Source organism: Rothia amarae (genome assembly GCF_014705945.2).
In the GTDB taxonomy this organism is placed as follows: Bacteria; Actinomycetota; Actinomycetes; order Actinomycetales; family Micrococcaceae; genus Rothia; species Rothia amarae.
The window spans coordinates 575,953-633,623 of sequence record NZ_CP061538.1; the positions used below are offsets into that span (position 1 = coordinate 575,953).

Consider the following 57,671-nt stretch of genomic DNA (forward strand, 5'->3'; position numbering starts at 1 on the left):
CCACATGAACAGAGGTTATGATGTTCTTCCTACAATCAGCAGCTAAGGCAAGCAAAGTTCAGACTGTTTCTGACAAGGTCGTCAAAAACTTCAAGCAGATTTTCTTGACCCCCGATCTCACCGCTGAAGAGCGTTGGGACATGTACTACGACTACTCTGCTGTTACCGGTAAATAGTCCCCTCATCACTTCTTCAAAGTAGTCACTCCACCACTTGAGAAGCGGATTTGTTGGCGCCCCCGAGCGTTCGTAAAACTCGGGGGCTTTTTTATTTAACTACGGTGTCCGATGCAATAAAGGGTACTGTATAGACTGGGAAGGTGAGCAATACTTCTTTCCCTGATTCTTTGATGATGGCTGTTTCAGTCCTCGATTCGTTGGTGCGAGCAGGCCTGGAGCATGTGGTGATTTCCCCGGGCTCCCGCAGTGCTCCTCTGGCATACGCGCTGGCAGCGTTAGATGCCCATGGTGTGGTATCTAGCCATGTTCGTATCGACGAACGCAGCGCGAGCTTTCTCGCATTAGGTCTAGCGAAAAAATCAGCCACTCCGGTGGGCATCGTTACCACCAGCGGAACCGCAGTGGGGGAGCTCATGCCCGCCGTCATGGAGGCATACCATTCGGGCATTCCGCTCGTCGTTCTGAGTGCCGACCGTCCTCCACGACTACGGGGTAGTGGCGCCAACCAAACCACTACTCAACCGGGAATATTTGGCACCTTTGTGCGTGCAGAAGTTGATCTGACCGACTATCCCCACGATGAATCCGGAGCGCAAACGGTAGCTCTTGCCCACGCGCTGTCGGTAGCATTTGGCAAAGATGGTCAGTGGCGCGATAACACCTCAACCCCTCGTGGACCGGTGCACCTCAATTTAGCTTTCGATACTCCGCTCACACCCCCGGCAAAGTTGGGGAAAATCCTTACCCAATGGGCTCGTTCGCTCAAAGACGACGTCGCCTCAGATTCTCATCCAATGAGCCATGCCTCTGCTTTGCAAGTACAGGTACTAGAAGATATTCCAGATGTTTCCACCGGTTATAAAACTGTGGTCATTGCAGGGGATTCTGCAGGTCAGATAGCCCAAGACTTTGCAGAGTCCTTAGCTCTTCCGCTTTTTGCTGAGCCTTCAGCGGGTCTTACTGGGGCGCAGAATGCGGTCTTGTCCTATCGGGCTCTGCAGGGCAGTGAACTCTGGAAGAGTATTGAACGAGTGGTGCTTTTTGGCCACCCCACCCTATCTCGACCGATTACCGCTTTACTTGAGCATCCTTCGCTGGAAAAAGCCGTATATACCCCAGCAGCGCCGTCGTGGTTTGAGCCGGGGCAAAGGGCTGAGAAACCTATCAGCGACCTGAGGGAACTTGCGCAATTTGCCGGCTCTACGCAGGATCTGACGGTCCAAGGCGGTGAGAGTTGGCTCAACGCTTGGCAAAATGCTGGACGCGCTGTCCATGAAGATTTGATGGATGAAGTCCGCAGGTACCGAACCACCGGTAAGAATAACGGTCGGGCAGCTGGAATGTCGCTTGCTTTATCCTCGTGGGAAGCTGCGGCGAATAACGGTGAAGTGCTGCTCTGTGGCTCTTCGAATTTGATTCGGGACTTGGATATCATCGCCCCTTGGAACACTGCTAGATCTGCTGGGCAACCTGTGCCACAGGTCTTTGCGTCCCGAGGTCTAGCAGGAATCGACGGGACACTTTCTGTGGGTGCTGGCATATCGCTTGCCTCAGCGCTGAACGGAGAGCCAGCCCAATCGGTTCGAATTCTGTGTGGCGACATCACCTTTTTGCACGACGCCTCGTCGATGAACATTGGTCCCTTAGAGAAAAAACCCCACCTCACCGTGGACGTACTCGACGACAACGGCGGAGGGATATTCGCAACTCTCGAACACGGCCAATTAGGAAAACACCCCGATTTCTCAGCGACAGTTGAACGATTCTTCACTACCCCGCATGCAGTCAACCTGCAGGATGTGGCACACGCCTTTGGAGAACACAACGGGATTACCGTGAATATTCACCGTGTTTCCTCGCAAGAGGGCGGAAAATAGGCGAAGGTCATGCAATTCATGAGGCAGAAATGCGAACCCGCCGTGAGCTTTGCAGATAAACGTGAAACAATAGCAAAGTGAATCGTGCAGACCTCAATAAAAAAACTTCTGATATCGCCTCTATGTTTGATCAGGTAGCGGAACGCTATGACCTGATGAACGGTCTGATGTCCGGCGGGCAACACCTGCGGTGGCGCCGTCATACCGTTAAAGCGGTTGAAGCATCGGCAGGGCAGCGAATTCTGGATATTGCCGCCGGCACCGGTACCTCGTCAGTTCCTTTTGCGGACGCCGGGGCAGACGTCGTGGCTGCAGACCTTTCCGAGGGCATGTTGGCTGTTGGACGCCGCCGTCGCCCCGACATTACCTTTGTGCAGGCGGACGTCACCAATCTTCCTTTCGAAGATAACGAGTTTGACGCGGTCACCATGTCTTACGGTTTGCGTAACGTGGCAGATTATCCGAAGGCGTTGCGCGAGTTGTACCGCGTGACCAAGCCTGGCGGACGCATCGTAGTGTTGGAATTCTCCACGCCGACGATTAAAGCCTTCCGCCCCTTGTATAAGAATTACATTCTGAAGGCTATTCCTCCGGTAGCGCGTGCTGCGTCGTCAAACCCTGAGTCTTATGAATACTTAGCGGAATCAATTATGACCTGGCCTTCTCAGGACCAGTTGGCTCAGAGCTTTAGCGAAGCCGGCTGGCAGGACATTCAGTACCGCAACCTCACCGGCGGAATCGTGGCAATCCACCGCGGTTTCAAGCCTTCAGCCCTCAGCAATTATTAAGCACGAGAAGAAAAGAAACCCCATCGTGACTGATACCCAGCACCCCTCAGAGTCCGGTTCAGCAACTGAGCTCTATGGCGATTTTGACTTCAGGCTTCCTCGAGGTTTTGAAGTTATTGCGCAAGACACAAAGCTCGGCCCACAGATTCTTGAGTCATTGGCAGAGATTGAGAACCGCCTCGAACAGGCAGTCGCACAAACCTCTCGCATCGCTGATGTTGCTTCTCGCCACCTCCTCAACGCTGGCGGTAAGCGCGTTCGCCCCTTGCTGACTCTGTTGGCAGCGGCTGCAGGCGGTGAAATCTCGGATGAGGTGCTGGATGCCGCTGTGGTCGTGGAATTGACCCATCTCGCTACGCTTTACCATGATGATGTCATGGACGATGCTCCCAAGCGTCGAGGCGTCGATACCGCCCAGCATATCTGGGGCAACTCGGTAGCTATCCTTACCGGCGATCTTATTTTTGCCCGCGCATCAGGAATAGTTGCCGATTTGGGTCAGCGTGCGATGACCATCCAGGCGACGACCTTTGAACGCTTAGTACTGGGGCAGTTGTTTGAAACAACCGGGCCCGATACCGATGAAGAAATTTTGAGTCACTACATCAAGGTGATTGAGGGGAAGACCGGTTCTCTGATTGCTGCTGCTGGTCTTTATGGCTCGTCGCTTTCTGGTGCTCCTGAGTCTGTTGTGCAGATGCTCGGCCGCTATGGTGAACTCGTGGGGGTTGCATTCCAGCTTGCTGATGACGTCATTGACGTCACCGGCGAAGGAAAGGTTTCCGGTAAGACGCCCGGCACCGATTTGCGCGAAGGCATCCCGACTCTCCCTACGATTTTGTTGGATCGGCAGGCCGCGGCGGGCGACGTCGAAGCACTTCGAATCCAGGGAATTATTCGGGGTGACCTTTCTACCGATGAGGCATTGGAGGAAGCTGTATCAGCCCTGTCTGCGCACGCAGTAACGCAACAGTCCTGGGATATTGCCTATCAGTGGGCCGACGACGCTATTGCGGCTATTGAGCCGCTGCCAGAGTCCACCGCTAAAGAGGCACTCAAATCGTTCGCTCACGCTGTAGTACACCGTGAAGCGTAGACTTTTCTTTCTTCCATCGCGAGATGGTTCTGCACTCTAAGAAGGGGTCACACCGTTGTTCGGTGTGACCCCTTCTTTATTTATTTCTGAGGAGGGGTTGGCTGAGGCTAGCAATGATCTGAGCGATCCGCCCGGTCGATGTCAATTATTCCCAGGGAACCGGTAGCAGCGACGTCCTGAATTTTTTCTGCCCGGCGTGTGACTCGCGACGAGTTGACGGCATCAAATGTGAAGAGAATGCACGCAATCCAAACTGCGATATAACCTGCCCATTCCATGGGCGCCAAACGTTCATCAAAGATAAAGAGAGCAATCAGAAACTGAATGGTGGGGTTAATATACTGCACCATCCCTACCACGCTCAGGGGTAGCTTGGACGCGGCGTCAGCAAAGAGAAGTAGCGGAACTGCGGTGACGATACCCGAAGCCGCCAGAATCCAGAAATGGGCTGCCCCGGTAGAAAAAAGCGTCATACTTCCTCGAAAAGCTAGAAACGCCATGCACGCTGCTGCCAGAGGAGCAAGTAACGCTGACTCCACCGCAAATGAATGAAGTGGGGTAGCTCGTTTTCCCACTTTGCTTTTGACCAGCCCATACAGACCAAATGTGGTGGCAAGACCTAACCCAATCCAGGGAACATGTCCGTAAAGGACGCTCATGGCAATCACCCCAGAGGCGGCTATACCTACTGCAGTCCATTGCATGAAGCGGAGCCGCTCGCCTAAAAAGATAACTCCCAGTAGAACCGATACTAAGGGATTCATAAAGTAACCTAGCGAGGCGTCCAGAGTATGCCCGCTAGTGGTTGCCAGTACGTAGAGCAACCAGTTGCACCCAATCAAAAGGGAGGCAATAGTGAGCGCAAAGATTGAAGGGTAACCCGTTGCCAACAGACCTGCGGAATTTTTATCAGCAGCAACCCGTTGCGTCATCTATTTTCCTTTTACTTAGACAGAAAAGTCCCGGTTCGTGTAGAACCGGGACTTCTCATGGTGTTCTTACAGACCAAAGAAACGGGAGAAAAAGCCCTTCTTTTCCTTTTCTTCCTTGACAGGCTTTTCAGTGTCTGCCTCGGCGCGTTCAGCTTCAAGGTCAGGAGCTGAACCGGCTACTCGGAAGGGTGAAGGACGGCGGCGCTCGGTTTCGAGCTCCTCTTCCACGTCTTCCTGGGCAAGCTTTTCAGCTTCTTCATAGCGCTGTTCAGCAGCGGTCTCTGATTCTGCTGAGGAGTCGTAGCGATCTTCGCTTTCCTTAGATTCTGAGACAAGTTCTTCTTCTGAAAGTCCAGAAGTAGTAACACGACCTGGTTCGGCGTTTTCGCTGGGGTCCTGGTCGTAGGGCTGCTCGGCATGGGGGTAGACGCGATCGGTAGTGGTGACACCTTCGACATCTTCTACAGTCTCGGTCTCGGGCTGAGGAGTAGCGACGGTAGAGGGGAGTTCTTCCTTCTTCTCATTTTCTTGTTCACGAGCTTCAGCTTCCAGACGGGCTACTTCTTGTGCTTTGGCCTGTGCCTGAGCTTCTGCCTCTGCACGTTCGCGTACTTCTGCATCGTGAGCAGCCTCACGAGCGGTAATTTGCTGTGCAGCTTCAGCGGCAGCGATGCGCTCAATTTCCTGGCGCTCCGCAGTCATTTTTTCGCGCAGTTGCGCCGCGTGCTGTGCACAGCGGTTGAGTTCGTGGGAATCAACGCTGGGCTCTGCGCCTTCGATGCCGGAAATCTTGCCGTTGTCGAACCACAGACGCAGCGCACCGTCGGTTGCAGTGATGACGGCAGTTGCCTCAGTGTCCCAGGCAATGTGAGCACCGCGCAGACGGGCGTATGAATCTACGGCACGTTGCTGGTTGACAATGGTGTTGTTTTTGAGGGATTCAGCCATTACTCGACCCATACGGTTTACCGTAGGAGCTTCGAGTTCTAGCGCCTCCCCATCTACCAAAATCCATGCCCGCACTCCGGCGCCAGCGGTGACGGGGTAGTGCGCGTACAAACCGGTGACAGCTTTGGAGGCAAGAGTCAGACGGCGAGCTAGACCATCGGAGAGAACTAGTTCGTCGGTGGTGAGCTCAGAGATACCGTGTTGTGCGCCAGCTTCACGAGCCTGAATTGCCGCTGAAACTACGGTATCGGGGAAATGTCCAAGTTCCTGCCAGGACCAGATCCAGGATCCGCGGTTCTCAGACTCAGTACCCAAAAGATAAGGGGTCAGAGTCACGGAGCTATCAGACTGAAGGGTGAAAGACGGGGCAGCGAAATCAACGGTCCACTCTGAGCCGCTGCTAATTTCAGCCAGACGCGCCTGGTATTCAGTGGAGATAAAGATTGATTCGTCAATCAAATCCTGCAGTGTTTTAGTCATGTTATTAAGGCTAGCAACCAAAACTGCATTTCAGCGGGTCATTTCGCTGAAAAGGGAGAGCGAAAACAGACCAATCTTGAATAGGGCTGGTACAGTGCGAAACCCAACCAGCCTTCTAAGTAGGGGGCATCCTGTAGCCTTAAGTGCTGGCTGAAATTCGAAAGAGTCATACTTAAGTTGAGTGATGGTAGGCCTCATTTTGAAGTAATTCTTGGGATAATACTTCAGTATCAAGAGTCAGGGAACATCACAGCACTCAGGGACACCGCTTGCACTCGGCCAGAAAGAACAAGATGAATCACAAACCTCGTTATCAAGCTTCCGAACGACCAGCCATGATTGAAGAGGCTCTCGTTCAGATTGGAAGCTGGCTTCTGAGCACCGTTAAAGCTGAGCCAGGTTGGAATGAGCTGGTCTTAGATATCAAGCCGTTGTCTGAGCAAATCTTTGTACGCATTACGGAATCTCGTGATGATCAAGATTTTGTAGGCAGCATTGGGCCGCTGAAAAAAGAATCTCCTGTGATTCCTGAGATCGAAAAATTGCAGCATGGTGCCTACGACGAGCGTGAAGGCACCTGGTTTACTGCAACCGTTGTCGTCACAGCAAAGAACTGGCCTGAGCCTGAATATGAAATTGGGGCGGCCTACAACCGTCAAGATGAACCCCAGGACTGGGAGGGCGAAGGACGTCTGACCGCTCGTGAGCTGCGTGCGCATTTAGCTGATTTCCCCCGCGAAGAGAACCAGATTCCTGAGTGGGGCCGCCAACGTTTGAATGGACGTCGGTTGGCTGAGGTCTCTGAGACCTCTTCGCCTTCTGCAGCGCCTGAGTTTGAGATTCCCAATTCTTATCTTTCTACGGCGTTGGCACGTACCGAAGGCATCCGAAACGACGCGAATGTCATCAGCGTTCTGCGGGCTTCTTTGGGCGGAGAAGTTCTCCTCGATATTTCTGACTCTGATTTTGTTCCGTTGGGAAATCAGAAGATGGGGCCGCAGTCTACTATCCGCTACCGCGTTCTGCGTTTGAACAATGGTCTGCGCGCACTGTGCCTGTACTCCAGCTCTCAGTATGTGTTTGAGGAACACAAACGTCATAATGCAGAGTCCGAACCTGTTATCTTGCGCGACCATGCTGGAAAAGTTTTCCGGGAGTTTTTGGCGGATGAAACCTGCGATGTCATTGTGATCGATCCAGGTGCTCCCCATGAGTGTTTTATCGAAAAACCGCAGGTGGGCTGGGTGCTACAGACCCCTCATAATGATGCAACCAAGAATGCTTTGATGAGCGGTAATATGCAGATTCTTCTGGCATCGCTTGTTGCTCCAGGTGCTGTGTTGCTGATGGGTGTACATCCCGGAGGGGATTCACCTGTGTTTGTTCCAGTGCCTGCAGATCAAGAGCCCGATACTATGTTGGTCTTTACTTCCGCGGCTGAAATCGCAGCTTTGGATCCGTCTCTAGAGGTTCGTTCTGCGCCTGCGTTAGATGTTCTTAAGTTTGCAGATCAACTGGGTGTGAGCGCGGTTCGTATCAACGCTTTGAATCCTTCAGCGACCTTGCCCATGAAGCAGATTCGTGAACTGATTTCGATTGTGGAGTCGGCAGCCGCAGCATAAGGATAGAGCCTGCACATAATTCAGGGATGAAGCGTCAGTAAGAGAAAAGAGGGTAGCGCTAGGAATTCCTAGCGCTACCCTCTTTTGTTTGCAATGTTCTTTAGGAGTGGTGGAGCTGCTGAGCTTGACGTTGCTGCTGCTCGGCAATTTCTGCCTCGGAATCTGTTTGGCAACGGACACAGATTCCTTGATAGAGCACATCCGCTGAAATGAGAGCCATCCCGTGGTAGTCGCTGGGGGTGAGGCAAGGCGCTGCTCCCACCGCACAGTCGACGTCCTCTACTTTCCCGCATCTGATGCAGAAAGCATGGTGGTGGTTATCTCCCGTGCGGGTTTCGTAGAGAGCGGGAGTCCCTGGGGGTTCAAAACGCTGGAGCATGCCGATTTCTACTAAATCGGCGAGAACAACATAGACCGACTGAACCGTAATGGTGGGAATTTCTTGGCGTACACCCTGCACAATTTCTTCGGCAGTTGCATGCGGGTGGTTTTGAACCGCGTTAAGAACTGCAAGACGTTGTTTGGTGACTCGCCGACCCTTAGCTCGCAATGTAGTGGTCCATGCTTCAGCCAGTATCTCAGGTGTGAGCATGAGTGATTTCATCGCATAGTCTTTCTCGGTCGGGTTAGTAGTAAGAAAATAGTCTATTGTGAATAATTCAGAATAACAACTTTGATAGCAGGCTGGCCCTTTGCGAGAGGTGGCTTGCGAGCGAAAAATAAAATTTCTTCAAACTTAATTTTTCAGTATTTGCCCTAGTCAGGAGGCAATTCTGCTAAATTTTTAAAAAGTTTTGAAAATTTCTCAGATTTTCGCGTCATGATTTGTGCGTAATTCGCTCTTAACTAGTGACGGCGTAAAAACCGGGCTTCGCGCCAACGATTTGATGTATGTGCCATTTTCGAGAAAAGATCTCGTCGCACCGGTGGTAACAATCAAGTCTTCGCCACCCACGCCCCCGCGAAGGTGAAGAACGCGAAGGTAAGGCTCCTCATTTAGGGAACAGGAGCCACAAGAAAATAGGGAATGCAAGATCGGAAAAGAAGCACTTGGGTGCTCATAGGGAACCGAAATTGCTCATTACACCTTTCGGCCAGAGTTGACTCGCAATCAACTTCTTCGGTTGAAAAGGGAAGAATCCAGCTCAATGGAGAGATGGAAGGCAATGTACCTTCGGGTGCATTGCCCCGATCAGAGCCCGCGCTTTAGGGAGCGCGGGCTCTTTCTTGTTTGCACAGTTAATACTTAAGTCGGGTTCTAGTTTTTTCCTCTTCAGGTATATTTAGAAATGTGTCCTCTAAAATGTTGCACAGTCTCTGGGCTGATATCTAAAGATGTAGCGACAAGTTGGGGAAATAGAGGGCTCGCACACTTTGACAATCTGAATCGATTCTTTGAAGAATCACCACGGCACAGGACTTAAGAAATGCAAACGCAACATACGCTCGCCGCGTCAGGAAAAACTGATGAGGCGCTGCTACTGGCGGTTCTCGAGGGCAAACTTGAAGCTTATGGAGAACTCTATGAGCGCTATTACCCTATGGCTCGTGCTATTGCGTTTAAACACACTTCTGATGTTAACCGTGTTGATGACATTGTCTCTGAATCTTTTGCCCGCATCCTTCAAGCACTCAAAAACGGTAAAGGTCCCCACTCCTATATGGGCGGCTACCTCTCTACCACCATCGCGCATCTAGCGGGGGAATACGGACTGCTGACGAAGAAGGAAGTCCCCAGCGAGCAAGAACATATTGAGGCAATGGGGACCCTTGACGAAACCGTGGTACAACTTCACGAATCTGATGAAGTAATTTCCGCGTTCACTTCTTTGCCTGAACGATGGCAAACCGTGCTGTGGATGAGCGAGATTGAAGCAAAGAAACCACGTGAAATTGCCGCGGCAATGGACCTCACCCCCAATGCTGTGTCAGCCCTTGCGATTCGCGCTAAAGAAAGCCTTAAAGAAGGTTTTCTTCGTGCCCACCAGAATGCCCCTGCGACGGCGGACTGTAACCGATTTTCTTCTCATATCAGCCCCTATGTGCGTGGATCGCTCAGTCAGAAACGTTCAGACGCTCTGCGCTCACACATGGAAACGTGCAATTACTGCACCTCCGAATATCTTTCTCTAGTCGGTATTAATAAGTCCATGCGTAGCTGGGTCTTCCCAGTTTTGGCTGGACTTTCTATCTGGACGACGGACGGCTCTGCGCTGATTGCGCCTGTTGCGGCGGCGTCGGTGGGAGGCACTCAGAGCGGTTCAAACGCAACAACCTCTTCTGCAGAAAATGCATCTGCTTCCTCTGCATTTGCTACCGGTTCTAATTTCTCTCTTCTTTCTCCGAGGAGCTGGGGCACGCCCAGCCAAATCCTTGCGGGTGCCGCAACTTTAACTGCGGCAGTAGTTGCAGTGGTGGGCGGTGTGGCGATGAGCGAACCAGCGCATCAAGATGCTCAGCAAATTACTGCAGAAGGGTTTTCTACCAAGATTCCAGATCAGAAAACTCAGCAGACACCTAGCCAGAAGAAAACTGAAAAGCCTTTGCCGCTGGGGCGTCAGTTTGAATCGAATCCCTTTAGTGGCTTCTCTTCTGATGAATCCATACGCAGCAGTGATGTTCCTGTTTTGGAATCCCTGGCTCAGGGACTTTCGCAAGGGAGCGGCGAAGATCTTTCTGCTTTACCTACCTTGGTAACTGCATCTGCAAACGAACATGTACTGAAAGCCGTTGAATCGGCGTTGCTCGCATCAGAAGACGAACAGAACGCTCTTAGTAGTCTTGCTCAGGCAACAAATAATGAGAGTTTAGTTGCGATTTCATCCCAGTCTCCATCTTCGGAGGGAAGATCTGCTGCGAATGATTCGTCCATGGCTGATGAGGGTGCGGTAACTTCAGCCGCAGGAACAGCAACTGGTTCATCCGGTGAGGCGCTCGCAGATAACCCTGGTCACGAAACTGCTCCTCGCATCGTTACCGAAGAAGCTGCCCCAGTCGCTGAAGCTCAGAATCCTCCTGAAGCTGAGGCTAAAGTTGCAGCTCCTGTAGACACAGTGCCTGCCGAGGCTGCGCCTCCAGCCCCTGTTACCCAAGCACCTGCAGAAAAGGCAGACCCCGTTGTCGCGCCAGTGGATCCCATCACACCTGCGGATCGAGCAATGCCTACTGATCCTACCGAGCCGGTTACACCTACTGATCCTACCGAGCCGGTTACACCTACTGATCCTACCGAGCCAGTTACGCCAACTGATCCTACCGAGCCGGTTACACCTACTGATCCTACCGAGCCGGTTACACCTACTGATCCTACCGAGCCAGTTACGCCAACTGACCCCACCGAGCCGGTTACACCTACTGAACCCGAGAACCCCGTTATCCCGGTTATCCCTGATAACCCAGGTGAAGTTCCCCAATGGTATAGCGGGGCAGATTTCAAAGCGTGGTCCCAGGCAGTTCCTTGGCACGATTTCGATCAGAAAAACGTTGCAACCAATAAGCGGTGTCTGATTCGATACCAGGATCATGGTCACACACATGTGATGTATCGGTATATTCCTGAGAAGGCCCTCAACTCTATATACACAACGTATGTGTTGACAGCGATCTATGGAGTGGACCATATCAGCTACATTCAGTGCCGATAAGACATAAAGCGAGAGACAGGATAATCCTGTCTCTCGCTTCGTTTTGAGCAAACATGATGTTTTTTTCAATCATTATCGATACTCTGTAATAAACCGAGGCTGAAACGTGGAGAAAGAGAGCCTAAAATGAATATGCACAATCATCAGAATGGTTTGAAGACCACTTTGCTATTAGGCGGAATGGTTGGAGTTCTGCTTCTTATCGGCGCGGTGCTCGCCGGTCTGACGCGGAGCAGCTTGTTTATCTATCTCTTTGCCCTCATCAGCGTAGGTATGGTGGCATATTCCTATTGGAATTCCGATAAAATCGCTATTCGCTCTATGAATGCTTACCCTGTCACCAGGGAGCAGGTTCCGGGACTTTATCAAATTGTTGAGGAGCTTTCTGCTAAAGCCAACCAGCCCATGCCACGGTTGTATGTAGCTCCGTCCTTGACTCCTAACGCTTTTGCAACCGGCCGTAATCCTCAAAATGCGGCTGTCTGCGCTACCGAAGGAATCTTGCAACTCTTAGATGAGCGCGAAATGCGCGGGGTTCTGGGGCACGAGCTGATGCACGTGTATAACCGCGATATTCTTACAAGTTCAGTTGCTTCAGCAATTGCAGCTGTCATTACGTCGATTGCTCAGGTGCTGGGATTCGCCGGTCTCTTTGGTGGTAATAATCGAGAGGGCGGTGGAGGCAACGTTCTGGTAGCCATATTGATGTCCTTCTTGGCACCAATTGCAACGGGAATAATTCAAATGGCAATTAGTCGAACCCGGGAATACGATGCAGATCAGGACGGCGCTGAGTTGACGGGGGACCCGTTGGCATTGGCATCGGCATTGCACAAATTGCAGAACGGAAATAGCCGTTACCCTTTGCCTGCTAACGATCAAAAAGTAGTCTCTACCGCCGCTATGATGATTGCCAACCCATTCCGTGGTCGGGACATGCAAAAGTTGATGTCCACTCACCCTCCGATGGAGGATCGTATCGCCCGTCTAGAGAACCAAGCTCGGGCAATGGGGCAGCTGTAAAATTAAAGATTCACCGCTTTTGAACTAAAGAAGGACGACGCCGGAGGCGCCGTCCTTCTTTATGAACCGTAAAGTGGTGCTTAGCGGTAGTTGACGAATTGGAGGTCAACGTCAAGTTCTGAGCTCTTCAAGAGCGCGATGACGTCCTGGAGGTCGTCACGCGATTTGGAAGATACTCGTAGTTCGTCTCCCTGGATGGTTGCTTTGACGCCTTTGGGTCCTTCATCGCGAATCAGTTTAGTGATTTTCTTTGCCTGATCCTGAGCGATACCTTCTTTGATGGAGCACTCAATGCGAGTTTCCTTGCCGGAGGGGTAAGGGTCACCCGCCTCCAATGACTTCAAAGAAATACCACGCTTGACGAGCTTGGACTGGAAAACATCCAGGACAGCTTGAGCGCGCTCTTCTGCATTGGCTTTAATCATAATTTTTTCACCGGAGAAGTCGATGGATGCGCCCACTCCGCGAAAGTCGTAACGCTGCTCTACTTCTTTGGAAGCCTGATTCAAAGCGTTTGATACTTCTTGCTTGTCTACTTTTGAAACAACATCAAATGATGATTCGCTAGCCATGTTTCTCCTCAGATGGTGGTGGTAAGGGAAAATCTCTTGCGCTCTTGTAGAAGAGCTATGTACCTACTAAATTACAGGTTTCCGTGGATGTAGCCTAGCGGGCGCAGAAAATGGGTGGGGAAAAATTGTTATAAAGATGTGACCGATTTCTCAGCTAGAGTTCATCTTTGAGTTGAAGACTTAAAGCATGAGTAATAAAAATCGCAGTCTGCAAGCAACATCGCTGAGAGACGCGGAGCTGGAGATTTCTCGTTTAGGAGAGAGTCTCGAGGATCCGATGGCACGAGAGCGTTTCGTTGGAGTCCAACGGGATATTTTGCATGAAGTAAAAAGCGGTTTGTGCACTGCGGAGCAGGCCATCGTTTATGCGCAAAATTTTGTCACATGGCTGGGCGAAGAGCAGATGGTGAGATCGCAAAATTTGGTAGTGACCTAAGCAGGAGGGGTTGTATTAGTCACAATCCTCGCATTCGATTTTGGTTTTTGGAAAATGTTCGGTAGTGTTATCTCGTTCGCTCATGCGAATAGAGTACCAGTTTTTGGTCTCGGCAGATTACCCGAGCGGCCAAAGGGGGCTGACTGTAAATCAGCTGGCACTGCCTACGGGGGTTCGAATCCCTCATCTGCCACCAATGAGTCTCGATCTGAAAACAGATCGAGACTTTTTGTTTTAAGTTCGAGAGTTATTTGGCTTCATCGTGAGCATAAATGAGTTGGAACTTGAAGCTGTGCCAGGTAGGGTTTGAGGTATGTCTACACAAGAAATTACTCAAGAAAATTTGAATCAAACAGTCCAAGACAGCGACATCATGTTCTTGGATTTCTGGGCTGACTGGTGCGGTCCTTGCAAGCAGTTCTCACCTGTATATGAAGAAGCATCGGAGAAGCATCAAGACATCACTTTTGGAAAGGTTGATACTGAAGATCAGCAGGAGCTCGCTGCTGCTGCAGGTATTACCTCGATTCCTACTTTGATGGCATTCCGCGAGGGCATTCTTGTTTTCTCGCAGCCCGGTGCATTGAACAGCTCGCAGTTCGAGCAGGTTATTTCTGCAGTTCGTGAATTGGATATGGACGAAGTGCGCAAGCAAGTTGAAGAAGCGCAGAAAGAAGAAGGTAACCAGCAGGCATAGTTTGCTGAGAGGTTAGTTCCTGAAAATATGTTGAAGTATCGGAGGTAGCGTATGCTGCCTCCGATACTTTATTAATGGCTGCGGTGGTCTTGGGGGCTGTAACGGGGTGCTCGTCGAGGTTCTTGAATGCCTGCAACTTTGATGAGAGCTACTACTCGATTTCTATTGCCACTAAAAGGTGCTAGCAGCCTGACCATTTGTTCGTCGGTAGCGCGTTGACCTTCAAATACCCAACCTACGTGGTGGGCTAAATGGAAATCTCCCACGCTAATTGCGTCGGGGTGGCCGTGAGTTCGTTGCAGTACCTCCGCGATGGTCCAGGGGCCAATGCCTCGGATGCTGGAAAGAGCAACAGAAAGTTGATCGGCAGTCGCTTTCTGAGCAAGTCGCTCGATGCTTTCAGCCCGTTGGGCAAAAGAGACGATGGTATCGGCGCGTGCGCGATCGTAACCGGCCCTGTGCCATATCCACGAAGGAAGAGACGCCAAAGTTTGAGGTGAGGGAAAGAAAAGCATTCCCCGGGGCTGGTCGGGTAGTCCTGTTTGGGGTGCTGCAGACGCCGTTTGCCGAAGGATGGCGCGTAGTCCGCCCATAGCTTCGATGCCGGTGACCCGTTGTTCTGTAATAGAAGCAACGGTGTTTTTGAAGATCTCGCCGGTAGCGCCCAGTCGTACTCCGGGATGCTCTTGGTGGGCACGAATAAGCGTTTCAGGGAGCGCATTCCATTGAGGGGATTTTTGAAATTCTCTCCAGTTATCTTCGGTGCCTACCCAGCGGGGGAGTTGCGCCAGTAAATTTTCGATATCCTCTGGTGATTGGGGTGTACGAGGTGCCCATAACCGAATATGGATGGGAGCCAGATATTTTTCTCTCAAACTGCGAGCTGTACCTTTTTCTTGGTGAAAGCGCAGGAGTATATCGGTTTGTCCGGATCGGGTGGTGGCCCAATACGTCGTTGCTCCGGTTCGGTCTGGTCTGGTTCCTGCCTGAGCGAGAGGATCTGAAATTCCTCGACGCCACGGTGCGACGACGCTTGCCAAACTGATGGGAAACGGAGGCGTAATAGAAACAGAAACAGAGTACACACCTTTATTTTCGCATGTGAGTACCTGCAAGGTAGCGTAGGGATAGAAATTGACTCACGGTTGTAGCGAACAGTGTAATTCTGAAGTACTAGATGAATGAGAGGTTGGAGATGGGCGTTTTTTTCAAGCGAGATAGCGCAGAGGTATCGTCGCGTCTCTCCCCATCTCAACGCCAAAATTCGCCTGGCTCTCGCCTGTTAGCTTTCGTCCTAGCGCTAGCCTTTTTCGCTCTCTATAGCGTGTATTCATTTTTTCAGTACCGCCACTTTGTGACTCCTTCGTGGGATTTAGGGATATTTACTCAGCTTGCCCAAAACTATGCCCGTGCTCAGGCGCCGATTGTGCCGATTAAAGGTCATGGTTTCAATCTTTGGGGAGATCACTTTCACCCTATTTTGGTGCTTCTCACTCCGTTCTATTATTTTTTTCCTAGTCCGCAGACTCTGCTTTATGTGCAGAATGGGCTAATCGCGGTAGCTGTATTTTTGCTGTGCCGGTTTGCTCAGCAAGGTTGTGGAAAACTGTCTGCTTTCCTTCTGGCGATTGCTTTTGGGCTCAGCTTCGGCATCCAGCAGGCGGTGTCTGTTCAATTTCACGAAGTCGCTTTTGCGCTACCCTTTTTCGTACTTTCTTTGGGAAATTTGGTGTTGGCAGCTCGGGAACCAGAGCGAGCTCCGCGTATACGCCGTGCTCTGCTATGGGCTTTGCCGCTTGTTTTTGTCAAAGAAGACATGGGAATTACCGTGGCGATGATAGGGATTGTGGCATTGTTGCGCACCGGATGGCTCCGGGGAGGATGGGACAATCTGTTCCCTCATGCCGCAGCCCGATCTGATGATGCGCAGCCGGTGGAGCCGTTCAGCCGCCGTTTTCAAAAAGTGGCATCTTCTGCCATTACTTCACCGGCTGTTCTTGAGTCTTTTCTCACTGTCGTATGGGGAATTAGCTGGTCGGCAGCCGCGGTTGCACTCATTCTTCCCTTTTTTAACACTGCCGGTCAGTTCGATTACGCAGATAAGGTAGATTTTGCCGCCGCCCTCGGGGACCCGCTGCAAGCCTTTGCAACCCTGTTCTACCCATGGACAAAGACTTTCTCTTTGCTACTGCTTCTTGCTGTCGGTGTACTTCTCTGGGTGCTATCCCCGTTGGCGATTATCGCCTTGCCCACTCTTTGCTGGCGACTTCTCTCACCGAATGAGGGCTACTGGGAATCAACGTGGCACTATTCTTTGGTTCTCATGCCAATCGTTACGATGGCGCTTGTGGATGTCCTTGCAACCCCTCCTGCTTTTTTGAGCCGGATGGGGCGAGGAGTTTCTCTGCCAATCTTTCGACGCACGGTAGCAGCTGCCGCATGCGGAGTTGCGCTCGTCCTTCTGCCTTTCCAGCCCCTCAAAGAGCTGGCAAACCCCCGGTTTGCTACTACAGAACTATCTGCAGTTGATCAGGCAAAACAGCAGGCAGTGAATGCCGTACCTCAGGGGGTCACCGTTGCTTCGGACCTTTCGATCCTCACATACCTGGTGCCTGACCGAACCGTCTACTGGATTGGGCATGAGGGTAAACCAGCTCCTGACTACGTCGTTATTGATTCCATGGGGGCTGCATGGGGCAATAATTCACCGCAGAATCCCGCGGGCTATGCCAGTGAAAGATTCAATGCAACCTACTTCACCGTTAGAACCTTCGGCACAATATCCGTTATGAAGCGTACGGACCTTTAGTCGCTTGCCCTCATTGTAGGTTGTGTCACCAGCGACCCCATTAACGTCAAACGTACTGTAAGGTAGGGAAAGTACATTACCGGTTTCCCTAGACACCGATGGTTGCGCCGACCGACTGAAAACAGGCGCTGAAATCAGTTTCCTTTTGAAGTCAGATACTTCAGAAGACGAAGAGAATAGCTCGCTCAAAGAGCGCAAACCTTTTACCGCTTACAGAATTCTTTCCTAAGATGAGTGTGAGTATTTTGCACCGCGGTGCAGATGAGGTGGCGCCCACCGAAGATGGCCCACCCACCTTGAGGCGAGCACAGGGGGATCACCGGAGAAAAGCACCGATTTACTTGGTGCGCCGATCCCATGCGATGAGGAACAAATTGACTAAAGATAACTCTGCTTCAGCAGGTATTGAATTCATCGAACCCGCAGAAAATACTGCACCTAACAACGAAGCTCAGACCGCCTCAGCACCCGCTGAAGAAGAAGGCACACGCTTCACCGATCTTGGTCTGGACGCCCGTGTGCTTTCAGCTCTTGAAGACATCGGTTACGAAAAGCCCTCACCCATTCAGGAGCAGACCATTCCTTTGCTTTTGGGTGGCCGCGACGTTGTTGGTCTAGCACAGACCGGCACCGGCAAGACCGCAGCATTCGCTCTTCCCGCACTGTCTCGTTTGGCTGAACTGGCAGACATCAACGGACACACCAAAGACACTCAGGTGCTTGTTCTTGCACCTACTCGTGAACTCGCGCTTCAGGGCGCAGAAGCATTCACTTCTTTTGCTACCCATATGGAAAACGTAACCGTTCTTCCTATTTACGGTGGCTCACCTTACGGTCCTCAGCTCAACGGTCTACGCCGCGGTGCTCAGATTGTTGTGGGTACTCCCGGTCGTGTGATCGACCACCTCAAGAAGGGTTCTTTGGACCTTTCGAACCTGCAGTACTTGGTATTGGACGAAGCTGATGAAATGCTCCGCATGGGCTTTGCCGATGACGTCGAGGAAATTCTCAGCCAGACTCCCGATTCTAAGCAGGTTGCACTGTTCTCGGCTACCATGCCCAAGACCATCCGCAAGATCGCAGAGCAGTACCTTAACGATCCTGCCGAGGTTCGCGTAAAGTCTAAGACTTCTACCGCTCCTAACATTCGTCAGCGCTACATTCAGGTCATGCACTCGCACAAGCTTGATGCGATGACTCGCGTGCTCGAAGTAGGTAACTACGATGGCGTTATCGCCTTCGTTCGTACCAAGAAGGAAACTGAAGAGCTCGCTGAAAAGCTCAAGGCTCGCGGTTACCAGGCAGCAGCTATTAACGGTGATATTCCTCAGCAGTTGCGTGAGCGTACCGTTGATTCGTTGCGCGATGGCCGTATTGATATTTTGATTGCTACCGACGTCGCAGCTCGCGGTCTTGACGTGGAGCGTATCTCCTTGGTTGTGAACTTCGATATTCCTCATGACACCGAATCTTACGTTCACCGCATTGGCCGTACCGGCCGTGCGGGCCGTGAAGGTGAAGCAATTCTCTTCATGACTCCCCGTGAGAAGTACATGTTGCGCCAAATCGAGAAGGCAACCCGTCAGCCGGTTGAACAGATGCATATGCCTTCTGTTGCTGATGTAAACGAGAATCGTAAATCTCGTTTCGCTCAGCAGATTACGGACACTATTGAGACCGAAGATCTCTCACTGTTCCGTGACATCATCACCAGCTACCAAAATGAGCATGATGTTGATCCTTTGGAAATCGCGGCTGCTATTGCTGTGATTGCTCAGGAGGGTCGCCCCTTCTTCGTAGAAGATATTCCTGAGCCCAAGGGCCGTAACCGCGACGATCGTAACGATCGTGGAGACCGCGGCGACCGGGATGGCGGCCGTGAGCGCAAGCCCCGCCGTCAAGAAGAGGGCATGGTTAACTACAAGTTGCAGGTTGGACACAAGAATCGTGTTAACCCCGGCATGATTGTGGGAGCCTTGACTAATGAAGGTGGCATCAAAGGATCACAGGTTGGTTCCATTGATATTCGCCCACATTTCACCATTGTTGGTTTGCCTGAAGATCTTCCCCGTGATTTCTTCGACCGTTTGGAAAACACCGAACTAAACGGTGAGTTCTTGAACATCCAGCGTGACCGCGGCCCCAAGGGTAGCGGAAATGGTGGACGCGGTGGACGTCGCTTCAATGGTGGACGCGGCGGAGACCGTGATGGTTTCAAGAAGCGTTTCAACGACGATCGCCGTGGCGGCAGATTCCGCGGGGGCGATCGTGATCGCGATGACCGCCGTGGTGGTGGCCGTGACGGTGGCTTCAAGAAGCGCTCGAACAAGTACTAAAAAGAATAATCCAGCCTTTGAAGTTTAGGCTTGGAGCATTCTAAAGAAGGGGTGGAATCTGTGGATTCCTCCCCTTCTTTATTGAGGTGGTGTAGAACACCTGAAAATATTCTGCAAGAATTTGCACCCCCTTTAGGGCGTCCTGTAGAGTATTCTCTGTTGCCCCGATAGCTCAGTGGTAGAGCGCCATCTTGGTAAGATGGAGGTCCCGGGATCGATTCCCGGTCGGGGCTCTCGCAAGAGCCAAAATTGAATAATTTTAGTGATTGCATGGCGGTGTAGCTCAGCTGGTTAGAGCGCACGACTCATAATCGTGAGGTCGACGGATCGAGCCCGTCCACCGCTACGCCCCGATAGCTCAGTGGTAGAGCGCCATCTTGGTAAGATGGAGGTCCCGGGATCGATTCCCGGTCGGGGCTCAGCTTATATTTTTAAATATTTTATTCATAAGAGACCCAGCAGGTTTTCCTGCTGGGTCTCTTTGCGTTTTTAACTTTTCAATGCCGGGGATAGCTAGATTTAGTTGAGAACCCTCACAATTGCTTCAGTGCATTGGTAGATTCCAAGAGAAATAAAGAGTACAGCACAGATAGTTAGAATGCTGTTGGTGAACCAGCCATTGCGCCATCTCTCTGGTACTCGTTTGGTGTTGAGAATCCAGAGGAGAGTGACGGCAAGGAAAGGCATGAAAAGCGCCCCTAGTACTCCGTAGAGGAGAATGAGGAAAATGGGGCGATCCATGAGAAAAAGAATCATGGGCGGGAAAGTAAGCCACAGTACGTAAAACTTAAAGTATTTTCCACCGGTGAGGGTATCGGGGTGATTCGTAGGCTTGCGGCGGATGTTGCCCCAGAAGTCCGCAAACATGAGCGAGACTCCTGACCAGACTCCGATAATGGAGGAGTAGGAGGCAGCCCAGAAACCTATCAGAAAGAGATTTCCAATTACCACACCGTAACGATCCTTGAGAATATCGGCGAGATCAAGGAGCCCTTTATCGCTAGAGGATACTGCTAGTCCTGCAGAATAGAGCACTTCTACGCCGAGCACGAAAGTTGCTGCTACGAATATGCCGGAGATGACGTAAGCTACGGTGTTATCAAGCTGCATGACCCGCATAAACTTGGGGCTGTACCACCCTTTTTCGCGTAGCCAGTACCCGTAGGCCGCGAGAGTGATGGTGCCGCCAACACTACCGGCTAGCGCAAGAGTGTAGGTGACGCTTCCGCCGGGAATCATGGGAACGAGACCGCGAAATAGGTCGGGTAGGTTCGGGATGGTGTAGATAGCTAAACCTACAATGAGCAGGAACATGAGTCCCACCAGGACGGCGGTTATTTTCTCTACCACGCTGTATTTACCCAGCCAAACAATCACGAACCCTGAGAGCCCCATGATGATGGCCCATGCCCACAGTGGAAGGGCGGGAAAGAGCACAGCAAGCGGCATAGCGGCCGCCGACATCCCAGTGGCTCCGTAAACAAAGCCCCAAATCAGGATGTAGGGGCCAAAATACCAGGTGGTCCAGGGGCCGAGAGTGCGCCATCCTTCAAAGATGGTACGTCCGGTGGCAAGACTGTACCTGCCGGCGCCTTCGACCAAGACGATTTTCATAATGACGCCTATGACGACCGTCCATAGGAGTGCGTACCCATATTTTGAACCAGCTACAAGGGTGGCAACTAAATCGGGTGCGCCAATTCCTGTGGCGGCAACGACGAGTCCGGGGCCGATAATTTTATATTTGCGGGCTGTATCTACCGGCTCGTTGGGGTCAACGAGATGCGGTGGAAACTTCTCATGGGGCGTGCGGTTCATGTGTTCTCCAGGGATAGTGAGAATTACTTGCACTAAGTGTCCCATATCACGTAGGAAAGATGAGGCAGATTAAACCTTCCGTTAGACTTTTATTATGTCTGAGACCAAAACTATTAATCCCCAAATCGTCGGGAAAGTATTTACTTCTGATGAGGTATTCCAAGTAGGACGGGAGCGAATCCGCGAGTTTGCTAGCGCTGTAAAGGCTACCCACCCCATCCATTTCGAAGTAGACGCGGCGCAAGCAGCTGGATACGCCGACGTCGTTGCTCCCCCGACCTTTGCCATTATTCTGGCGCAAAGGGCGGATGCTGCACTCATCGAAGATCCCGATTCAGGAATCGATTTCTCGCGTGTGGTTCACGCTGACCAGCGTTTCACCAATCATCGACCTATCGTGGCTGGTGACGAACTCACAACTGAAGTTCACGTAGATAACGTACGTACCATGGGTCCTGGCGCTATGCTCATCACTCGCGAAGAAATTACTACCGTCGGGGGAGAAGCTGTGGCTACCTGCGTCTCCTCTCTCTTAGTTCGAGGAGAAGACTAATGGCACTATCTATTAATTTTGCTGAGCTAGAAAAAGGTCAAGAAATCGGTTCTCGTACGATTTCGGTGACTCGCGCCGATCTTATTCGCTACGCGGGGGCTTCTGGCGACTTCAACCCAATTCACTGGAATGAACGATTCGCCCAGGCTGTCGGACTTCCCGGCGTCATCGCCCACGGCATGTTCACCATGGGAGTTGCGGTACAGCTAGTAACCGATTGGGTGGGGGATCCCGGGGCAATCGTTGATTATCAGACCCGTTTCACCAAGCCCGTCATCGTACCTGATGCTGAGGGCGCTGAGAATCCGGCAACCGGTGGCAACCAGCTTAATGTATCGGGCAAAATTGGCGCTCTTGACGCCGAAGCCCAGACCGCTCGAATTGATCTCACCGTCTCTGCCCCTGACATCGAGGGGAATCTCCAAAAAGTGCTGGTGAAAGCTCAAGCTGTGGTTGCTTTCGCCCATTAGCGTGTGGAACTACTCACGAAAATGGAATCACAGCCGGAGGCATCTTTAAACTGGAAAAGTCTTGTGTCTGCGCACACTATATGTTTTCCGTGCTGAAAGGGAGTTATGGCAAGGGTAGAGAAACTGGATCAGCAGGAAATTAAGACGTGGTACAGAGCTGTCCTTGCAATATTTTTTGCCAGCGGACTTTTGACCTCGTCCCTTCTTGCGCGACTCCCTGATGTCTCCACCGGTCTTAACCTCTCCGCCGGACCGATGGGTATGCTGCTCTTGGGTATGACCGTTGGTTCTTTTTCCGCAGTGACGTTCTCTGGCTATCTGGTCAGCAAGATAGGATCACGAAAAACTCTTATTCTGGGGTATTCCCTTGCCTGTGCGGGAATTGCGCTGGTCGGTATCGCCGTTTCGATATCGAGCATTCCGCTAGCTGTTCTGGGGCTCGTGCTCGATGGCGTTGGCATGGCTTCTTCAAATGTGGCAGCTAATGTGCAGGGTGTTTCAGCAGAGCGAGCACTCGGTCGATTCGTTACCCCGATTATGCATGGATTCTTTTCCATCGGCACAGTGGTAGGCGCGGGGCTGGGTACCTTGGACACCCGCTTGGGCGTATCTTTCATGTGGCACATGATTTATTTTGCCGTCATTATTTTCGCCACCGTGTTGTGGGCATTGCGCGGGTGCCACAGCGAGAACTACGGGCAGGACGACACTCAGGCGCTCTCCCAGGTTGGTTCCTACCGGGTGCGGGATGCTTGGCGCGACAAACACACCATTTTTATTGGCATTTTTGTGCTGGGCATGGCGCTGGCTGAAGGGTCTGCCAACGACTGGGTGGCGCTTGCCCTTACTCACGATTACGGTGCGGATAAGACAGTTGGTTCGCTGGGATACACGTTCTTTGTTATCGCTATGATGACCGGTCGTTTCATGGGTACTGGTCTGCTGAATAAGTTTGGACGTGTGAAGGTTCTGCGCGTGACCTGTTCGATGGCGATTATTGGACTAGCGGTGTTTATTTTTGCGCCGAACGTGCCGCTGGGCTTCATTGGTCTGTTCATCTGGGGGCTGGGCGCTTCCCTGGGATTCCCCACGGGTATGTCAGCAGCATCAGACGATCCAATGAAGGCTGCAATTCGAGTTTCCGTAGTTTCTACCATTGGCTACGCCGCATTCCTTGGCGGACCTCCTGCTTTGGGCTTGCTTGGCGAGCACTGGGGCATCCGTAACGCCCTTCTGGCTGTGCTCGTGTTTATCGTTATCTCACTCTTTCTCACCCGCCATCTTCAGCCATCGTCTCAGCGCGAAATTCTGAGTGAGCGTACCACTAACGTATCGACTTATGATCCACAGACCAGCATGAACCCCGTGATTACTCCAGAAACAGGTGCGCTTTCGCAGGTGGATAAGAAATAGCGGTTCTTCGCTGTTAGGCGAGCGTGCCTGAGCGCAATGAGCAGAAGCTAAACTAAAAGGGTGACTACTATGCATCTCAAAGACATCACTACCGCCGCTGTAGGCGGAGCAGCTCGCAACTATGTGCGAGCTACCACCGAACAAGAAATTATCGACGCCGTATCTGCGGCGGATCGCCAAGGCGAGAACCTGCTGATTGTGGGCGGTGGTTCGAATATCTTAGTTGCTGATGCAGGATATGACGGCACCGTAGTTCATATCGCCTCTCACGGCATTGAAGATCTGGGTGTTCCTCAGTGCGGTGGGGCTAATATTCGAGTTCAGGCAGGGCACCAGTGGGATGCATTCGTAGCTCATGCTATTGAAAATGAGTGGGTAGGTATAGAAGCCCTCTCAGGCATTCCCGGCACTGTTGGTGCTACCCCGGTGCAAAACGTAGGCGCTTATGGCGCTGAAGTATCTCAAACGATTTCTCAGGTGCATACATGGGATCGACAGAAGAATGCCCGTAAGACTTTTGCTCTAGCAGACCTCAAATTTGGGTATCGAGATTCTATTCTCAAGCAAAACACTGTTAATGGTTCACCTCGTTATGTGGTGCTCAGTGTTGACTTCCAATTCACTCTTGGAACTCTCTCAGCCCCTATCCGCTACGGCGAACTTGCCCGGCAACTCGACGTCGAGGTGGGCCAGCGTGCTAACTCACAACTAGTTCGCGATACCGTGCTGAAGCTTCGCGCCTCCAAGGGCATGGTGCTGGACACTGAAGACAGAGATACATATTCCACCGGCTCGTTCTTTACCAACCCCATTGTTGATTCAGATGAGTTGGATAGTTTGCCAGAGGACGCTCCGCGTTTTCCGGTCACCGATGCCAGTGGCCAGAACGTTATCGAAGGCAAAACTAAACTCAGCGCCGGCTGGCTCATTCAGCACGCTGGTTTTGACAAAGGATTTGGTTTAGAGGGCGAGAGCCGAGGAATTGCCGACGGTCGCGCCTCTCTTTCCACCAAGCACACCTTGGCTATCACTAATCGAGGTGAAGCAAGCTGCTCAGATTTGCTCGCCATCGCCAGCGCAGTTCAGGACGGTGTGAAGAAGGCATTCGGCATCCAGATGGAACCCGAGCCGGTCATCGTTGGAACTTCTCTGTAGAAGCACATAAACCGCTCATCACAGAGCATTCTGTGGTGCACGGTTCTCTGAGAATCAGTTTGTTTTAGCCGGCAAGGGTGAGGGGAGCACATGGCTTTAGACCGGGAGATAGCTGGAAGCGAATCCGGGCGTTTACACGGAGCCATGGCTCGCATGCGCGCTTTTATGGCGCACCACCTGCTATTGCTTATGTTCTACCGCTTACTGGTTATTACTCTAGGTTTCCTGTTGCTCGTAGCAGGGCTCGTTATGCTGGTCACCCCCGGTCCGGGCTGGCTCTTCATTTTTCTTGGAATGGGGCTGTGGGGCACAGAATTTCATTGGGCGCACCGACTCAATACCTGGGGCAAGGCGAAAGTGCTCAATATCTGGCGTGAAATTACGACTCAAGCCGAGAAACGCAACCAGAAGAAGCAGAATGCTCGGTGGCTAAAATTCGGTCGGCAGAATCATTTCTGCCCCACGGGAGAGCACTACCACGAACACCCCTAAGTTAGTGATCCAGCCCCAGCTCGTGGGTACAAACTTCGAGTATCTCAGCATCTTCCAACCCTAGTTTCCGCATGGATGCTATATAACGGCTGGTTAATTCGTGCTTTTTCTGTGAGGTTGAATCCATCGCGGTGATAAAACTACCTGCCCGCCCGTGCGTCTCGATGGCTCCTGCCGCTTCGAGTTCCTTGTAAGCTTTCGCAACAGTATTGACGGCAAGACCAAGTTGCTGAGCTAGCATCCGCATAGGAGGTAGACGGTCACCTGGCTGTAAGTTGCCAGCGGCGCGGGCTGCAATCACCGCGCGTCGAATCTGCGAATATGGGGGCACGTCTGAGTTCTTGTCCACCGCGGGGATAAAACCAGAAATACCCTCGCAAAATTCAGAGTGCTCAGGTTGGGCTAGCACGTCATGCGAGGGCACATCTAGTGAAGGCATAGTAAAAGCTCTTTCGGGTTAAAGAGTTCCGGTAGCAATCTTAAGCATACGGCGCACAGGCTCAGCAGCTCCCCATAGTAGCTGATCGCCTACGGTGAAGGCACTGATGTACTGCGGCCCCATAGCCATCTTACGAATACGTCCCACGGGGATGGTGAGAGAGCCCGACGCCGCTACGGGGGTCAAATCATTCATCGAGGCTTCCTTCTCGTTAGGAACCACCTTGGACCACTCATTGTCTTCATCGATAATCTTCTCAATTTCAGAAACTGAAAGGTCCTCGGTGAGCTTGAGAGTGAGCGCCTGTGAATGGGAGCGCATCGTGGCAATACGTACGCATAGACCATCTAATATGACGCGGTCCTCGCCTTCTAGCCCCAAAATTTTGTTGGATTCGGCGTCGGCTTTCCACTCTTCTTTGGACTGACCGTTTCCTAAATCGGCGTCAATCCAGGGAATGAGCGAACCCGCTAGCGGCACGCCGAACTGAGTAGTTTCTAATTCTCCGGAGCGTTGTAGTTCGAGCACCTTGCGATCGATTTCTAGAATTGCCGATGCCGGGTCTGCAAGTTCGGAGCTCACCACGCCTGATAAATCGCCAAAGCCCTGGAGAACTTCGCGCATATGACGCGCTCCACCACCGGATGCGGCCTGGTAAGTCATCGATGTGCCCCATTCAACCAAACCCTGCTTGAACAGGCCGCCAAGACCCATGAGCAAGCACGATACCGTGCAGTTACCACCAATGAAATCTTTGATACCCAAATCAAGCCCCCGGTCAATGACGTCGCGATTGATGGGGTCAAGAACAATCACGGAATCGTCATTCATCCGCAAAGTGGAGGCAGCATCAATCCAGATACCATCCCATCCACGTTCGCGGAGCCTGGGATGAACTTCCTTAGTATAGTCACCACCCTGAGCGGTAACGATAATCGGCAACTGAGCAAGAGTCTCAAGATCGTGGGCGTCCTGCAGAATGCTTTCGTCGAGCTCACCGTTGAAAGTAGGAGCAGGTTGCCCTGCCTGGGAAGTGGAGAAAAAGACGGGGGTTATGTCTTTAAAATCGCCCTCTTCGACCATGCGCTTCATCAGCACAGAACCAACCATGCCGCGATAGCCAACAAAACCTACTGAGTCACCGGATGTAAAAGTCATAGTGTCAGTCTATCGGGACAGGATGAACGAATTCAGCTATATTTCACAGAGTAAACCAAAGATTTAGGGCGCAGCAGGTTTTAACAGGACGCGCCCGTTTTAGGAGCCGCGTGTCCATCTCTCAAAGCGGAACGATAAGGGCTTCTTCTCGCCGTCTGAGTGAGGCAGAATCCAACCGCGATCGCTCGTCTTGTAGTCCGTGGCTGAATCTAGAAGCCACTGTGCATCCAGGTCAGGGGCGTTAGAGTCGCCTTCTACAACGCCTTCAAACACGGTTCGCTCCACCACGGTAATTGCAGAGTCTTGGACTCCATCTAAATCATGACGATCAATCACCGCCGAAAAGAGGGAAGAACCGCCAATCAGCCAGACTTTTTCGGCACCCTCACAAGCCAACCGAAGGGCAACATCAAAGGACGGCACCCACAGCGCTCCATCGGCTGCCACCGGACAATCAACACGAGAAGTGACCACAAAATTTTCACGGTCAGGAAGGGGGCGATACTGCTCGGGAAAAGACTCCCATGTCTTCCGCCCCATAATGACCGGAGAACCCAGCGTTACCTCTTTGAAATGAGCCAAGTCTTCTGGGGCGTACCAGGGCATACCTCCATCGCGGCCGATGACGGCGTTGAGTGACTGCGCCCATACGGCACCAAGGACGGGAAGGTCAGACATAGTAAGAGACTCCTATACAGCAATCGGTGCTTTGATAGTAGGGTGATGCCGGTAATCCTCCAGCTCAAAATCCTCGAACTCATACTGATCGAGTGAAGGCTTCTTATTTTTGATGATCAAGCGAGGGTAAGGGTAGGGCTCGCGAGAGAGTTGCTCTTTTACCTGCTCGAAATGATTGGAATAGATATGGCAGTCTCCACCGGTCCACACAAATTCGCTGGGGACCATTCCCACTTCTTCAGCGATGATATAGGTCAGCAATGCATAAGAGGCGATATTGAAGGGTACCCCTAAGAACATGTCGGCGCTACGCTGATAAAGCTGACACGAGAGCTCATCGGGGCCGTCGTCCACATGCTTCACATAGAACTGGAATAACGCATGGCACGGCGGCAAAGCCATGGAATCAACTTCTGCTGGATTCCACGCAGAAACAATATGACGGCGAGAATCAGGGTTAGTTTTGAGCGATTTCACGACATTGGTTATTTGGTCGATCGTTTCCCCATGTCCCGCAGGCCAAGAACGCCACTGAACACCGTAAACCGGACCTAGTTCGCCGTCCCCATCTGCCCATTCGTCCCAGATACTGACGCCGCGCTCCTGCAACCACTGCACGTTAGATTCCCCGCGCAAAAACCACAGAAGCTCAAGAGCTACCGACTTGAAATGAACTCGCTTGGTCGTGATAAGCGGGAAGGAATCTTTCAAGTCAAAGCGCATCTGACGACCAAAAACGGATCGGGTGCCGGTTCCGGTGCGGTCAGATTTATCGTCCCCGTGTTCTAGGACTTCGCGTAACAAATCTTCGTAAGGAGTGGGTACAGAGGAGTTCATGTCTCCATCCTAGCCATAAAATGCTTTATTAATTCGGCACCGCATCAGCAAGCGATCCCTCTCGCCTGGATTCGCGGGCGCTCATTGAGGCGATTGACGCCAGACCCAGCCAGCTTGCTTCCCGCGGTGCCGAATAAAAGTCGTAATTCCCTCTGCGAATAAATCTCTAGTCACCAAACGGGCGAATCTGCTCCAAAGAGATCATTCGGTGGTTGTTGCGGCGAGAAATCTGCATCACCAACATTTCGCCGGGAACCAGATAAGGGTCTTCTGTAGGTAGTTGCGCCGCAAGATGCTTGTTTCCATGTGTTCGGAGAACATCCAGGACTGTAGGGAGTACCGGGCGGTGGGTGCACAGCGCCACCGAATAATCTTTTTCGAAGAGCTGCTCGATGACGCGCGCAGCTCGCTTGGGGTGACGCTTATGGGCTGCCTCAGTTATTTGCGTCTTAGTTTTGATGGGTGTGCCGGATTGCTTCTGAAAATTAGCAACCGTCTGCATGCAACGTACCCAGGGGGATGAATAAACTTTTTTCGGCATCCAAGCATGCAACAGACGGCAAACCGCCAAAGCCTGACGTTTACCGGTAGCTGCTAGCGGACGCTCGCCTTCTGCCGCACTCCAGGATGAGCGGGGCTTGGCTTTCGCATGGCGCACAATAATGACAGAACGGGTGGCGAGATCGCCGTCTTTCCAGAGTTTCTCGAGGGCATCGAGAGGCTCTGTATCCGTTGCATTGGTGAGAAGCTGACGTGCTTCTTTCGGGGTGACCCAGCGAAGTTTATCTACTTCGTCGCCGTCTGCCTTGGGTTTGGTGGAGGGATCGACCTGTGCCGACCAGTAGTAGACTTCTTTAGTTCCGTGTTTGACCTTGTAATGGGTGACAGCCAGAGGGACGCCGAGGGTTACGTGAAGCCCAACTTCTTCGCGAACCTCACGGATAGCGGTCTCGGGGATAGTTTCGCCGTCATCGACTTTGCCCTTTGGCCAGGACCAGTCATCGTAATGAGGGCGGTGAATGATGAGTAGCTCTAGTCGCTCTTTGGCATAGCGCCAGATGAGGCACCCAGCAGCCGTAACATCTACATCGGGCACAGCACGGCGGATTTTTGAGTATTCACCATCGCAACGAAAAGCAGAATAAACCGGCGTCTTGGGCATAGATATCGGAACCTTTTTCGAGAATAAGAATGTCCATGAACAAAAAATTGTTCATGGACATTCTATGGCTAGATACCTGCCTGTAAAAACGTGGACAGGCTATCTGGCATGATGTGGGCTAAAGAGTCTATTTTCTCTTTCGCTTATCTCGAGACTCCAAGTAGTAGGACTGGATATCAACCAACCGGTTTCCTTGATCGTCCTTGTTGTGGCGCTCCCAATGACCATCTGCCTCAAGGTGCCATGTTGAGGTCTTCTTAGACATGTAGCGGTCGAACATATCCAGCAGATATTCGCGGTTACGCTGTGCCTTGATACTTACCAGAGCCTCCACACGGCGATCAAGGTTGCGGTGCATCATATCTGCTGAACCAATGTAGACCTTGGGGTTCCCTGCATTTTCAAAGGTGAACACACGGGAGTGTTCCAAGAATCTACCCAGCACAGAACGCACACGGATATTCTCTGAAAGACCGGGAACACCGGGGCGCAAAGCACAGATGCCACGAACCACTACGTTGACTTCCACACCAGACTGCGAGGCGCGGTAGAGCGAATCGATAATTGCCTCATCCACCATGGAGTTGCATTTAATCTGAATCTTCGCCTTGCGTCCTGCCATGCTGTGTTCGATTTCTTTATTGATGTAATCAATCAAACCGGATCGAATCGAGCGTGGGGCTACCAGCAATGAACGGTAGGTGGTTTTGGGAGCGTAACCCGAGAGCTGATTGAACAGGCGGGAAACGTCCTCAGTAATCTGCGGGTCGCAGGTGAGCAAACCGAGATCCTCATAGAATCGTGCAGTTGAGGGGTGGTAGTTACCGGTACCGATATGGCAGTAACGGCGTAGCGAATCGCCTTCTTTTCGAACTACCAGCGAAAGCTTACAGTGGGTCTTCAAGCCGACGATGCCGTAGACCACATGCACGCCAGCACGTTCGAGCTTACGCGCCCACTTGATGTTGGCTTCCTCATCAAAGCGCGCTTTGATTTCTACCAGTGCCAAAACCTGCTTACCAGCTTCTGCAGCTTCAATCAGCGCATCGACAATGGGGGAGTCGCCAGAAGTGCGATACAGAGTCTGCTTGATAGCCATGACGTTTGGATCTGCAGCAGCCTGTTCCAAAAACGCTTGCACGCTGGTCGCAAATGAATCATAGGGGTGATGGAGCAAAACGTCGTGAGCGCGGGTTGCCGCGAAGACATTTGCGGCCTTAGACGTTTCGTTCTCGTTGAGCCATCGGGAGGTATGCGCAATGTGCTTGGGATAGTGCAAGGCGGGGCGGTTTGCGTTAACGATGGCGCCCATTCCACGCAAATCCAACGGAGCGGGTAGGCGGTAGACCTCTGACTCATCAATGCTGAGCTCAGAAATGAGTAGTTCAAGAACGTTGGGGTTGATGGTATCTTCAACTTCCAAACGAACCGGAGGCCCAAAACGGCGGCGCAAAAGCTCCTTTTCCAATGCCTGCAGAAGATTTTCGGCGTCGTCCTCTTCAACTTCGAGGTCTTCATTACGGGTCACGCGGAAAGCGTGAACTTCCAACACCTCCATGCCGGGGAACATCATGTCCAGGTGCTGAGCGATGACGTCTTCGAGCGCAATGAAGCGGGCTTCCCGAGACGGCGAATTCACCGCTCGTGAGCCGTCGATAGAAATCATACGGTTAAGCTGATCAGGCACCTTCAAACGGGCAAAGAGCTCCTTACCGGTTTGTGGGTTACGCACAACGACTGCCAGATTGAGCGAGAGCCCCGAAATATAGGGAAAGGGGTGCGCAGGATCGACTGCCAGCGGGGTCAAGATGGGGAAAACCTCATCGCTGAAGAAAGAGGTCAAGCGAGCTTTCGCTTCGTCCTCCAAATCTGACCATTTAACAATGCGGATTTGTTCCTTTTCGAGCGCAGGCAAAACCTCCTCATGGAAACAGCGATGCTGGCGCTCCATCAGCTGGTGAGCTGATTCGGAAATTTCTTCCATCTGCTCATCGGGGGTCATACCTGCGGCAGAGGGAACAGCGATACCGGTTGCAATACGGCGGCGTAGACCCGCCACGCGAACCATAAAGAATTCATCAAGATTCGAGCCTACAATCGACAGGAAATTGAGGCGCTCTAACAAATAAAGATCGGGATCTTCAGCCAACTCCAGAACGCGGGTATTGAAGTCTAACCAGCTGATTTCCCTGTCGAGAAAACGGTCGGTTCCGAAATCACCGGAAAGATGGGGAAGTTTGACTTTCTCTACCGCTTCAATGCGATCCCCCTGCGTCTGAGCGCGTTCAATCTTAGTGATGTCACCGCCGATATGGTAGTGATCTGAGGGTTCATTGGATTCTGTGTTTACTGTTTTTTCAGCGCTCACAGTGTTCCTTCCTATCTTGAAATAAAAAACTTAAGCCTGGTGGGAGTACATGATGTCTACGGTTTCTTCGACGAAACCAAGTGACTTATAGAGCGAAACCGCTGCAGTATTGTCTGCATCCACGTAAAGAACGATTTTGTCGAGAGGCTTTCCCCCTTCGTCGACGAACTGCGCGAGATAATCCATTCCTGTGAGGGTAAGAATTTTGCCTAACTTCTTCCCCTGCCATGAGGGAACAATTCCTACAGCATAGACTTCGCCTTCGGTCAGTTCGCCCTGGTCGGAGGGGATTTTGGTCCAGTGAAAACCTGCCAGCCCTTCATCTGCGCGGGCAACAAAAAATCCCTCGGCGCGGAACCAATCCGCGCTCTTTCGCTCGTTGAGATCTTCGGCGGTGAGGGAACCCTGCTCGGGGTGGTTGGCAAATGCCTCCGCATTAGCTGAAAGCCATGCGGCGTCGTCCATACCTGGCTTAAATGTATCGATTTTCGTGCCCTCAGGAAGATGCGCCTGCCCTAGATCGCGGGCAATGTTCTGGCGAACCTCGTCGGTGAGCCATAGCTGTAGTTTGCGGAGTTCCCTGACCGGTGAGTAATCGAAAGAACGAGCTAAAAGCTCTGCTGCTTTGCGCTCTCCTGAGGCATCCTCACCCTGAATCTGATGAACCCACAAATTGTAGAGTTGAATAGGGGTTTCGGAAAGAGCCTCGTTGATGGAACGAGCCAACTCCGTTCCGATGCCCTGGCCACGGTGGGTAGAGGCAACAGCACCTTCAATGGTTGCAGTGTCTTTTTCTGTATCGAGAAGGGCAACTACCGCACCAAGAATTTGTTTCTCCGTTGTGAACTCAGCGTCATCGTTTTCTCCGGCGAGCGCCAAGAGCAGGGAATCTGCGATGTGCGGATTCTTTATTGCCTTGTGTACTTCAACGAGCGTCTGCTCTGAAAACGCTGGTGTGCTATCCTGCGCCGAAATAGTTCGTGCAAAATCTAAGAAAGCGGTTGCGTTCGTAGCATCCAATTTTAGGGTCTGAACAGAGAACGTCTGCTCTGATTCTATTTCGCTCACAGTTATTCCTCCTAGGCAATGTACCTTATCTACTCTACCGAAAGCAGACTTACTCCAGGAGCTGATGGTCTCATCTAGCAGAATAATCGAGAGCATCGGCGCATAATTCATACGGAGTTAACTGAAATCTTTAGAAGCTGCTCCTGATCGCGAGGTATCGAGACTATAACCCACATTGCGCACCGTAGAGATTAAGTGCTCGTGCTCTGTTCCTAACTTGGCGCGAAGACGGCGGACATGGACGTCTACCGTGCGGGTACCTCCAAAGTAATCGTGTCCCCACACCTCTGAGAGCAATTGTGCTCTGGTAAAAACGCGACTGGGATTTTGGGCAAAGAATTTGAGAAGTTCAAACTCTTTATAGGTGAGGTTTAGAGGAAGTCCATTAATGCGAGCGGTATATGAGGCTTCGTCAATGAGGATGGCACCGCAACGAATGGTAGTCTCTTGCTGCGATTCGGTTGGTGCGCTAGATAACATACGCAAGCGCGCTTCTAATTCAGCAGGGCCCGCAGCCTCGAACACGATGTCATCTACCAGCCACGTAGGGGAGACGGCGGCGAACCCGCCCTCGGAAAGAACCATCAGCAAAGGAAGATCCGGAAGAGCCGCCCGAATAAGCTGCGCACCATTTCGAGCCTCCATGAGACGGTCGGTGCCGTCAATAATGCCCGCTTGACAACCTTTATCCTGAATTGCCTGAATGGAGGCATTAAGGGGTAGCAATACCGTTTCATGACTCAAGAGCTGTAATGCGGGCAGAAAATCGGGATTAGGTAGCTTGGCAGGGGACAGGAGGACAAGATGCATCTGCAAAAATCCTCTCTGTTCTGTTGTCGCAGCGGTGTTTTTTCTATCTTATAGAAATCCACCTGCTCTAAGGTTGGATTACTCGCTAAACATAGGCAAAGATAGAGAAGAAGTAGAGCACCTACGCATACTGTCCATCGAAAGCAAGGGTCATTCGTGAATAAAGAGAACGCCGTGGCAAAAACTCACAGGTTTGAGACTTTCGTGCCCCAGCTTCGAGAACGCCGTGATCGCATAGTCTACGAAGGCCGTGTTGGACGAATCGGTGCTACGAGCTCTTCTCGGTATCGACTGGTAGCAACAGCAGCTACGCTCACCCTCATTAGCTTTCTCATTGCGACAGTTATTCACCCTATTCTGACTGCCGCCGTCGGCGTATTGGCTGTGGCGTTTATCGCAGGTGGTTGGCCTGCAGCAACCGGCGTGGCTGAACTACGCCGCGTCAACCGCGTGGTACCGCATTCCTGCATCATCCTAGGTGCAGGATTAGCAGCCGTTGCAGTATCGCTCGTTGATACCGGAGTTGAACGCCTGACTTTCTTACCCGCTATTGCTGCCGTGGGCGTGGTAGCTAGCTTCATTGTTGAACTTATCCGAGGCGAAGGTGCCATCGGCCGCCTCGAATCGGTTATTTCATGCATCACAGGCGTTCTCGCCGCTGTATCCGTTGCAGGCTGGGTGGCGCTCGCAGATTTCTACCGAGCCAGCCAGAGCTCCAGTTTGCTGATTGGTATTGGCGTAGGAATCGCTTTAATACTTGGAACGTTTGGTATTCGGATGATTTCGGCAGGACCTAAAGAAGGACCTCGCCGCGGTGCTATAACCCTGGGCGTAACACCGGTAGCTTTTGTTGGAGTTTTGGGTTATCTAATCGCCCTGTTCATCAGTCACGTGGTAGTCTAAAACACATGTTAGTAGCACTAGAAATTTTCTTCCTTTGCCTTTTGGCACTTGCCGGAGTCATGATTTTCGGTAGCATCGCTGTCGTTTTGATGGGTCTCTTCAAGGGCCAGAAGTAAGTCCCGGAAATCAACCTCCTCCCAAGAATGCGGTGAGGCTTCTTGCGGAGGTACCGAATGCGTTCATGCATCCTGCTCAATTTATGGATTGAGCAGGATGCATTTTTATGCTGGCAGACAGAATCTTGCTGTGGGAGGCGAGAAAGGTTTTAGACTTTTAATATGCCTATTGAAATTCCAACTAACCTAACTCCTGAACTTGTTCCCTTCTCCTGGTTACTGGGTCAGTGGGAGGGCACCGGATCCCTCTGGTACGAGGGGGAAGACGGTACTCCTTTCGGACAGATTATTACTTTCACTCAAGACGGTCTTCCCTTTATCGAATACCGTGCTGAATCATTCCTTCTGGATGATGAAGGCAACAAGTTACGCCCCCTCACCGTTGAAACCGGTTTCTGGCAGATTGACCGCCCCCAGCAAGACGGCGACGTCGGACCGGGGCTGAAATCAGCAGATGTAGTTCCGGTTTTACCCGACGCCGAGTCGGTAGAGAAGCTACGTAACGGCGATGATGGCTTCAACCTCATTGCTACTATCTCCCACCCCGGCGGTATGAGCGAAAACTACACCGGTCTGATTAAGGGGCCCGTAGTAAGAATGCAGACCGCAAACCTGATGCGCGATGATATTTCCAAGGATTATGCGGGTTCCGTCCGTCTGTGGGGTCTAGTAAATGGCAATCTCATGTGGGACTGGGAGATTGCAGATGAGCAGGGCAAGCTTCACAAGCACGCATCAGCTGAACTGCGTAAGACCGGTTCAATGAACGGACTAGATTTAGGGTCTCACCTGTTTAATACTGAGATAGATTCGGCAACTGAACCCGACCAAGAGTCAGATTCTAAGGGCGAATAATAGTGGCAGATTTCAAGAGCCCCCTCCTGCAAAAATTCGGCGTCTTTGAAGCATCGGGAGTCGATGCCGGCGTCGCAGCACATTACGGGGAGCCTCTCAAAGAACAGCGCCGTTTCATTCTGGGGGCTGAAAAGTTTGTGGTGGCAGATTATTCGCATCTCGACGTCGTAACGGTTTCCGGACCTGACCGGCATTCGTGGATGACCACGCTTTCGTCGCAGATTATGGACGGCATGAGACGCGGCGATTCGCGAGAGCTCACCTTACTCTCAGCGCAAGGGCGAGTTGAATTTGTGCCCTTTGCTGTGGAAGATGGCGATAAGCTGTGGCTCATCGCAGAATCGGGGCAGGGCGAAGATCTCGCTGCGTTCTTGAACTCCATGAAATTTATGTTGCGCGTGGACATTGAGAACGTTTCTGCAGAGTATGGAATTTTGGTTTCCTTCGACGATCCGCGCACTTCGGAAAAGGCTCCAAAAGCATTGCAGAAAGCGCTGATTTTCAGTGATCCCTGGCCCGGAGTGGTTGCTGGCGGTACCGCCTATACCGAGATTGACCCCGGTGAACATCCGGGGCAGGGTTTGCGTCGCTTCTTCTCCATCATTCCGCTGGCAGATTTGCTCGACATTGCCCCCGAAGTTTCTCTCTCTGGAATGTGGGCTGCAGAAGCTCTGCGTATTGAAGCCTGGCGCCCTCGCTATGGAAATGAGGTAGACGAGAAAACTATTCCTCATGAGCTCGATTTGATGCGTACTGCGGTTCACCTTGAAAAGGGATGCTACAAGGGGCAGGAGACGGTTGCGCGCGTGCATAACCTGGGCCACCCGCCTCGCCGCCTGGTGTTCTTAGACCTCGATGGTTCAGAGCACACCCTGCCGAAAGTTGGGGCCAGCGTTTACGTGGGTACCAAGAAAGTAGGCAAGGTGACGTCGGTGGCGCAACACTGGGAAGCCGGGCCGATTGCTTTGGCGGTTATCAAACGCAACGTGGATCCAGCGGCAGTGCTATCGGTGGTAGATGAGCCACGCGAGGACGACTCCTCAACGCCTTCCGTCCAGTACGCTGCTACACAGACCGTCATCGTTTCTCCCGACGCCGGGCAGGTTGCTGGGCGGCGCGATATGGGAAATTTCTTCCGCGGGTAACGTCCTCTGAGAATCCTTTTCGAGAAGGCTCCATATCCATTGAGAAAAGAAGCCCCCTACTTTTCAGTAGGGGGCTTCTTTTTTGAAGTGTTCTAGAGCTTAGCGTCCGAAGAGCACTTTAGCTTCTTCCCAACGTTCCTGGGGTACGGTCTTCAGACCGTCTAGAGCTACCGAAAGATCAACACGCTTAATGTCGGTGCCCTGCAGAGCAACCATCTTGCCCCATTCCTTGTCGTGGACCATGTCGACAACGCCAAGACCCAGGCGAGTTGCAAGCACGCGGTCAAAACCGGTGGGTGCGCCACCGCGCTGAATGTGGCCAAGAATGGTGTTACGTGTTTCGATACCGGTGATACGTTCTAGCTCCTGGGTAACGTATTCGCCAATACCGCCGAGTCGGGGGCGGCCGTCTTTTTCGGTGCCCTTGTCGTGTATGACTTCTTCAAAGCCTTCAGGAATGAAGCCTTCTGCTACTACAACGAGGGGTGAGCGACCGCGTTCGTGAACTTCGGTGACCCATTCAGCAACCTGTTCCATCGAAACTTTTTGTTCGGGAATCAATACGGCGTGGGCACCTGCAGACATACCTGAGTGCAAGGCAATCCAACCTACGTGGCGGCCCATTACTTCTGCGACCATGGCACGGTGGTGTGATTCGCCGGTGGTGCGGAGGCGGTCCATCGCGTCGGTAGCAATCGATACGGCGGTATCAAAACCGAAAGTGTAGTCGGTTGCTTGAAGATCGTTATCGATGGTCTTGGGAACGCCGACGACGGGTAGCCCTGCATCTGCTAGACGCTTTGCGCCTGCCAGAGTACCCTCGCCACCAATTGCAACGATGGCGTCAATCTGGTTGCGCTCCATCATGATTTCAATGTTTTCAGGGCCACCATGGGGTCCGTCGAAGGGGTTGGTGCGGGAGGTGCCCAGGATGGTTCCGCCTTGGCGAGCGAGACCGCGAACTTTGGTGCGGGGGAGATCCATATAGTCTCCTTCAACGACACCTCGCCAGCCGTCGCGGAAACCTACGAATTCATGCCCGTATGTTTTGACACCGTTGAGTACAGCGCCTCGAATGACGGCGTTGAGTCCGGGGCAGTCTCCACCTGAGGTGAGTAGGCCGATCTTCATGGCGGTTATCTCCTAGCTTCCCCCATTGATGAGGGTTTGATGATTTTTTAGTCCCCATGTTGTGTTTGTGTGTTTTTCTCGGTTGAGTACTGGAGAAAAACGACGGATTTCAGGGGAAATCTTCTCACTTCCTATTGTAAACAAATTGGTGTTGTGTTGGAAGGTGTGGGAGCGGGTGGATTGAAGTATTAACTTAGATGTAAACAGACATAAACAGACCCGCACTATTTTGTGATAATGCGGGTCTGATGGCTGAGAGTGAGATTAGGCTGCGTTGCTCAAAAGCTTCTGAATGCGTGCAATACCTTCTGCCAGATCGTCGTCGCCCAGGGCGTAGGAAAGGCGGAGGTAGCCGGAGGGGCCAAACGCTTCACCGGGTACAACAGCGACTTCCGCTTTTTCCAAGATGAGTTCAGCAAGTTCTGCTGAGGTCCGTGGGGTGACTCCATCAATGGTCTTACCCAATAGTCCTTGAACATCGGGGTAGACGTAAAAGGCACCTTTGGGGGTGGGACATACGACTCCGTCAATCGCATTGAGTCCCTCTACAATTGCCTTGCGGCGACGGTCGAAAGCTTCATGCATCTTATCCACGGCATCAAGTGAGCCTGAAACCGCGGTGAGCGCTGCATGCTGGGCAATGTTGTTGACGTTGGAGGAAAGGTGCGACTGGAGATTGGTCGCTGCTTTGATGACGTCGGTGGGGCCGTACATCCAGCCCACCCGCCATCCGGTCATGGCGTAAGTCTTTGCCACGCCGTTGAGAACGATGGTGTTTTCTGCCAGCTCCGGTACAGCCTTCAGGATGGAAATGAAGGGCACGCTGTCGTAGGTGAGGTGTTCATAAATTTCATCGGAAATAACGAAGATGCCTTTGGACAGCGCCCATTCGCCGATTGCTTTGGTCTCTTCGGCGGTGTAAACAGCACCGGTGGGATTCGAGGGGGAAACGAAGATTAGTGCTTTAGTTGCCGGGGTATATGCTTCCTCCAGCATCTCGGGGGTTACCTTGTATTCCAGGTCGGAGCCCGCAAATACCTCGATGGGGGTAGCCCCTGCCAGGCGGATTGCCTCAGGGTAGGTCGTCCAGTAGGGAGCAGGAAGCAGGACGTCGTCGCCCTCGCCTAGAACTGTCGCGAACGCTTCATAAACCGCTTGCTTGCCGCCGTTTGTCACGATGATCTGAGAGGGATCGATGGTCACGCCTGAATCGCGCAGAGTCTTTTCTGCGATTGCTTTTTTGAGTTCGGGCAAGCCCGCAGCAGGGCTGTATCGAAAATTCTTGGGGTCTTTTAGAGCTTCAGCCGCAGAGTCGACAATGTAATCAGGAGTGGGAAAGTCAGGTTCGCCGGCACCAAAGCCGATGACCGGGCGTCCTTCAGCTTTGAGAGCTTTTGCTTTAGCATCGACTGCAAGTGTTGCCGACGGCGCAATAGCCGCGATACGGGGTGAAATGCGGGCGGAGACCATGAGATGAACTCACTTTCTACACACAGAGTTCTGTGTTGTACCTTGTTGGTTTCGTTGGTTCTATCGTATTCAACTTCCGCTCATATTCAGAAGCGATTGCACAGAATGTTTGTATGTTGAGCAGTAATTTTGTTCCCCGGAGTCGCGGGCATGACGAAACCCACTGCATAAAAATTGCCAAAGAGAAAAAAGTGTCCTAAAGTTGTCACTGTTGTTCGCAACCGAACAGCACTGGTTTACGCCTAAAAACGAAAACCAAATGAACTTTTTAGTTCATACCCGAACGAAAGTTCAAAGGGTGGTGGCTCAATTGGTAGAGCAGCGGTCTCCAAAACCGCAGGTTGCAGGTTCGAGTCCTGTCCGCCCTGCAAAAGCCTCCAGAAATATTCACGGTTAGCTTCTTTTCTCAGAGGCACCTGTTGGAAGTACTACGAAAGGGGCGGGCCGAAATGGCTAAATCTGCCGCATCCGGAACCGCCGCGTCGCGTCGTGTAGATAGCGAAGAAAAGCGCCGAGGGTTCTTCGGACGAATTTTCCAATTCCTGCGAGAAGTAATCGCTGAACTCAAAAAAGTTACTACCCCCTCTGGTCGTGAACTTTTCAATTATGTAGTTATCGTTCTTTTCTTTGTTTTATTCATGATGGTTTTGATTTTTGGTCTTGACTATTTATTTGGTCAGGGAGCTTTCTGGGTTTTTGGTAACGGAACAGTTCAATAAACCTTAAAGTAATCAAGACTTTTAAGACGCACTTAGGGCATACTTTGTGAGAGAAAACGCCCACACCATACGAAAGTAGGAATAACGTGTCCGAGCAGGAACTTGCACACGAAGTAGAAGAAGTTGAAGAGACTTCTGAGCAGGCAAACGCCGACGACGCACAGGTAGAGTCCGTATCTGACGTTGAAGAGGTAGAGGCATCGGATGAAGACGCTCCTGCGGACTCAGCTGAAGCTCCTGCGGACTCAGCTGAAGCTCCTGCGGACTCAACTGAAGGGGCAGAAGAGGCCGGAGACTCAGTGGAGACCGTTGAGGAATCTGAAGAAGCTTCTTCAGAACCGGCCGGTGATCCCTTGGAGGAATTCAAGTCGAAACTTCGCCGTCAAGAAGGCGAATGGTTCGTTATTCATACCTACGCAGGGTACGAGAATCGCGTAAAAACTAATCTTGAATCACGCTCTCAGACCATGAACATGGAAGACGATATTTTCGAAATCCAGGTTCCCATGGAAGAGGTTATGGAAATCAAGAACACCACCAAGAAATTGGTGCGTCGTGTTCGTATCCCCGGTTATGTGTTGGTTCGTATGAACTTGACCGATGAGTCGTGGGGCGTTGTGCGCCATACTCCCGGTGTGACTGGTTTCGTGGGTCAGGACGCTTACAACCCCGTGCCGCTTCGCTTGAACGAAGTGGTGGATATGCTCGCTCCTGTCTTTGAAGCAGAGCAGGTTGAAGCTGGCGAGGCAACTCCAGCTGCTCCTCAGATTAAAACCGGTTTTGAAATCGGTGAAGCAGTTACCGTCAAGGATGGCCCCTTCGAAGGTATGCCTGCATCCATCGCCGAAATCAAACCAGAGTCTTCTTCACTCGTTGTTTTGATTTCAGTCTTCGAACGCGAAACTCCTGTTACTTTGCAGTTCAACCAGGTATCCAAGGTCTAAGTACCTGCTTTTGACTTGAGCTAGGAATGCCCTGCGCTTACGAGTGCAGGGCATTTTGCTTTCCAACGAGCGGGGTCTGTGAAGAAGCAGACAGTCCGGACGACGTCGTATCCATGGCTTAAACGCTGAAAAAACACTAAGATAGAACTTTGCATGTGCACACTCACGCTTTTGTGCGCCATGCACGGCAACCGCGCCACGGTTGCCACCTGCCGTCGTACGCTCCTGTGCGTCGGTCCATCAGCTCAGAAAAGGACCTTACATTGGCTCCAAAGAAGAAGGTTTCAGGCCTCATTAAGCTGCAGATTCAGGCTGGCGCCGCTAACCCGGCTCCTCCCGTTGGTCCCGCGCTCGGTCAGCACGGCGTCAACATCATGGAATTCTGCAAGGCTTACAATGCTGCAACTGAATCCATGCGCGGAAACATTGTTCCCGTTGAAATTACCGTTTATGAAGATCGTTCATTCACCTTCATTACTAAGACTCCTCCGGCATCTGGCCTTATCAAGAAGGCAGCTGGCGTAGCTAAGGGCTCTGGCGTTCCCCACACCAACAAGGTTGGGTCAATTACCGAAGCTCAGGTTCGCGAAATCGCTGAAACCAAGATGCAGGACCTCAATGCAAACGACATCGACGCAGCAGCGAAGATCATTGCAGGTACCGCACGCTCCATGGGCATCGAAGTTAAGTAACTTCCTGCTTTACCCAAACATCAGTTTGGATGACCGAACGTAAATAGCCCGAAAGGGCATGTGGCAGAGTCGAGCGCGATTCATAGTGACCACAACTGCATAAGGAGATAAGCAGATGGCAAAGCGCAGCAAAGCGTACAAGGCAGCTGTAGCCAAAATCGAAGAGGACAAGTTCTACACCCCCGCAGAAGCTATTGAGCTTGCGAAAGAAACCTCTTCCACCAATACCGATGCAACCGTTGAGGTTGCAATGCGTCTTTCCGTTGACCCCCGTAAGGCAGACCAGATGGTACGCGGTACCGTCAATCTTCCTCACGGAACCGGTAAGACCGCTCGCGTTGTTGTTATCGCCGCTGGCGACAAGGCAGCAGCTGCTGAAGCAGCTGGCGCAGACTTCGTTGGTTCAGATGACCTGATTGCAAAGATCGCAGGCGGCTGGACTGACTTTGATGCAGCAGTTGCTACCCCTGACATGATGGGTAAAGTTGGCCGTTTGGGTAAGATTCTCGGTCCCCGTAACCTCATGCCTAACCCCAAGACTGGCACCGTCACCATGGACGTGGCTAAGGCTGTTGGCGACATCAAGGGCGGCAAGATTGACTTCCGCGTTGATCGTAACTCCAACCTTCACTTCATCATCGGCAAGGCTTCCTTCTCAGCTGAGAAGCTCACCGAAAACTTTGAAGCAGCACTTGAAGAAATCAACCGTCTGAAGCCTTCATCGGCTAAGGGTCGTTACATTTCCAAGGTAACCGTTGCAACTACCTTCGGCCCCGGCGTTCCCGTCGATCCTGCTGAAGTTGCAATCTAAGTTTTAGCTCATCCTGGGTTTTAGCTTTAGAGGTCATCCGCTTGTTGCGGATGGCCTCTTTTTGTCGTTGTACAGCAAAGTGATATGGGAAAATGAGGATATGAGTTCTAGAGAGCCCCGCGGTTTGAGCCTGCGTGCAGTGTCTAAATCTTTCGGTAGAGGGTTCAAAACGGTGCCTGTGTTGCGAGAGCTAGACCTTGAGATTTGCTCTGGAGAACTAGTGACGGTGATGGGTGCTTCGGGTGGCGGCAAGACCACTTTGATTCGGATCATCGCTGGGTTGGAGCAGCCAGATTCCGGCGAGATTACGCTGGACGGACATACGATACAGCCGGGGGACGTTGGCTATATATTTCAGAAACCGGTACTGTATCCGTATCTGACAGTCAAAGAAAATATTCTTTTTGGTGTCACCTTGAGTCGATTTACCGGAGAAATCGATGTAGATCACTACCGTTCGTTGCTTTCAATCCTAGGGTTAGAAGGTCTCGAAGGACGCCGTCCAAACGAACTTTCAGGAGGGCAGCAACAGCGGGTTGGGATAGCTCGGGCGCTTATCCGTAAGCCGCCCTTAGTTCTTTTTGATGAACCGCTTGCCAGCGTGGATGAATTCTTAAGCGCAACAATTAGAGACCAAATAGATCAACTTCATGCTCGCTTAGGCTTTACGGGTTTATTTATTACTCATCATTTGAATGAAGCTTTCCAGGTAGGGCAACGAGTTGCCATTATGGTTGATGGAGCTATCGCACAAATTGACTCTCCGCCGAGACTCCTAGAAAATCCCAAGAGTCTTGCAGTCGCACGCCTGGTGGGGGAGCCCGCATTGAACGTGTGGTCTCTCGGGGTGGATGGGGACGCTCATCAGCGCGTAGTCGCTTTCCGATCGGCTTCCGTCCATTATGGGGCCCGCCCACATGCAAACTCTGCCCAGGCTAGGATTTCTAAATTAAGACCGTCTGCCCACGGTTGGTTACTGGATGGAACATTAGAAGATGAAGTGAACTGGCTGTCATCCTCAGGGGAGAGAGCGCAGGTGCAGGCAGGGGAACGGGTACTGCTCTTTTCCCCTCAGGCTCAACGGCAAGAGAGCTTCGTTTTTTCAGTCTTGCCACAACATTGCTGGATATTTTCTCAGTAGTGGGAAGCACCTCGTAACCTTCTTAAGTGATTAAGACTTCTTAAAGAGCTGTAGCACTTGCTATCTTGCTTACTACCGTGATTGAATTAAGTAACCAAAGACCGCTGGTCTATCTATCTGTGTGCTTTCACGGAGAAGATAAGAGTTCAAGCATGAACCGCCCGCGTAGGTGAATGAAGATACATTTGATTTCCGTGTGGAATCGCTATGTCAGCCTCGTCGCCTATGCGCCGAGGTTATTTTTTTGCTTGCGACTTGACCAGTGAACAAGAATCGGAAGGAATACCATGGCGACACAGGAAAAGATCGCTGCTGTTTCCGAGCTGAAAGAACTTTTCTCCAGCTCAAACGCAGTCATCCTCACTGAGTATCGTGGTCTCACTGTAGCGAAGCTCAAAGAGCTTCGCCGCGCACTTGGTGCAGAGACCGAATATGCCGTGGTGAAGAACACCCTAGCTGGTATTGCAGCTAAGGAAGCTGGTATCGATGCATTCGAGAACCAGCTGGCAGGCCCCAGCGCAATCGCATTCATCAACGGTGAAATGATTGACGCTGCGAAGGCACTGCGTGACTTCGCCAAGGAAAACCCCCAGCTCGTTATCAAGAGCGGCTTCTACGAAGGCGCAGCACTTGATGAAGCTGAAATCAACAAGTTTGCAAGCCTCGAATCACGCGAGGTTCTGCTTTCCAAGGTTGCAGGTGGCGCAAAGGGTGCAATCGCCAAGATTGCTCGCACCGTCGACGCTCTGCGTATCAAGCTCGAAGAATCAGAAGGCGCTCCTGCGGAAGCTACCGCAGAAGAGGCAACTTCAGAAGAAGCTGCAGAGTAATTACTCTCCTCTGATTTTCAGTTAGCTCGCAGCAGCGGGCAAAACCCCACAGATTTCACATGTAGGATCAGCCCTACACCTGATAAAGAAGGAGCCAAACAAATGGCTAAGCTTTCCATCGAAGAACTCATTGAAGCATTCAAGGAACTTTCACTCGTTGAGGTTTCCGAATTCGTTAAGGCATTCGAAGAAGAATTCGACGTAACCGCAGCAGCTCCTGTTGCAGTTGCAGGCGCAGCAGGCGGCGAAGCAGCAGCTGAAGAGCAGTCAGAATTCGACGTTATCCTCGAATCCGCTGGCGATAAGAAGATTGCAGTTATTAAGGAAGTTCGCGCACTTACCTCACTCGGGCTCAAGGAAGCAAAGGACCTGGTTGATTCAGCTCCTAAGGCTGTCCTCGAAGGTGCTTCCAAAGAAGACGCTGAGAAGGCTAAGGAACAGCTCGAGGGCGCTGGCGCAACCATTACCCTCAAGTAAATTCGATTCTTATCGAAGTCTTTGTACCACAGGGCGGTACCGTGCAAACGGTGCCGCCCTGCGGCTTTTAAGTGAAACAAGAACCAGTTCTAATCAGCGCAAAATAATAGAACGTTCATTTTAGATAGCAGAACGTCTGTGCAGCGACGTCAAAAATAGAAACTAACTCAGGGGTGAGGGCGGTGTCATGATATATTCAAACAAATTGATTCTCACCTGGATGTTCTCATTCCGGTGAGAATGACAGGGACTATAAGCCCCTGCGAAACTGCTAAGGAGAGTCACCATGAGCCTAAAATCAATGGCAAATCGCTTGTTTTCTAAAGACAAAAATCCAGCATCAGATAACTCGCAGCAGACAACCACTGCAGAGGGAGGAGCTGTCTCGAAGACTACTTTGGCGGCTCACCTTACAGGTACTGCAGTTTCTCTGGCAGAAGTATCTGATCAGACCTTTGCCAGTGGCGCATTAGGTCCTGGCGCAGCGATTGAACCTGCCCAGGGCAAGCTCGTCGCTCCTGCAAATGGAAAAATCACCGTAGCTTTCCCCACCGGACATGCCGTAGGTATGCGTACGGAAGAAGGCTTGGAAATTCTCATGCACATCGGGTTCGATACCGTTGAGCTTGATGGAAAGTTCTTCAATCCTGTGGTAACAAAGGGGCAGGAAGTCAAGCGCGGCGACGTCCTCGTAGAATTTGATATCGAAGGTATTAAAGCGGCAGGTTATCCGCTCACTACTCCGCTTGTTATTACCAATGCAAAGACTGCTGTAGAGAACACGACACTTGCGGATTCGGTACGCTCAGACGAAGAGATTTCAGCCGGTGATGTCTTTTTAGAGGTAGAGGTAAAAGGCACTGCTAACTAGGTTTTTATCGTCGTCAGCCCGAGATTTAACGACAATCTCGGGCTGACCTGTTTAATAAACGTCAGAAGCCGCTACAAGTAACCGGAATATTTCATTTTCTTGGGTTAAAAATTGCTTTAAATCCCTCTAATAGTGAAAGAATAAGTAGCAATTTGCACCCTAGAGAAATGCGCAAGAATGTTTACTCCACCCAGTACGTTTGAAGTACGTGAAGCACAAGATTCAGAGATAGAAGGAGCTATAGAAGCTCTCTCTGACGCATTTCAAACAGATCCTGTGATGAGCATGGCGGTCGGGGGGGTCAACAAGCTTAGTACCGTGCGCCGACTCTTTCGCTTTCAAATCGAAACCACTTACAAACCTCGCGGGAAAATAGATGTGGCTGTAGACGAAGAAGGAACAGTTCTAGGTGCTGCTCTTTGGCTTAATCCCGAGGGGCAAAAAGGTAATTTTCTAGGTGATGTGAAAGCACTTCCACGCTATTTTAGAATTTTGGGGCTAGCTCTTCCCCGGGGTGTAATCACCGAGTTGAAATTATTACGTGCACGCCCACAGTTTAAGCACTGGTACCTTTACACCATCGGGGTACATTCTGATGCTCGCTCACGGGGAGTAGGTGGAGCGCTCTTGGATTTTCGCCGTCAGCAGTTGGGGGAATCCCCTGCATATCTGGAAGCGTCTACCTTTCGTAGTGCCGCCCTCTATCGCCGTCATGGTTTCTTCGAACTGGGCACATTTAAAGGCGGAAAGCCTGCGGTGGGTATGTGGCATCCAGCCCCCAGTAGTAGCATTGACGCCGCTGTGGAGAATAAATGAGTGGTGAACCCCTGAAATAAACCCGAGGCTTCACCGGTATGCGTGAGGCTACCATGTAGTCAGCAGTAAGGGCGCCTTCAAAATATTTTGAATCGTTAATCTCAGTAGTCTACTGTGGATATGACAAACGTTTGACATAAGAGACGATAGAAACATGGTCAATCACCAGATGAACCCCCGCGCCCAAGAAATTCTTGATGGTGCAGACGCCTCCTACCGTATGTATCACACCGCAGTCATCGCGGACCCAGATTACCCAGCGCTACATCTAGCGCCCCCGGTTGGTCGACTCAATGATCCCAATGGGCTGGTCTATAAAGATGGGGTATACCACGCCTTCTACCAGTACGCACCTGAGCATCCCGGGCGAGACATCTTCTGGCGGCATGCTCAGTCAACCGATTTAGTTCACTGGGACAATCACAGAAACGCCATTGCACCCATTTATTGGTACGACCGTAACGGATGCTACTCGGGCTCCTGTTTCTTAGCAGAAGACGGCACCTTCGAACTGTTTTACACCGGCAACGTCAAAAATCCTGACGGCACCCGAGAAACCTATCAGAACCTTGTGCTTTCCCAGGATGACTGTAAAACCTTTGAGCGAAGCGCTGATAATCCGCTGATTTCTGGAACCCCCGCCGGGTACACCCCTCATTTTCGCGATCCGTATGTTTTTGAACGCGCGGGAATGTTCTACGCAATGATTGGCACGCAACGTGAAGATCTGACCGGCGCCGTCGTCCTCTATTCTTCGCCCAACCGGAGGAACTGGAAATTTGAAGGAGAGATAGACTTCTCGGATCCTGCTATTAACGCCTACGGATATATGCTCGAATGCCCGCAGATTATTGAGTTGCAGGACCAAATAACGGGACAAAAGAAGGATGTCATGCTCTTTTGCCCCCAAGGAATGAGCGCTGACGGCGAACGATTCAATAATAAATATCAAGCCGGGTACATTGTGGGCCACCTCAACGGGCTTTATTTTGAGGTAGAAACTCCCTTTACCGAATTTGATGCAGGTTTTGAGTTTTATGCTCCACAGGTATTTCACGGTAGCAATGACGGTAACCGGGCATTAATTGCCGCATGGTTTGGTATTTCTGACCAAGATGAGATGCCATCCTGGGATCATCGGTGGTTGCACCTGCTGACCTTTCCCCGCTGGATTTCCCTGCGGGAAGGTAAATTATTCCAGCAGCCGGCGGAGGGATTGAACCAAGCGATGCCGCTGGAGATGCAGAGTCTGGATCACCACGGAGCCATTGAAGTGGTAGAAGATGCCAGGGTCTTTCGGGTGTCTGGGGAGCTTGACGTAGAAACCGGCCCAGTCACCATAGCCATAGGGGATCAGCGGGGTGTCGCTTTCAGCATAGAAATTTCTGCGCATGCTGTGAAGGTAGACCGAACCGGCACCAAATACACCGTGTGGGGGCCTCAGCGGACGCGTACAGCAACCGTTCCTTCCTCCACTAAAACCTTTGATTTATTGGTGGATGCTTCGGCACTAGAGCTCTTTATTGATGAGGGTGAAACCACCGTCAGTGGACGCTCCTTCTTCCACGGCACCCGACGCACAGTGCAGGTTCTGAACGCGGCAGGGGAACCAGCGGTTGAGCAAGTAATTCATCTCAACGCTGTGAAACTCGCCGAAGAACGTTAATACCTGCCGTTGCGGCGTCCACCCTTTCTGAACTTTCGAATTGAGGATTATTTCTCTATGGGTTACATACCTTCCCAGTACACCCCCGAAGAACTATTAGTAGAAGCCCAAAAGTCGTTTGATGGTTTTTCCAGATTGGCACATTCGGATCCCGATTATCCCGCGTTGCACCTTGCCCCTCCCGTCGGGCGTCTCAATGATCCCAATGGGCTGGTATATAAGGACGGCGTGTACCATGCGTTCTATCAGTATTCGCCCGTGCATCCGGTGCGCGCTGTCTTCTGGCGTCATGCGACCAGCTCAGACTTGACCCACTGGAACGATGACAAAACCGCCATAGCTCCGGTGGAATGGTATGACAAATCGGGGTGCTACTCCGGTTCTGGCGTGGTCACTCCCGACGGCACGATGGAATTCTTCTACACGGGCAATGTCAAAGACACCCAGGGAAATCGTGAAAGCTACCAGTGCCTTTTTACCTCCACAGACGACGGCGAAACCTTTGAGCGATATTCTGATAATCCTTTGATTAGCGGACCAGCTGAAGGTTACACCGCTCACTTTAGAGACCCGCACGTGTTTTGGCGCGATGGCAAATGGTGGGCCGTGATTGGTGCCCAGCGCGAAGACCTAACCGGTGCCGTCGTCTACTACACCTCTTCTGACCGGCGAAGCTGGAAGTTCGGGGCGGAAATCTCTTTCTCAGATTCTTCTTTGACGGGGTTGGGATACATGTTTGAATGCCCCATCCTTTTCTCTTTACCCGACCAAGTCACCGGGGAGACTCTGGATGTGTTAATGTTCTGCCCGCAGGGGGTGGACGCAGACGGCGAGCATTTTAATAATATTTTTCAGTGCGGCTATGTGGTGGGGCGGCTGAAAAACAACCATTTCGAGGTTCTCACCCCCTTTACCGAAATCGATTCGGGCTTCGAATTTTATGCGCCGCAGATTATTAGTAATACAGGCGATGAAGAGCGAGCAGTGCTAATGGCATGGCTAGGTAACGCAGATGAAGACGACCAACCCTCATGGGCTTACCACTGGATTCACATGCTCACTTATCCCCGGTATTTGACTTTGTCAGGCGGCAAAATCATGCAGGCTCCTGTGGAGCAGCTCGAAGACTCCCTGCCTTTTGAACCACTCCATTTGAACTCCAATGGTCGAATAGAGGAACTTGAAGGTGCCCGTACTTTCCGCCTGCAGGGCACTGTCGATGTCGCCCAGCAACCCGTGATGCTCAGCTTCAACGATGAACAAGGGCGGGCATTGCAGATTACTTTTGATCGAGATTTGTTGATTATGGATCGCGATGGATCTCGGTACACAGTTGGTGGGGCGTTGCGGCGTCGTTCTATTCCTGCTCAAGATACCCATATCTTCGATATTCTCTTCGATGGATCGGCTATCGAGGCGTTTTTTGACGATGGTGCCGAATCATTTACAGGGCGGATTTATCTGACGGGCGAACTGGAAAGCGTGATAGCCCACGATGCGCTGGGGAAGCCGGTGCCCGATGCGGTGAGCGACGTAAAAGTAGCCCGTTTATCCCGATGAGATAGGGGGAAAAATCCGTTGGCTGACCAGGGGCGACGGACGTAACGCAGGTTACAAAAACATGAAATTATGGTAATATGTCAAACGATTAGCATAAGAGAGTAGCTGCAATATGCAACTCTCTTTTGATGGAGCATATTGCGCATCAAAAAGTAACTCAGTCAGGAGTAAACATGGATCATAAATCCGTGGCTGAAGACGTTCTGAAAAGTGTTGGCGGCGTCAACAATATTCAGGCAGGTGCGCACTGCGCCACCCGTTTGCGTCTCGTCCTCAAAGATAAAAATGCCGTCGATCAAGCCGCGCTTGATTCCAACGAAAATCTCAAGGGCACGTTCGAAAATGCCGGCCAGTTCCAAATCATCGTCGGGCCTGGCGACGTCAACGAAGTTTATAAGCACATGTCCGCCGCAGGCATGCCCGAGGCAAGCAAAGACGAGCTGAAATCGGTAGCGGCAGGAAAGGGCAACTTAGGAACGCGTTTTCTAAAAACGGTCTCTGATATTTTCCTTCCCATCATTCCTGTGCTGGTTGGCGCAGGTATTTTGATGGCGCTCAACAACGTATTGACTGCTCCGAAGCTATTTGACCCTGAACTTTCTTTCGTGGACTTGCATCCTGAGTGGGCTGGTTTCTCTGAAATTGTCAATATGCTTTCGGCGGCTGCATTTGCATTTCTTCCGATTCTTGTGGGATTCTCGGCCACTAAAGTTTTTGGTGGTAATCCATACCTCGGTTTAACGATGGGCGCTGCCATGGTTTCACCTGCTTTGGTGAATGGCTATGAGGTAGCGGTATCTCTTCAAGATGGCACCATGCCCCACTGGGATCTTTTTGGTCTACAAGTAGCTCAATCGGGTTATCAAGGTACTGTTTTGCCGATTCTGTTGGTGGCATTCATCCTTTCTCACATCGAGAAGTTTCTCCATCGGATCCTCAAAGGCGTCATCGACTTTATCTTTACCCCTACTCTCACACTTTTGATTACTGGGTTCTTGACGTTTATCGCGGTCGGTCCTGTGATGTTCAAAGCGGGAACTCTACTTGGCGATGGCATTAACTGGCTCTATACAACCGCTGGACCAGTGGGCGGCTTTATCTTTGGTTTGTTTTATTCACCCATCGTTATTACTGGTTTGCATCAGTCGTTCCCGCCCATTGAGTTGCAGCTTTTCACTCAGGGTGGTTCCTTTATTTTCGCGATTGCTTCGATGGCGAACGTGGCGCAGGGTGGTGCTGCCCTGGGCGTTTTCCTTACCACGCGTGATGAGAAGTTGAAGGCTCTAGCTGGAGCGACGGCGCCGTCCGCTTTCCTCGGAATCACTGAACCAGCTATCTTTGGTGTCAATCTTCGCCTTCGTTGGCCGTTCTATATCGCTATGGGTGCTTCTGCTATCGCAGCCACGATTATCGCCATCACCGGCGTCAAAGCGTCTGCCCCTGGCGCTGCAGGATTCCTAGGATTCGTCTCTATTGATCCGTCTGTTGGTGGGGGATGGGGCGCATTCTTCATTGCAATCTTTACATCGGCAATTCTTGCAACAGTTGCTTCATATCTCTGGGGTCGCCGCGTCGCCGCTCGCCAGGAGAAGATTGATGCAGCGATTGAAGAATCGAAAGCGGAAGCAGTTGCAGCGATTCCTACCCTGGCAGGAACCCCCGGTTATGAGCTCACCGCTCATATGAACGGCAGCGTGGTCGCTCTGGCAGAAGTTTCTGACCCTACCTTTGCCTCGGGCGCGCTGGGCCCCGGCGCAGCTATCGAACCTTCTACCGGGCAACTGGTTGCGCCGGCAGACGGCAAAATTACCGTAGCGTTCCCCACCGGGCACGCCGTAGGTATGCGAGCTGACAACGGTCTAGAGCTCCTCATGCACATCGGTTTTGACACCGTTGAACTCGACGGCAAGCACTTTACTCCTCAGGTCACTAACGGTCAGCAGGTTAAGCGAGGCGACGTTCTGGTCGAGTTCGACTCAGCAGCCATAGCTGACGCCGGTTACCCGCTGACTACGCCGCTCGTCATTACCAATGCCAAAAAGACGGTTGAAGAAACCGGATTTGCACAGGGAGTTCATGACGGGGCTGTACTTCGCAGTGGAGAAGCCTTCGTGAACGTAGAAGCAAAAAATCTAGAATCAACAGCAGGTTCAAAAGCTGTATAGCTCTCTTGTCCTCAATCGCTGATGGGCAGAAATCAAATGAGCATTATGAACATAGCGCTCCGGGAGAATATCTCCCGGAGCGCTATATTTTGTTGAGTTCAGGTATTACTCTGCGTTTGACTGAGCTTTGACGGTCTGCCCCAGATACAGCTCAACCGGTAAATTATGGTCGGCAGGAGAATCTTCTGAAGGGTCTGAATCTGTTCTTTTGGAGCCGGCGCCATCTATCGCCGCAAGTAACAGTTGTACAGTTCGCTCTGCCATCAGCTCAAAAGGCTGGACGACGGTCGCCAACTGCGGAAGTAACGATCGCACCGCGGGGGTACCGTCAAACCCGATGACCGAAAAGTCCTCGGGCACCTTCTTGCCTCGGACGTACGCCCATTGGAGAGCCATCGCCGCATATCCGTCGTTGGACGCAAAAACTGCTTCCACGGTGGGTTCCGAATCGAGAAAATTATTAATCGTTTGTCGATGCTCGCCATCGCTCGATCTGAAACCCAGCTCCACTATTTCCGGCTCTAAACCAGCGGCGCTCATAGCCTTGGAATATCCCTGCTGGCGCAGATTTTGTTCGGAGACGGTAGAAGTAAAATGCACGATGCGACGAACACCCGTAGCAATAAGAGACTCTGTAGCCTGGAGCGCACCTGTGAAATTGTCACAGCGGATATTTGGGTATCCACCGCCATTAATGCGGTCGATAGTGACCAGCGGAGCTTCAAGATGGGGAGCCAACGCCAAAACATCCGAATGCGCGCCAGTGACCAACCCGTCTACCTGATTGCCCATGAGCATATCCAGATAACGAGCCTCTAATTCTGGGTGATCTTCGCTGTTACACAGAATGACCTTGTACCCGGCGTCCGCTAACTTCGACTCAATCCGATACGCTAACTCACCATAAAAAGGGTTTGAAACAGTCGGAAAAACTAAACCAATCAGATGCGTTTTCTGCTCTTGAAGGGAGCGAGCAATGGCATTGGGTCGATAGTTAATCTCCCGCATAGCTTCATAGACTTTCTCGCGAGTTTCTTGCGAGAGGTAACCCCGGCTATTGAGTACGCGAGAGACCGTAGTGGGGGAGACGCCAGCGACCCGGGCAACATCAGCAAGTTTTGGTTTAGCCACGGTTTCTCCTGACAGCTGGAAAGATATACTCCCTGATTATAGAGAGAACTGCGCTCTCCACCTAGCGCAGGACCATCTAACGAGGACTAGACGGTTAGCGGCAGCGCCTGAACTTTTTCACCGGCAACGGCACCCTCAGGAGGGATAACCACCAACGCCTGAGCTTGGGCAAAAGCCGAAAGCATATGCGAATCAACGCCTCGGCGGAAGGGGCGCGCTTTCTCACCGGTTACACGGGCAGGTATCAACCGCGCGTCAGCTTTCTTAAAAGGAGGAATATCTTCGGTCAACTCCACAGAGAGAAGCTCCGATAGATTCTGACCTGCTACGCCTGCAAGATAGGCAGGCAGATAGCTATAGAGCGCGGTGTGAGCTGCCAGCGGGTTGCCTGGCAAACCGAGGACGATTCGCCCGTCAGGCAATTCTGCAGCTAGGCAGGGATGCCCGGGACGAACCGCAACTGCCTCAAAAATATAATGGGCATCAAGCTCGCTCAGCAATTGGCGGACAAGATCAACTTCTGAGGTAGAAGAACCACCGGTGAGAACCAACAAATCTGATGCCACACAGTTATCTGACTTGAACCAGCGGTGGAGTTCATCCATATCATCGTGTAGCCGAGCGGTGCCCTGCACCTTCGCGCCCATGGAGCTCAAAATCGCTGGAAATTGGGCAGAATAAGCATCGCGGACTTCACCGGGGCCTGGAATCCCCTCGGTAATGACTTCGTTGCCGGTGTATGCAAGAGAGACGGTGGGCTGAGTAATCACCGGGACCGTATCAAACCCGCACACCGCCAGAAAAGCTATATGTCGCGCACCCAAGTGGGTCCCACGAGACACTGCAAGACTCCCCTCAGCGAGCTCTTCACCCCGGTTGCGCATATCAGACCCCGGTTGCGGTTCACCGTAATCCGAAACCACTAGCGTTGAACCATCCTGCTCTTCCAAATGAACCCCCTCCAGCCGGATTACTGTAGTTGTCCCTGGGGGTATCAACCCGCCGGTAAGGATCGTGGCAGCTTCGCCGTCCTGTAAATCTACCGTCCGACGATGGCGATTCTCATGGGCGGACGGCTCCTCGGCATCCTTCAGTATCCAAGGCCCAGAACCGCACACTGCATAACCGTCCATAGCGGAAGAATTGTAATGAGGCAGGGGGACTAAAGTGTACACATCCTCTGCAAGGATTCGTCCGATGGCGTCAGCAAGACCGACCCGTTCATGAATTTGAGCGGCGCGAGTGCCACGCTGGTGCATGAGGGAAACGGCATCTTCCCAGCGGGTATGGTGCATATTCTGTTCCTTTTGATGGTGCAATATAGTTTGGTGCCCTTGTACGGCAACATTCGTAAATTTCACAAGTTTTTGTTTAGTTCCACTGCGGGGAGTCAAACCCGGTGGCGTGGGCGCTTTCCCAAGTATCGACGTCGTCGGTTACTCCGCCGTCCAAGGGTACCGCCTGAAGGTTAAGCTGACGCAAAAAGCGTCGTACCGATTGGTGAGCGGTATCAGTATCGAAGACCCGCCGGAGATTCTCCGTGCGGTAAATACCTACCAGCGGCTGCGCGATTTCTCCCGAGACGCCGAAGAACCCTTCGATATCTGCCGGAGCCTGACGAGTTACTTCCAATAAAGCATCGATAGCTTCTGCTATGCGGGGCATATCGACGGCGATGACGCAGGTCCACTCGCAGGATGGCGGTAGCGCTCGTACCCCCGCTGTGATTGCAGCGGCAGGCCCGGAAAAGGGCGGGTCTTCTCGGGTGAGTTTAACATCGGCGGGTACGGGTAAATCGCTTGGACCTACCACCACACGTTGCCGTGCGGTTGCAACCGCCTGTAGGGAGGATGCTAAAAGTGTTTTCGAACCGTTGGAGAGCGATGCCTTAGGAGTTCCTCCCAAGCGTGAAGAACGACCACCAGCGACCACAATCGCTGCATACTCAGGATAAGAGTTTTTCATGGAGCTTAACCGCCGGCAAAGGGAGGTAGAACATCTAGGCGGACGCCGTCGGGCACCTTCACATCCAGATCAGCGCGAGCGCCGTTCACCAGAAAAGAGCACTGTTCCAGTACCTGGCCCAGGCTCATGCCCGAAGGTGTACGCCCTGAATGGGTATTGCCGAGGTAAGCGACGATTTCACCCACCGTGGGCTGGTCAGAAGATATTTCTGCGGGAATAATAGATTGGTTGCTTTGCCCGGCTGCTGCGCGCGCCGCGGCAAAAAAATGAACGGTAATCATGCGTTAGCCTCCGATGGCACTCATAGAACGGCTGGGTTGTACAAATTCTTGCGTTTCGAAGCCCGCATTGTTGGCACCGTGGGCTGCAGGTTTCTCCCACATTGCCTCTCGCCAGCGCACTGCCACTTCCTGGTCGGTGGCATCGGAACGCAAAATCTCCATGAGGTCTGTTTCAGTTTGCGAGAAAAGGCAAGAGCGGACTTTACCGTCTGCGGTCAGTCGGGTGCGGGTACAGGTGGAGCAGAAGGGCTCGGTCACTGAAGCGATAATCCCTACTTTGCCCAGTGCCTTCGCGGGGTCAAATTCTTGGGTACCTAAGGGGTAGACATCCCACAGAGCAGCAGGGGCAGAGCCGCGGGGTCCGGGCTCTTGATGTAGCACAAATTTTTCAGAGAGTTTTTCGCGAATCTCGGCGGCGGTGATGGTGCCTTCGCGCGTCCAGCGGTTGTCGGCGTCGATGGGCATTTGCTCAATGAAGCGCAGCTGATACCCCTTGGTCACTGCCCATTCCAACAGATCCGCTGCTTCGCCGTCATTAATACCGGGCATCAGTACCGCATTGATTTTGACGGGGTTGAGCCCGATGGATGCTGCGTAGTCCACGCCTTTGAGGACGTCGGAGAGCCGGTCACGGCGGGTCAGCTCGGCAAAGGTTTCGGGGCAAATGGAATCTAAGGAAACGTTGATGCGTTTCAGCCCTGCGGCTTTGAGCTTATCCGCGTGTTTTTCTAACCCCATGCCGTTGGTGGTTATCGACAGAGGAATTTCAGGGTGGGCGTGGTGGATGTCCCGGAGAATATCGGGAAGTTCTTTCCGCAACAAAGGCTCGCCGCCGGTAAAGCGAATCTCTTCTACGCCTAGTTCTTCAATTCCAATGCGAGCCAGGCGCACGATTTCTTCGGCGGTGAGTAGCCGGTTGTTGGGCAACCAATCGAGACCTTCGGCGGGCATGCAGTATTGGCAGCGCAAGTTGCATTTATCGGTGAGGGAAATGCGCAGATCAGTGGCGTTGCGCCCCCACTGATCAACGAGGGGGCCAGACTTTTTGAGCTCAGAGGGCATGGTCGACTCATGCTGGGACACAATGGGTAAGGTGGTGCCGGCAATTAGGGTGCCAGATCCAGAAGTCGCAGGCTTTTCGCTAGCACCGGCGGAATTCGCATCGGGGCTAAACTTCAATGCCAATTGTTACCTCTCTTCACAAATTTGGTATCAAAACGGTTATATTTACATTAGTCGGAAAAACCTTCGATAACCATATTCTCGTTTTGGGCTGAATAGGCGGTTACCCTGTGGGAGTACACTCTCATATCAAAAAAACTTTACTCAGTGCAGGTGTTATTTCTACCGTTTCCTTAGCTGGATGCGGGGCTAACTCTGATACTGCCAGCTCAAGTTCTTCTCCTTCTCAGGAAGGTGGAACCGTAGAAGTATTTGCCGCAGCTTCCCTCAATTCTGCCGGTGCTGAACTAGAGAAAGCGTATGAGAAAGAGCATCCTGGAGTGGACGTCTCTTTCAACTTTGCAGGGTCTTCGAAGTTGGTACAGCAGATGCAGCAGGGTGCTAGCCCTGATGTGCTCATTACCGCAGATCAAAAAACGATGGACGGCGCCCGTACATCGATAGAAGACCTCAAAGAATCTGAACCTAGGGTTATTGCAACGAACCGCCTGGTCCTGGCTACCTCAGCAGGGAACCCCGGCAAGATTTCTGCTGTTAAAGATCTCGCCTCAGACTCGGTGACCACCGCAATTTGCGCCGCTGAGGTGCCCTGCGGCAACCTCGCTCATCAGGAGCTAGACAACCAACATGTAGAACTGGGCAATGCTACGGAAGAGAAGAACGTATCTGACGTTTCTACCAAAGTAGCCAGTGGCGCGGTAGACGCTGGATTTATTTACTCTACCGACGCTGCTTACCTGAAAAAAGACCAGGACATCACGGTGATTAATCTTCCTGGTTTAGAGGACAATGTCTATCCCATGGCTCTTACCAACCTGGGGAAACAGAACTCAGTAGCTTCTGACTTTGCCACCTGGCTGAGCGGGGAGGAAGCTCAAAAGATTATGAGCCAGTATGACTTTGGTTCTGCAAAGTAGCCTCAGCAAAAGTAGAATAGAAC

General features: G+C 51.9%; 53 protein-coding genes and 5 tRNA genes. 37 read left to right on the plus strand and 21 right to left on the minus strand.

Annotated features, from left to right (window positions below):
* Positions 1-17: 17 nt before the first annotated feature.
* From IDM48_RS02725 to IDM48_RS02740, 4 genes are all read left to right on the plus strand, one after another.
* On the plus strand, positions 18-176 hold the full coding sequence (locus IDM48_RS02725) for a hypothetical protein (protein WP_158004403.1): 159 nt from the start codon (positions 18-20) through the stop codon (positions 174-176).
* A 143-nt stretch (positions 177-319) separates the two neighbouring features.
* Entirely contained in the window at positions 320-2,056 is a 1,737-nt protein-coding gene (gene menD, locus IDM48_RS02730) for a 2-succinyl-5-enolpyruvyl-6-hydroxy-3-cyclohexene-1-carboxylic-acid synthase (protein ID WP_238398021.1), read from the plus strand.
* Between the two features lie 77 nt (positions 2,057-2,133).
* Positions 2,134-2,844, plus strand: coding sequence for a demethylmenaquinone methyltransferase (locus tag IDM48_RS02735; protein WP_068169172.1), 711 nt, complete (start codon positions 2,134-2,136; stop codon positions 2,842-2,844).
* Between the two features lie 25 nt (positions 2,845-2,869).
* Positions 2,870-3,940: a polyprenyl synthetase family protein gene (locus IDM48_RS02740; RefSeq protein ID WP_068169171.1), complete on the plus strand. Its 1,071-nt coding sequence runs from the start codon at positions 2,870-2,872 to the stop codon at positions 3,938-3,940.
* Between the two features lie 107 nt (positions 3,941-4,047).
* Here the strand turns inward: IDM48_RS02740 and rarD are convergent, their stop codons facing one another.
* Together rarD and IDM48_RS02750 are read right to left on the minus strand one after the other, a co-directional pair.
* On the minus strand, positions 4,048-4,872 hold the full coding sequence (gene rarD / locus IDM48_RS02745; protein WP_151145403.1) for an EamA family transporter RarD: 825 nt from the start codon (positions 4,870-4,872) through the stop codon (positions 4,048-4,050).
* Between the two features lie 66 nt (positions 4,873-4,938).
* Complete coding sequence (locus IDM48_RS02750; protein WP_151145406.1) at positions 4,939-6,300, minus strand: DUF6882 domain-containing protein; 1,362 nt, start codon at positions 6,298-6,300, stop codon at positions 4,939-4,941.
* 293 nt (positions 6,301-6,593) lie between these two features.
* Here IDM48_RS02750 and IDM48_RS02755 point away from each other — a divergent pair, with 293 nt between their 5' ends.
* Positions 6,594-7,922 (plus strand): SseB family protein, encoded by a 1,329-nt coding sequence (locus tag IDM48_RS02755; RefSeq protein ID WP_151145409.1) that lies wholly within the window; start codon positions 6,594-6,596, stop codon positions 7,920-7,922.
* A 100-nt stretch (positions 7,923-8,022) separates the two neighbouring features.
* Here IDM48_RS02755 and IDM48_RS02760 read toward each other — a convergent pair whose 3' ends face one another.
* Complete coding sequence (locus IDM48_RS02760; RefSeq protein WP_151145412.1) at positions 8,023-8,526, minus strand: Fur family transcriptional regulator; 504 nt, start codon at positions 8,524-8,526, stop codon at positions 8,023-8,025.
* Positions 8,527-9,349: 823 nt separating this feature from the next.
* Between IDM48_RS02760 and IDM48_RS02765 the strand changes: the two genes are divergently transcribed.
* Together IDM48_RS02765 and htpX are read left to right on the plus strand one after the other, a co-directional pair.
* Positions 9,350-11,566 carry a sigma-70 family RNA polymerase sigma factor gene (locus IDM48_RS02765; protein ID WP_151145415.1) on the plus strand — a complete coding sequence of 739 codons (2,217 nt, stop codon included), beginning with the start codon at positions 9,350-9,352 and terminating at the stop codon, positions 11,564-11,566.
* Between the two features lie 132 nt (positions 11,567-11,698).
* Complete coding sequence (gene htpX, locus IDM48_RS02770) at positions 11,699-12,589, plus strand: zinc metalloprotease HtpX (RefSeq protein ID WP_151145616.1); 891 nt, start codon at positions 11,699-11,701, stop codon at positions 12,587-12,589.
* 80 nt (positions 12,590-12,669) lie between these two features.
* Here the strand turns inward: htpX and IDM48_RS02775 are convergent, their stop codons facing one another.
* Positions 12,670-13,161 carry a YajQ family cyclic di-GMP-binding protein gene (locus IDM48_RS02775; protein ID WP_068169165.1) on the minus strand — a complete coding sequence of 164 codons (492 nt, stop codon included), beginning with the start codon at positions 13,159-13,161 and terminating at the stop codon, positions 12,670-12,672.
* A 187-nt stretch (positions 13,162-13,348) separates the two neighbouring features.
* Here IDM48_RS02775 and IDM48_RS02780 point away from each other — a divergent pair, with 187 nt between their 5' ends.
* From IDM48_RS02780 to trxA, 3 genes are all read left to right on the plus strand, one after another.
* Positions 13,349-13,597, plus strand: a complete 249-nt coding sequence (locus tag IDM48_RS02780) for a hypothetical protein (RefSeq protein ID WP_068169163.1) — start codon at positions 13,349-13,351, stop codon at positions 13,595-13,597.
* A 111-nt stretch (positions 13,598-13,708) separates the two neighbouring features.
* Positions 13,709-13,793 (plus strand) — tRNA-Tyr (locus tag IDM48_RS02785).
* Between the two features lie 117 nt (positions 13,794-13,910).
* Positions 13,911-14,294, plus strand: coding sequence for a thioredoxin (gene trxA, locus IDM48_RS02790; protein ID WP_068169160.1), 384 nt, complete (start codon positions 13,911-13,913; stop codon positions 14,292-14,294).
* Positions 14,295-14,365: 71 nt separating this feature from the next.
* Here trxA and IDM48_RS02795 read toward each other — a convergent pair whose 3' ends face one another.
* Complete coding sequence (locus tag IDM48_RS02795; RefSeq protein ID WP_151145419.1) at positions 14,366-15,379, minus strand: DNA-3-methyladenine glycosylase family protein; 1,014 nt, start codon at positions 15,377-15,379, stop codon at positions 14,366-14,368.
* A gap of 110 nt (positions 15,380-15,489) precedes the next feature.
* Here IDM48_RS02795 and IDM48_RS02800 point away from each other — a divergent pair, with 110 nt between their 5' ends.
* The 5 genes from IDM48_RS02800 (at position 15,490) to IDM48_RS02820 (ending at position 19,858) form a co-directional block, all read left to right on the plus strand.
* Entirely contained in the window at positions 15,490-17,103 is a 1,614-nt protein-coding gene (locus tag IDM48_RS02800; RefSeq protein ID WP_190617943.1) for a DUF2079 domain-containing protein, read from the plus strand.
* Positions 17,104-17,465: 362 nt separating this feature from the next.
* Positions 17,466-19,439, plus strand: coding sequence for a DEAD/DEAH box helicase (locus IDM48_RS02805; RefSeq protein WP_190618593.1), 1,974 nt, complete (start codon positions 17,466-17,468; stop codon positions 19,437-19,439).
* A gap of 161 nt (positions 19,440-19,600) precedes the next feature.
* Positions 19,601-19,672 (plus strand) — tRNA-Thr (locus IDM48_RS02810).
* Positions 19,673-19,711: 39 nt separating this feature from the next.
* Positions 19,712-19,785, plus strand: a tRNA-Met gene (locus IDM48_RS02815).
* A gap of 1 nt (position 19,786) precedes the next feature.
* A tRNA-Thr gene (locus IDM48_RS02820) sits at positions 19,787-19,858 on the plus strand.
* Between the two features lie 100 nt (positions 19,859-19,958).
* Here IDM48_RS02820 and IDM48_RS02825 read toward each other — a convergent pair.
* A complete protein-coding gene (locus IDM48_RS02825) occupies positions 19,959-21,257 on the minus strand; it encodes an Nramp family divalent metal transporter (RefSeq protein WP_190617945.1) in 1,299 nt (432 codons plus the stop codon).
* A 94-nt stretch (positions 21,258-21,351) separates the two neighbouring features.
* Between IDM48_RS02825 and IDM48_RS02830 the strand changes: the two genes are divergently transcribed.
* The 5 genes from IDM48_RS02830 to IDM48_RS02850 all read left to right on the plus strand — a co-directional run bounded on the left by IDM48_RS02830 (position 21,352) and on the right by IDM48_RS02850 (position 25,340).
* A complete protein-coding gene (locus IDM48_RS02830) occupies positions 21,352-21,810 on the plus strand; it encodes a MaoC family dehydratase N-terminal domain-containing protein (RefSeq protein WP_068169149.1) in 459 nt (152 codons plus the stop codon).
* Positions 21,810-22,280, plus strand: a complete 471-nt coding sequence (locus IDM48_RS02835) for a MaoC family dehydratase (RefSeq protein WP_068169146.1) — start codon at positions 21,810-21,812, stop codon at positions 22,278-22,280. The genes IDM48_RS02830 and IDM48_RS02835 overlap by 1 nt, the downstream gene beginning before the upstream one ends.
* 105 nt (positions 22,281-22,385) lie before the next feature.
* Positions 22,386-23,693 carry an MFS transporter gene (locus tag IDM48_RS02840; RefSeq protein WP_151145432.1) on the plus strand — a complete coding sequence of 436 codons (1,308 nt, stop codon included), beginning with the start codon at positions 22,386-22,388 and terminating at the stop codon, positions 23,691-23,693.
* A gap of 60 nt (positions 23,694-23,753) precedes the next feature.
* Positions 23,754-24,848, plus strand: coding sequence for a UDP-N-acetylmuramate dehydrogenase (locus IDM48_RS02845; protein ID WP_190617947.1), 1,095 nt, complete (start codon positions 23,754-23,756; stop codon positions 24,846-24,848).
* A gap of 90 nt (positions 24,849-24,938) precedes the next feature.
* Entirely contained in the window at positions 24,939-25,340 is a 402-nt protein-coding gene (locus tag IDM48_RS02850) for a PGPGW domain-containing protein (RefSeq protein ID WP_190617948.1), read from the plus strand.
* A 1-nt stretch (position 25,341) separates the two neighbouring features.
* Here the strand turns inward: IDM48_RS02850 and IDM48_RS11760 are convergent, their stop codons facing one another.
* From IDM48_RS11760 to IDM48_RS02890, 8 genes are all read right to left on the minus strand, one after another.
* On the minus strand, positions 25,342-25,779 hold the full coding sequence (locus tag IDM48_RS11760) for a GntR family transcriptional regulator (RefSeq protein WP_202939903.1): 438 nt from the start codon (positions 25,777-25,779) through the stop codon (positions 25,342-25,344).
* 18 nt (positions 25,780-25,797) lie between these two features.
* A complete protein-coding gene (gene asd, locus IDM48_RS02860) occupies positions 25,798-26,937 on the minus strand; it encodes an aspartate-semialdehyde dehydrogenase (protein WP_145176358.1) in 1,140 nt (379 codons plus the stop codon).
* 99 nt (positions 26,938-27,036) lie between these two features.
* A complete protein-coding gene (locus tag IDM48_RS02865; protein ID WP_190617950.1) occupies positions 27,037-27,615 on the minus strand; it encodes a dihydrofolate reductase in 579 nt (192 codons plus the stop codon).
* Positions 27,616-27,627: 12 nt separating this feature from the next.
* Positions 27,628-28,452: a thymidylate synthase gene (locus IDM48_RS02870; RefSeq protein WP_190617951.1), complete on the minus strand. Its 825-nt coding sequence runs from the start codon at positions 28,450-28,452 to the stop codon at positions 27,628-27,630.
* Positions 28,453-28,618: 166 nt separating this feature from the next.
* A complete protein-coding gene (locus tag IDM48_RS02875) occupies positions 28,619-29,614 on the minus strand; it encodes an NUDIX hydrolase (RefSeq protein WP_190617953.1) in 996 nt (331 codons plus the stop codon).
* A gap of 127 nt (positions 29,615-29,741) precedes the next feature.
* A complete protein-coding gene (locus IDM48_RS02880) occupies positions 29,742-31,982 on the minus strand; it encodes an RNA degradosome polyphosphate kinase (protein ID WP_190617955.1) in 2,241 nt (746 codons plus the stop codon).
* 30 nt (positions 31,983-32,012) lie between these two features.
* Entirely contained in the window at positions 32,013-33,050 is a 1,038-nt protein-coding gene (mshD, locus tag IDM48_RS02885) for a mycothiol synthase (RefSeq protein ID WP_190617957.1), read from the minus strand.
* A 117-nt stretch (positions 33,051-33,167) separates the two neighbouring features.
* On the minus strand, positions 33,168-33,860 hold the full coding sequence (locus tag IDM48_RS02890; protein WP_190617959.1) for a winged helix-turn-helix transcriptional regulator: 693 nt from the start codon (positions 33,858-33,860) through the stop codon (positions 33,168-33,170).
* A 156-nt stretch (positions 33,861-34,016) separates the two neighbouring features.
* Between IDM48_RS02890 and IDM48_RS02895 the strand changes: the two genes are divergently transcribed.
* The 3 genes from IDM48_RS02895 to ygfZ all read left to right on the plus strand — a co-directional run bounded on the left by IDM48_RS02895 (position 34,017) and on the right by ygfZ (position 36,879).
* Positions 34,017-34,763, plus strand: a complete 747-nt coding sequence (locus tag IDM48_RS02895) for a hypothetical protein (RefSeq protein WP_190617961.1) — start codon at positions 34,017-34,019, stop codon at positions 34,761-34,763.
* 278 nt (positions 34,764-35,041) lie between these two features.
* Positions 35,042-35,734, plus strand: a complete 693-nt coding sequence (locus tag IDM48_RS02900; protein ID WP_068169111.1) for a heme-binding beta-barrel domain-containing protein — start codon at positions 35,042-35,044, stop codon at positions 35,732-35,734.
* Positions 35,734-36,879, plus strand: a complete 1,146-nt coding sequence (ygfZ, locus tag IDM48_RS02905; RefSeq protein WP_190618596.1) for a CAF17-like 4Fe-4S cluster assembly/insertion protein YgfZ — start codon at positions 35,734-35,736, stop codon at positions 36,877-36,879. Before IDM48_RS02900 ends, ygfZ begins: the two co-directional genes overlap by 1 nt.
* Positions 36,880-36,978: 99 nt before the next feature.
* Here ygfZ and IDM48_RS02910 read toward each other — a convergent pair whose 3' ends face one another.
* Both IDM48_RS02910 and IDM48_RS02915 read right to left on the minus strand, forming a co-directional pair.
* Positions 36,979-38,010 (minus strand): 6-phosphofructokinase, encoded by a 1,032-nt coding sequence (locus tag IDM48_RS02910; RefSeq protein ID WP_145175200.1) that lies wholly within the window; start codon positions 38,008-38,010, stop codon positions 36,979-36,981.
* Between the two features lie 264 nt (positions 38,011-38,274).
* Positions 38,275-39,480 (minus strand): pyridoxal phosphate-dependent aminotransferase, encoded by a 1,206-nt coding sequence (locus IDM48_RS02915; protein ID WP_190617963.1) that lies wholly within the window; start codon positions 39,478-39,480, stop codon positions 38,275-38,277.
* Between the two features lie 295 nt (positions 39,481-39,775).
* Here IDM48_RS02915 and IDM48_RS02920 point away from each other — a divergent pair.
* The 13 genes from IDM48_RS02920 to IDM48_RS02980 all read left to right on the plus strand — a co-directional run bounded on the left by IDM48_RS02920 (position 39,776) and on the right by IDM48_RS02980 (position 52,172).
* Positions 39,776-39,848, plus strand: a tRNA-Trp gene (locus tag IDM48_RS02920).
* Positions 39,849-39,929: 81 nt separating this feature from the next.
* Positions 39,930-40,199, plus strand: a complete 270-nt coding sequence (gene secE, locus IDM48_RS02925) for a preprotein translocase subunit SecE (RefSeq protein ID WP_068169695.1) — start codon at positions 39,930-39,932, stop codon at positions 40,197-40,199.
* Positions 40,200-40,285: 86 nt separating this feature from the next.
* Entirely contained in the window at positions 40,286-41,143 is an 858-nt protein-coding gene (gene nusG, locus IDM48_RS02930; protein ID WP_190617964.1) for a transcription termination/antitermination protein NusG, read from the plus strand.
* A gap of 263 nt (positions 41,144-41,406) precedes the next feature.
* Positions 41,407-41,835 carry a 50S ribosomal protein L11 gene (rplK, locus tag IDM48_RS02935; protein WP_190618598.1) on the plus strand — a complete coding sequence of 143 codons (429 nt, stop codon included), beginning with the start codon at positions 41,407-41,409 and terminating at the stop codon, positions 41,833-41,835.
* A gap of 115 nt (positions 41,836-41,950) precedes the next feature.
* Positions 41,951-42,646, plus strand: coding sequence for a 50S ribosomal protein L1 (gene rplA / locus IDM48_RS02940; protein ID WP_068169688.1), 696 nt, complete (start codon positions 41,951-41,953; stop codon positions 42,644-42,646).
* 100 nt (positions 42,647-42,746) lie between these two features.
* Positions 42,747-43,787 carry an ABC transporter ATP-binding protein gene (locus tag IDM48_RS02945; RefSeq protein ID WP_190617967.1) on the plus strand — a complete coding sequence of 347 codons (1,041 nt, stop codon included), beginning with the start codon at positions 42,747-42,749 and terminating at the stop codon, positions 43,785-43,787.
* Between the two features lie 287 nt (positions 43,788-44,074).
* Positions 44,075-44,617, plus strand: a complete 543-nt coding sequence (gene rplJ / locus IDM48_RS02950) for a 50S ribosomal protein L10 (RefSeq protein ID WP_068169681.1) — start codon at positions 44,075-44,077, stop codon at positions 44,615-44,617.
* A gap of 102 nt (positions 44,618-44,719) precedes the next feature.
* Entirely contained in the window at positions 44,720-45,094 is a 375-nt protein-coding gene (gene rplL, locus IDM48_RS02955) for a 50S ribosomal protein L7/L12 (protein ID WP_068169678.1), read from the plus strand.
* 286 nt (positions 45,095-45,380) lie between these two features.
* The gene (locus tag IDM48_RS02960; protein WP_083147168.1) at positions 45,381-45,965 is read left to right on the plus strand and encodes a PTS sugar transporter subunit IIA; all 585 of its coding nucleotides are present in this window, start codon (positions 45,381-45,383) and stop codon (positions 45,963-45,965) included.
* Between the two features lie 177 nt (positions 45,966-46,142).
* Positions 46,143-46,781, plus strand: coding sequence for a GNAT family N-acetyltransferase (locus IDM48_RS02965; protein ID WP_068169672.1), 639 nt, complete (start codon positions 46,143-46,145; stop codon positions 46,779-46,781).
* 154 nt (positions 46,782-46,935) lie between these two features.
* Positions 46,936-48,447 carry a glycoside hydrolase family 32 protein gene (locus IDM48_RS02970; RefSeq protein WP_190617971.1) on the plus strand — a complete coding sequence of 504 codons (1,512 nt, stop codon included), beginning with the start codon at positions 46,936-46,938 and terminating at the stop codon, positions 48,445-48,447.
* Positions 48,448-48,504: 57 nt separating this feature from the next.
* A complete protein-coding gene (locus tag IDM48_RS02975; protein ID WP_190617973.1) occupies positions 48,505-50,007 on the plus strand; it encodes a glycoside hydrolase family 32 protein in 1,503 nt (500 codons plus the stop codon).
* A 173-nt stretch (positions 50,008-50,180) separates the two neighbouring features.
* A complete protein-coding gene (locus tag IDM48_RS02980; protein WP_190617975.1) occupies positions 50,181-52,172 on the plus strand; it encodes a sucrose-specific PTS transporter subunit IIBC in 1,992 nt (663 codons plus the stop codon).
* Between the two features lie 105 nt (positions 52,173-52,277).
* Here IDM48_RS02980 and IDM48_RS02985 read toward each other — a convergent pair whose 3' ends face one another.
* From IDM48_RS02985 to moaA, 5 genes are all read right to left on the minus strand, one after another.
* Positions 52,278-53,303, minus strand: a complete 1,026-nt coding sequence (locus IDM48_RS02985; protein WP_068169663.1) for a LacI family DNA-binding transcriptional regulator — start codon at positions 53,301-53,303, stop codon at positions 52,278-52,280.
* An 86-nt stretch (positions 53,304-53,389) separates the two neighbouring features.
* Positions 53,390-54,598, minus strand: a complete 1,209-nt coding sequence (locus tag IDM48_RS02990) for a molybdopterin molybdotransferase MoeA (RefSeq protein ID WP_190617977.1) — start codon at positions 54,596-54,598, stop codon at positions 53,390-53,392.
* A 76-nt stretch (positions 54,599-54,674) separates the two neighbouring features.
* A complete protein-coding gene (gene mobA / locus IDM48_RS02995; RefSeq protein WP_190617979.1) occupies positions 54,675-55,268 on the minus strand; it encodes a molybdenum cofactor guanylyltransferase in 594 nt (197 codons plus the stop codon).
* A gap of 5 nt (positions 55,269-55,273) precedes the next feature.
* Positions 55,274-55,549 (minus strand): MoaD/ThiS family protein, encoded by a 276-nt coding sequence (locus IDM48_RS03000; protein ID WP_190617981.1) that lies wholly within the window; start codon positions 55,547-55,549, stop codon positions 55,274-55,276.
* Positions 55,550-55,552: 3 nt separating this feature from the next.
* Positions 55,553-56,611: a GTP 3',8-cyclase MoaA gene (gene moaA / locus IDM48_RS03005; RefSeq protein WP_190618600.1), complete on the minus strand. Its 1,059-nt coding sequence runs from the start codon at positions 56,609-56,611 to the stop codon at positions 55,553-55,555.
* Positions 56,612-56,841: 230 nt separating this feature from the next.
* Here moaA and modA point away from each other — a divergent pair, with 230 nt between their 5' ends.
* A complete protein-coding gene (gene modA, locus IDM48_RS03010) occupies positions 56,842-57,648 on the plus strand; it encodes a molybdate ABC transporter substrate-binding protein (RefSeq protein ID WP_238398022.1) in 807 nt (268 codons plus the stop codon).
* Positions 57,649-57,671: the final 23 nt, after the last annotated feature.

Bases quoted from the DNA above. Each gene is read 5' to 3' on its own strand.
- IDM48_RS02975 (WP_190617973.1), top strand. From the start codon at position 48,505: ATGGGTTACATACCTTCCCAGTACACCCCCGAAGAACTATTAGTAGAA.
- IDM48_RS02725 (WP_158004403.1), top strand. From the start codon at position 18: ATGATGTTCTTCCTACAATCAGCAGCTAAGGCAAGCAAAGTTCAGACT.
- mobA (WP_190617979.1), bottom strand. From the start codon at position 55,268: ATGAAAAACTCTTATCCTGAGTATGCAGCGATTGTGGTCGCTGGTGGT.
- IDM48_RS02825 (WP_190617945.1), bottom strand. From the start codon at position 21,257: ATGAACCGCACGCCCCATGAGAAGTTTCCACCGCATCTCGTTGACCCC.
- rarD (WP_151145403.1), bottom strand. From the start codon at position 4,872: ATGACGCAACGGGTTGCTGCTGATAAAAATTCCGCAGGTCTGTTGGCA.
- IDM48_RS02760 (WP_151145412.1), bottom strand. From the start codon at position 8,526: ATGAAATCACTCATGCTCACACCTGAGATACTGGCTGAAGCATGGACC.
- IDM48_RS02755 (WP_151145409.1), top strand. From the start codon at position 6,594: ATGAATCACAAACCTCGTTATCAAGCTTCCGAACGACCAGCCATGATT.
- moaA (WP_190618600.1), bottom strand. From the start codon at position 56,611: ATGCCCTCTGAGCTCAAAAAGTCTGGCCCCCTCGTTGATCAGTGGGGG.
- trxA (WP_068169160.1), top strand. From the start codon at position 13,911: ATGTCTACACAAGAAATTACTCAAGAAAATTTGAATCAAACAGTCCAA.
- rplA (WP_068169688.1), top strand. From the start codon at position 41,951: ATGGCAAAGCGCAGCAAAGCGTACAAGGCAGCTGTAGCCAAAATCGAA.
- IDM48_RS02805 (WP_190618593.1), top strand. From the start codon at position 17,466: ATGAGGAACAAATTGACTAAAGATAACTCTGCTTCAGCAGGTATTGAA.
- rplL (WP_068169678.1), top strand. From the start codon at position 44,720: ATGGCTAAGCTTTCCATCGAAGAACTCATTGAAGCATTCAAGGAACTT.
- IDM48_RS02890 (WP_190617959.1), bottom strand. From the start codon at position 33,860: ATGCATCTTGTCCTCCTGTCCCCTGCCAAGCTACCTAATCCCGATTTT.
- IDM48_RS02865 (WP_190617950.1), bottom strand. From the start codon at position 27,615: ATGTCTGACCTTCCCGTCCTTGGTGCCGTATGGGCGCAGTCACTCAAC.
- IDM48_RS02980 (WP_190617975.1), top strand. From the start codon at position 50,181: ATGGATCATAAATCCGTGGCTGAAGACGTTCTGAAAAGTGTTGGCGGC.
- IDM48_RS11760 (WP_202939903.1), bottom strand. From the start codon at position 25,779: ATGCCTTCACTAGATGTGCCCTCGCATGACGTGCTAGCCCAACCTGAG.
- IDM48_RS02870 (WP_190617951.1), bottom strand. From the start codon at position 28,452: ATGAACTCCTCTGTACCCACTCCTTACGAAGATTTGTTACGCGAAGTC.
- IDM48_RS02750 (WP_151145406.1), bottom strand. From the start codon at position 6,300: ATGACTAAAACACTGCAGGATTTGATTGACGAATCAATCTTTATCTCC.
- IDM48_RS02970 (WP_190617971.1), top strand. From the start codon at position 46,936: ATGGTCAATCACCAGATGAACCCCCGCGCCCAAGAAATTCTTGATGGT.
- IDM48_RS02960 (WP_083147168.1), top strand. From the start codon at position 45,381: ATGAGCCTAAAATCAATGGCAAATCGCTTGTTTTCTAAAGACAAAAAT.
- IDM48_RS03000 (WP_190617981.1), bottom strand. From the start codon at position 55,549: ATGATTACCGTTCATTTTTTTGCCGCGGCGCGCGCAGCAGCCGGGCAA.
- IDM48_RS02775 (WP_068169165.1), bottom strand. From the start codon at position 13,161: ATGGCTAGCGAATCATCATTTGATGTTGTTTCAAAAGTAGACAAGCAA.
- IDM48_RS02765 (WP_151145415.1), top strand. From the start codon at position 9,350: ATGCAAACGCAACATACGCTCGCCGCGTCAGGAAAAACTGATGAGGCG.
- IDM48_RS02945 (WP_190617967.1), top strand. From the start codon at position 42,747: ATGAGTTCTAGAGAGCCCCGCGGTTTGAGCCTGCGTGCAGTGTCTAAA.
- IDM48_RS02780 (WP_068169163.1), top strand. From the start codon at position 13,349: ATGAGTAATAAAAATCGCAGTCTGCAAGCAACATCGCTGAGAGACGCG.
- asd (WP_145176358.1), bottom strand. From the start codon at position 26,937: ATGACTTTTACATCCGGTGACTCAGTAGGTTTTGTTGGCTATCGCGGC.
- IDM48_RS02900 (WP_068169111.1), top strand. From the start codon at position 35,042: ATGCCTATTGAAATTCCAACTAACCTAACTCCTGAACTTGTTCCCTTC.
- secE (WP_068169695.1), top strand. From the start codon at position 39,930: ATGGCTAAATCTGCCGCATCCGGAACCGCCGCGTCGCGTCGTGTAGAT.
- IDM48_RS02990 (WP_190617977.1), bottom strand. From the start codon at position 54,598: ATGCACCATACCCGCTGGGAAGATGCCGTTTCCCTCATGCACCAGCGT.
- IDM48_RS02850 (WP_190617948.1), top strand. From the start codon at position 24,939: ATGGCTTTAGACCGGGAGATAGCTGGAAGCGAATCCGGGCGTTTACAC.
- htpX (WP_151145616.1), top strand. From the start codon at position 11,699: ATGCACAATCATCAGAATGGTTTGAAGACCACTTTGCTATTAGGCGGA.
- IDM48_RS02800 (WP_190617943.1), top strand. From the start codon at position 15,490: ATGGGCGTTTTTTTCAAGCGAGATAGCGCAGAGGTATCGTCGCGTCTC.
- IDM48_RS02915 (WP_190617963.1), bottom strand. From the start codon at position 39,480: ATGGTCTCCGCCCGCATTTCACCCCGTATCGCGGCTATTGCGCCGTCG.
- IDM48_RS02965 (WP_068169672.1), top strand. From the start codon at position 46,143: ATGTTTACTCCACCCAGTACGTTTGAAGTACGTGAAGCACAAGATTCA.
- IDM48_RS02835 (WP_068169146.1), top strand. From the start codon at position 21,810: ATGGCACTATCTATTAATTTTGCTGAGCTAGAAAAAGGTCAAGAAATC.
- IDM48_RS02840 (WP_151145432.1), top strand. From the start codon at position 22,386: ATGGCAAGGGTAGAGAAACTGGATCAGCAGGAAATTAAGACGTGGTAC.
- IDM48_RS02875 (WP_190617953.1), bottom strand. From the start codon at position 29,614: ATGCCCAAGACGCCGGTTTATTCTGCTTTTCGTTGCGATGGTGAATAC.
- IDM48_RS02910 (WP_145175200.1), bottom strand. From the start codon at position 38,010: ATGAAGATCGGCCTACTCACCTCAGGTGGAGACTGCCCCGGACTCAAC.
- IDM48_RS02830 (WP_068169149.1), top strand. From the start codon at position 21,352: ATGTCTGAGACCAAAACTATTAATCCCCAAATCGTCGGGAAAGTATTT.
- rplJ (WP_068169681.1), top strand. From the start codon at position 44,075: ATGGCGACACAGGAAAAGATCGCTGCTGTTTCCGAGCTGAAAGAACTT.